Annotated in this window: 37 protein-coding genes and 2 pseudogenes (1 of these 39 cut by a window edge); 22 read left to right on the top strand and 17 right to left on the bottom strand. The window is 61.2% G+C overall.

The window, feature by feature from the left end:
- The 11 genes from trbJ to ACK41V_RS06990 form a co-directional block, all read right to left on the bottom strand.
- Positions 1-695, bottom strand: partial view of a P-type conjugative transfer protein TrbJ gene (gene trbJ / locus ACK41V_RS06940; RefSeq protein ID WP_409779722.1) — the 5' portion only. It extends 34 nt beyond the left edge of the window; the window shows 695 of its 729 coding nt (coding positions 1-695); it begins with the start codon at positions 693-695; its stop codon lies off the left edge, out of view.
- Positions 692-3130: a conjugal transfer protein TrbE gene (gene trbE / locus ACK41V_RS06945; RefSeq protein ID WP_409779725.1), complete on the bottom strand. Its 2439-nt coding sequence runs from the start codon at positions 3128-3130 to the stop codon at positions 692-694. The genes trbJ and trbE overlap by 4 nt, the downstream gene beginning before the upstream one ends.
- 7 nt (positions 3131-3137) lie before the next feature.
- Positions 3138-3410 carry a VirB3 family type IV secretion system protein gene (locus ACK41V_RS06950; RefSeq protein WP_409779728.1) on the bottom strand — a complete coding sequence of 91 codons (273 nt, stop codon included), beginning with the start codon at positions 3408-3410 and terminating at the stop codon, positions 3138-3140.
- Positions 3407-3739, bottom strand: a complete 333-nt coding sequence (locus ACK41V_RS06955) for a TrbC/VirB2 family protein (protein WP_409779731.1) — start codon at positions 3737-3739, stop codon at positions 3407-3409. The genes ACK41V_RS06950 and ACK41V_RS06955 overlap by 4 nt, the downstream gene beginning before the upstream one ends.
- Entirely contained in the window at positions 3736-4701 is a 966-nt protein-coding gene (gene trbB / locus ACK41V_RS06960) for a P-type conjugative transfer ATPase TrbB (RefSeq protein ID WP_409779824.1), read from the bottom strand. The genes ACK41V_RS06955 and trbB overlap by 4 nt, the downstream gene beginning before the upstream one ends.
- A gap of 40 nt (positions 4702-4741) precedes the next feature.
- Positions 4742-5230 (bottom strand): CopG family transcriptional regulator, encoded by a 489-nt coding sequence (locus ACK41V_RS06965; protein ID WP_409779734.1) that lies wholly within the window; start codon positions 5228-5230, stop codon positions 4742-4744.
- Positions 5227-7230 carry a conjugal transfer protein TraG gene (locus ACK41V_RS06970; protein WP_409779737.1) on the bottom strand — a complete coding sequence of 668 codons (2004 nt, stop codon included), beginning with the start codon at positions 7228-7230 and terminating at the stop codon, positions 5227-5229. Before ACK41V_RS06970 ends, ACK41V_RS06965 begins: the two co-directional genes overlap by 4 nt.
- A 274-nt stretch (positions 7231-7504) precedes the next feature.
- Positions 7505-8392, bottom strand: a complete 888-nt coding sequence (locus tag ACK41V_RS06975; protein WP_409779826.1) for a LysR family transcriptional regulator — start codon at positions 8390-8392, stop codon at positions 7505-7507.
- 147 nt (positions 8393-8539) lie between these two features.
- Entirely contained in the window at positions 8540-9766 is a 1227-nt protein-coding gene (gene tcuB / locus ACK41V_RS06980) for a tricarballylate utilization 4Fe-4S protein TcuB (protein ID WP_409779740.1), read from the bottom strand.
- Entirely contained in the window at positions 9750-11177 is a 1428-nt protein-coding gene (gene tcuA / locus ACK41V_RS06985; protein WP_409779743.1) for an FAD-dependent tricarballylate dehydrogenase TcuA, read from the bottom strand. The genes tcuB and tcuA overlap by 17 nt, the downstream gene beginning before the upstream one ends.
- Positions 11178-11234: 57 nt before the next feature.
- Positions 11235-12200: a LysR substrate-binding domain-containing protein gene (locus ACK41V_RS06990; RefSeq protein WP_409779746.1), complete on the bottom strand. Its 966-nt coding sequence runs from the start codon at positions 12198-12200 to the stop codon at positions 11235-11237.
- A 434-nt stretch (positions 12201-12634) separates the two neighbouring features.
- Here ACK41V_RS06990 and ACK41V_RS06995 point away from each other — a divergent pair, with 434 nt between their 5' ends.
- From ACK41V_RS06995 to ACK41V_RS07005, 3 genes are all read left to right on the top strand, one after another.
- Positions 12635-12970: a hypothetical protein gene (locus ACK41V_RS06995; RefSeq protein WP_409779829.1), complete on the top strand. Its 336-nt coding sequence runs from the start codon at positions 12635-12637 to the stop codon at positions 12968-12970.
- Positions 12967-14382, top strand: coding sequence for an FAD-binding oxidoreductase (locus tag ACK41V_RS07000; protein ID WP_409779749.1), 1416 nt, complete (start codon positions 12967-12969; stop codon positions 14380-14382). The genes ACK41V_RS06995 and ACK41V_RS07000 overlap by 4 nt, the downstream gene beginning before the upstream one ends.
- 207 nt (positions 14383-14589) lie before the next feature.
- Complete coding sequence (locus tag ACK41V_RS07005) at positions 14590-15123, top strand: GNAT family N-acetyltransferase (protein WP_409779752.1); 534 nt, start codon at positions 14590-14592, stop codon at positions 15121-15123.
- Positions 15124-15149: 26 nt separating this feature from the next.
- Here ACK41V_RS07005 and ACK41V_RS07010 read toward each other — a convergent pair whose 3' ends face one another.
- The 3 genes and pseudogenes from ACK41V_RS07010 to ACK41V_RS07020 all read right to left on the bottom strand — a co-directional run.
- A complete protein-coding gene (locus ACK41V_RS07010; protein ID WP_409779832.1) occupies positions 15150-15353 on the bottom strand; it encodes a hypothetical protein in 204 nt (67 codons plus the stop codon).
- A 36-nt stretch (positions 15354-15389) separates the two neighbouring features.
- Positions 15390-15688 (bottom strand): annotated as a pseudogene (locus ACK41V_RS07015) (IS481 family transposase); the annotation flags it as partial.
- 76 nt (positions 15689-15764) lie between these two features.
- Positions 15765-16216 (bottom strand): annotated as a pseudogene (locus ACK41V_RS07020) (transposase); the annotation flags it as partial.
- Between the two features lie 416 nt (positions 16217-16632).
- Between ACK41V_RS07020 and ACK41V_RS07025 the strand changes: the two are divergent.
- The 13 genes from ACK41V_RS07025 to ACK41V_RS07085 all read left to right on the top strand — a co-directional run bounded on the left by ACK41V_RS07025 (position 16633) and on the right by ACK41V_RS07085 (position 33044).
- Positions 16633-17817: an ABC transporter substrate-binding protein gene (locus ACK41V_RS07025; protein WP_409779755.1), complete on the top strand. Its 1185-nt coding sequence runs from the start codon at positions 16633-16635 to the stop codon at positions 17815-17817.
- Between the two features lie 13 nt (positions 17818-17830).
- Positions 17831-18697: a branched-chain amino acid ABC transporter permease gene (locus ACK41V_RS07030; protein WP_409779758.1), complete on the top strand. Its 867-nt coding sequence runs from the start codon at positions 17831-17833 to the stop codon at positions 18695-18697.
- A gap of 3 nt (positions 18698-18700) precedes the next feature.
- Positions 18701-19690 (top strand): branched-chain amino acid ABC transporter permease, encoded by a 990-nt coding sequence (locus ACK41V_RS07035; RefSeq protein ID WP_409779761.1) that lies wholly within the window; start codon positions 18701-18703, stop codon positions 19688-19690.
- Entirely contained in the window at positions 19687-20466 is a 780-nt protein-coding gene (locus ACK41V_RS07040; RefSeq protein WP_409779764.1) for an ABC transporter ATP-binding protein, read from the top strand. Before ACK41V_RS07035 ends, ACK41V_RS07040 begins: the two co-directional genes overlap by 4 nt.
- Positions 20453-21157 carry an ABC transporter ATP-binding protein gene (locus ACK41V_RS07045; protein WP_409779767.1) on the top strand — a complete coding sequence of 235 codons (705 nt, stop codon included), beginning with the start codon at positions 20453-20455 and terminating at the stop codon, positions 21155-21157. The genes ACK41V_RS07040 and ACK41V_RS07045 overlap by 14 nt, the downstream gene beginning before the upstream one ends.
- An 8-nt stretch (positions 21158-21165) precedes the next feature.
- A complete protein-coding gene (locus tag ACK41V_RS07050; RefSeq protein ID WP_409779770.1) occupies positions 21166-22806 on the top strand; it encodes a thiamine pyrophosphate-binding protein in 1641 nt (546 codons plus the stop codon).
- Between the two features lie 141 nt (positions 22807-22947).
- A complete protein-coding gene (locus ACK41V_RS07055) occupies positions 22948-25023 on the top strand; it encodes a hydantoinase/oxoprolinase family protein (protein ID WP_409779773.1) in 2076 nt (691 codons plus the stop codon).
- A 2-nt stretch (positions 25024-25025) separates the two neighbouring features.
- A complete protein-coding gene (locus ACK41V_RS07060) occupies positions 25026-26684 on the top strand; it encodes a hydantoinase B/oxoprolinase family protein (protein WP_409779776.1) in 1659 nt (552 codons plus the stop codon).
- Positions 26685-26949: 265 nt separating this feature from the next.
- Positions 26950-28269: an aspartate aminotransferase family protein gene (locus ACK41V_RS07065; RefSeq protein WP_409779779.1), complete on the top strand. Its 1320-nt coding sequence runs from the start codon at positions 26950-26952 to the stop codon at positions 28267-28269.
- Entirely contained in the window at positions 28262-29692 is a 1431-nt protein-coding gene (locus ACK41V_RS07070) for an aldehyde dehydrogenase family protein (protein WP_409779782.1), read from the top strand. Before ACK41V_RS07065 ends, ACK41V_RS07070 begins: the two co-directional genes overlap by 8 nt.
- A 7-nt stretch (positions 29693-29699) precedes the next feature.
- The gene (locus tag ACK41V_RS07075; protein WP_409779784.1) at positions 29700-30854 is read left to right on the top strand and encodes an acyl-CoA dehydrogenase family protein; all 1155 of its coding nucleotides are present in this window, start codon (positions 29700-29702) and stop codon (positions 30852-30854) included.
- Positions 30855-30864: 10 nt separating this feature from the next.
- Entirely contained in the window at positions 30865-31956 is a 1092-nt protein-coding gene (locus ACK41V_RS07080) for an acyl-CoA dehydrogenase family protein (RefSeq protein ID WP_409779787.1), read from the top strand.
- A 107-nt stretch (positions 31957-32063) separates the two neighbouring features.
- Positions 32064-33044, top strand: a complete 981-nt coding sequence (locus tag ACK41V_RS07085) for a LysR family transcriptional regulator (protein WP_409779790.1) — start codon at positions 32064-32066, stop codon at positions 33042-33044.
- Between the two features lie 546 nt (positions 33045-33590).
- Here ACK41V_RS07085 and ACK41V_RS07090 read toward each other — a convergent pair.
- A complete protein-coding gene (locus ACK41V_RS07090; protein WP_409779793.1) occupies positions 33591-34193 on the bottom strand; it encodes an ester cyclase in 603 nt (200 codons plus the stop codon).
- A gap of 374 nt (positions 34194-34567) precedes the next feature.
- Positions 34568-35464: a LysR family transcriptional regulator gene (locus ACK41V_RS07095; protein WP_409779796.1), complete on the bottom strand. Its 897-nt coding sequence runs from the start codon at positions 35462-35464 to the stop codon at positions 34568-34570.
- Positions 35465-35631: 167 nt separating this feature from the next.
- On the opposite strand from ACK41V_RS07095, the gene ACK41V_RS07100 reads away from it, so the two are divergent.
- The 5 genes from ACK41V_RS07100 to ACK41V_RS07120 all read left to right on the top strand — a co-directional run bounded on the left by ACK41V_RS07100 (position 35632) and on the right by ACK41V_RS07120 (position 41844).
- Positions 35632-36585 (top strand): NAD-dependent epimerase/dehydratase family protein, encoded by a 954-nt coding sequence (locus ACK41V_RS07100; protein WP_409779799.1) that lies wholly within the window; start codon positions 35632-35634, stop codon positions 36583-36585.
- Between the two features lie 467 nt (positions 36586-37052).
- The gene (locus ACK41V_RS07105; RefSeq protein ID WP_409779802.1) at positions 37053-37361 is read left to right on the top strand and encodes a helix-turn-helix transcriptional regulator; all 309 of its coding nucleotides are present in this window, start codon (positions 37053-37055) and stop codon (positions 37359-37361) included.
- Positions 37358-37591, top strand: coding sequence for a hypothetical protein (locus ACK41V_RS07110; protein ID WP_409779804.1), 234 nt, complete (start codon positions 37358-37360; stop codon positions 37589-37591). Before ACK41V_RS07105 ends, ACK41V_RS07110 begins: the two co-directional genes overlap by 4 nt.
- 228 nt (positions 37592-37819) lie before the next feature.
- Positions 37820-39121 carry an ATP citrate lyase citrate-binding domain-containing protein gene (locus tag ACK41V_RS07115; protein WP_409779807.1) on the top strand — a complete coding sequence of 434 codons (1302 nt, stop codon included), beginning with the start codon at positions 37820-37822 and terminating at the stop codon, positions 39119-39121.
- Positions 39121-41844: a CoA-binding protein gene (locus tag ACK41V_RS07120; protein ID WP_409779810.1), complete on the top strand. Its 2724-nt coding sequence runs from the start codon at positions 39121-39123 to the stop codon at positions 41842-41844. Before ACK41V_RS07115 ends, ACK41V_RS07120 begins: the two co-directional genes overlap by 1 nt.
- A 173-nt stretch (positions 41845-42017) precedes the next feature.
- Here the strand turns inward: ACK41V_RS07120 and ACK41V_RS07125 are convergent, their stop codons facing one another.
- Positions 42018-42647, bottom strand: coding sequence for a transporter substrate-binding domain-containing protein (locus ACK41V_RS07125; protein WP_409779813.1), 630 nt, complete (start codon positions 42645-42647; stop codon positions 42018-42020).
- A 213-nt stretch (positions 42648-42860) separates the two neighbouring features.
- Here ACK41V_RS07125 and ACK41V_RS07130 point away from each other — a divergent pair.
- A partial coding sequence (locus tag ACK41V_RS07130; RefSeq protein ID WP_409779815.1) for a GntR family transcriptional regulator occupies positions 42861-43202 on the top strand: 342 nt, incomplete at its 3' end.

Below are 43202 nucleotides of genomic sequence, written 5' to 3' on the forward strand. Positions count from 1 at the left end.
TACGCCGTGCCGTCGCCCTGGAAGCGCCGACGCACTTCGCGTGCGCGCTCCTGCACCGCGACCTGCCGCGCCTGCTCCAGCGCCGTCGCACGGTCCTGCGTGATCTGGAGTTGCTGCGCTTGCATGGCTTGGCGCGACTGCAAGGCCAATAGCTGGTTCGTCGCCTGCATCGCCTGCAAGGCGCCAGTGGCCGATTGGCTGCGGTTCACCAAGTCGCTCAAGGTCCTCTCGTCGGATGTGAAGTTCTGCACCGCTTGCGACTGCACCTTTGCCGCGGTGCGCAGAGCTTCGAGGGAGTTGGCCCAGCGCTTGCGCGCGTCGGTCGCCATCTGCGTGCCGGAGATCGCCGCCGAGTACGACTGGGGATACAGCCTCCGAAAATCCATGTCCATCTGCGCAACGTTGAAGGCTAGACCCTGGCCCTGTTGGATTAATTGGTTCGTTGCAGAGAGGGCGGCGCGCAGCTCACCCAGCGCGCTGAAGTTCAAGCTCGTCAAGTTGCGGGCCTGGTTCGCCAGCATTTGCGCCTCGTTCTGCAACTGACGGATCTGGTTGTTGATCTGTTCCAGCGTGCGCGCGGCGGTCAATACGTTCTGGGAAAAGTTCGAGGGATCGAAAACGATCTTTTGCGCGTGCAGGGAAGGGGCGAGAGCTATAAGCGAAGCCGCTGCTGCGGCAAGAAGGTGCTTCTTCATGGCGAGTTCTCCTGAGGTGACGAAGGAATGGAGGGAAACGATGGGATGAGGTCTGCGGCCCAACCGACCCCGTTATGACGCAGCCAAGCCGCTGCGAAGTCGGGGGCGGCGGCGGCAGTGGATACGGCGTCGATGGCCCGCTGGTCTTCGGGCGTGGACGCACCGGCAAACGCGAGCGCCACCGGCCCCAGTCCAAGGTCGAAGACGCGGTTGCCCAGCCGCGACTGGTAGTAGTAATCCCGCTTGGGCTGTGCGGTCGCGACAATCTCGATCTGCCGGGTGTTAAGCCCGAAGCCCTCATAGATCACGCGAATCTGCGGCTCGGTCGCCTGCGGGTTCGGTAGAAAAATGCGGCTCGCGCAACTCTCCACGATGGCCGGCGCGATGGTCGAATCCTTGATGTCCGCGAGCGACTGCGTGGCGAAGATCACCGAGACGTTCTTCTTGCGTAGCGTCTTGAGCCACTGTCTGATGCGCGAGGCGAACACGGGGTCATCGAGGAACAGCCATGCCTCATCCAGGATCAGCAGCGTCGGTGCTCCATCGAAGCGCTCGTCGAAGCGGGCAAACAGATAGCCGAGCACCGCCAGCACGGCGGCCTTGCTGTGCATCAGCTCTTCCATCTCGAAGCCCTGAACAGTTGCAGTACCGAGCCGGTCCGTATCGGCATCGAGCAGCTTGCCGTGCGCGCCGCCCAGAACGTAGGGCTGCAGGGCTTGGCGCAGGGCGTTGGACTGCAGTAACACCGACAGGCCGGTCATGGTCCGCTGTTCAACGGGCGCGCTGGTCAGGCTGTTGAGTGCGGACCAGACGGCGTCTTTCTCTGGCGGGCCGACGGCGATGCCTTCCTGAATCAAACGCCCCTCGATCCACTCGGCCGCCCAGGTGCGGTAGCCGTGCTGGTGGATGCGGGCCAGCGGCTGGAAAGCAATGGCTCCATCAGCGCCTAGGTCGTAGTGCTCGCCGCCGAGCCCCATGATCGTGGCCCGCATCGACCGGCCCATGTCGAAGGCAAAGATGCGAGATCCCGGGTAGCGGCGGAATTGCATCGCCAGCGTCGCGAGCAGCACCGACTTGCCCATGCCGGTCGGTCCCACGATCAGCGTGTGGCCCACGTCGCCGATGTGCGTGACCAGCCGGAACGGTGTGGCTCCGTCGGTGCGGGTGACGATCAACGGCGGGCCATCAAGGTGCGCATTGCGCTCCGGACCAGCCCACACGGCCGATACCGGCATCATGTGCGCAAGATTCAGCGTCGAGACAATTGGCTGTCGCACGTTCGCATAGGCGTGGCCCGGCACGGACGACAGCCAGGCATCGACCGCGTTCAAGGTTTCGGGGATGGTGACGAAGCCGCGGCCCTGGATGGCCCGCTCGACGGAACGCAGCTTTTCGTCGGCCGCCGTAGCGTCGGCGTCGAGCACCGCCACGGTCGCCGTGACGTAGCCGAAAGCCACCTGATCGCTGCCGAGCTCCTGCAGCGCAGCGTCCGCATCGGTGGCCTTGTTCGATGCGTCGGAGTCCACCAACGGGCTCTCCTGCTGGAAGATGGTCTCGCGCAGCAACGCGACGATGTTCTTGCGCTTGGCGAACCATTGGCGGCGCAATCGCTTCAACTCCGTCTCGGACTCAGACTTGTCGAGGCAGAGGAAGCGTGTGCTCCAGCGGTAGGCAAAGCCCAGGCGGTTCAGGTCATCCAACAGCCCCGGCCAAGTCGAGGTCGGGAAGCCGCGGACCGACAGCACCCGCAGGTGCTGATTGCCCAGCATCGGCGCCAGACCGCCCACCAGCGGTTGATTGGCCAATAGCGCATCCAGGTGCATGGCGACCTCGGGCACGGCCACCGTATGCCGGCGCGTGGATACGCAGCCGTGCAGGTAGGTCAGGGTCTGCGCGTCGTCGAGCCACGAGATCTCCGGCATCACGCCTTCAAGCAGGCCGAAGAAGCGTTCGGTCTCCGACACGAAGGCTTCAAGCCGCTCACGCCAATCAACCCCTTCCGTGCGGTTGTTCTCGTAGAGAAGGCGGGCTGCGCGCGCCGTCGATTCCTCGGGCGGCAGGTACAGCAGCGTCAGGTGGTAGCTGCTCTCGAAGTGGCTGGTGTCTTCCTCGAAAGCAGAGCGGCGTTCTTCCTCGACCAGCCAGGACAGGGGTTCGGGGAAGGACGACTCGGGGTAGTTGGCCGCTTCGCGCCGTTCGGCGTCGACGAATAGCGCCCAGCCGGAGCCCAGCCGCCGCAGCGCATTGTTGAGGCGCGCCGACGTGGCGATCAGTTCGCCCTGCGTCGCGCTGTCCAGATCCGGCCCCCGGAACCGCGCGGTGCGCTGGAACGAGCCATCCTTGTTGAGCACGACACCAGGCGCGACCAGTCCGGCCCACGGGAGCCAGTCGGCCAGCAACGCGGGGCGCTTGCGGTATTCGGTGAGATTCAACATCGCGACCTCATACGTCCAGCAACTGCCGGTGCTTGATGTTTCGCGAGAAGACCTGCATGAACTGCGGGTCGAGACGTGCGCCCCAAACGGCGAGCGAATGTCCGATGACCCATAGCCCGAGGCCGGGTAGCCAGAGCTGTAGGCCCAAGCCGACCGCGGCGGCCAGTGTGCCGTTGGCAATCGCAAAGGTGCGCGGCGCACCGCCCAGTAGGATCGGCTCGGTCAAGGACCGGTGCAGCGGCACCTCGAAGCCGACCAGACTTCCGGTGGCGGTGTTCATGCCAGCACCGCCCCGCCCGTGAAGCTGAAGAAGGTCAGGAAGAAGCTGGATGCCGCGAAGGCAATCGACAGGCCGAACACGATCTGAATCAGCTTGCGGAAGCCGCCGCTGGTGTCGCCGAAGGCGAGCGCGAGGCCCGTTGCGATGATGACGATCACCGCGATGATCCGCGCCACCGGCCCCTGGATGGATTCGAGCACCGATTGCAGAGGCGCTTCCCAGGGCATGTTCGAGCCGGCCGCGTGCGCCGGCAGCGCCACGGCCAGAAGCAGCGCCGCTAGGGCGGCGAAATGCAAAAGCGGTTTTACGGCAATACGTGAAGTCGTCATGAAGGCTCTCCGTTGGTGGAAGGGTTGGTTGGGGGAAGGGGTGGAAAGGAAGACACCAGCTCGGTGCTGAGCTGGTAGTCATGGCTGTCGTGGCCGATGACGCGTGCAATCTCGCGCACGCTGCGCACTCGGCCGCGACCGGCGAGGAAGACGATGACGTTGACGGCCTCGGCGATCAGAGCGCGCGGGAGGGTCACCGACACCTCCTGCACCAGTTGTTCCAGCCGCGTGAGGGCGCCGTGCGCCGAGCCGGCATGCACGGTTGCGATGCCTCCGGGATGCCCGGTACCCCAGGCCTTGAGCAGGTCCAGTGCTTCGGAGCCGCGCACCTCGCCGACGACAATGCGGTCCGGCCGCAGCCGCAGCGTGGCGCGCACCAGGTCGGCCATGGTGCTGACGCCCGGTTCGGTACGCATGCCCACATGGTCATCGCTGCGGCACTGCAGCTCCACCGTGTCTTCAAGGATCAGCACACGGTCACGCGTCTCGGCGATTTCGTCGAGCAAGGCATTGGCGAGCGTCGTCTTGCCGGTGCTGGTGCCTCCCGCAACGACGATGTTCAGGCGCTCGCGTACCGCGCGTCGCAGGAACGCCGCCTGCTCTTCGGTCATCACGCCGTCGGCCACGTAGTGGGCGAGCGTCATGATGCGCAGCGCTCGCTTACGGATCGCAAAGGACGGCGCACGCACGACAGGCGGCAACACGCCCAGGAAACGTTCCCCGGTCTCGGGCAACTCGGCCGACAGGATCGGCGCGCCCGCATGCACCTCGGTGCGAACGTGCGCGGCCACCAGCCGGATGATCCGTTCGGCCACGGCCGGCGGCAGCGCCGTGCCGGTGGCTTCGCGGCCCGTGCCCAGTCGGTCCACCCAGAGCGAACCGTCCGGGTTTAGCAACACTTCGACGATCTCGGGATCCTCCAAAGCTGCCGCGATCTCCGGCCCCATGGCCGTGCGCAACATGCGGACGCGCCGCTCCAGCGAGGTGTCCACGGCGTTCGGCTCAGGTAGCTTCACGATGAACCTCCTGGGGGTCGGTGCCTGACCCCGCCTGGGCACCGGCTTGCATCGGTTCAGCAGCTTCGGCGGGTCCGATGTCTTCATGGACTTCGCGCACCAGGCTGCGTCCGCGCTGGATGTGGCGCGCGAGCTGTTCGATGAACTGCGCATAGCGGGCGCGACCCTGTGCGCGCGCCGCCTCCTGCTGACCCTCCGGCACAGGGATCGAAACCGTGAGGAAATAGCGGACGTAGAGGGCTGTCGTCTCGATCAGCACGTTCTGGTCACGTTCCAGCCGGTCGAATTGCCGCGAGAGCCGGTCCAATCGCTTGGCGATGGCCGCCTCGCGCTGGTCCTCTCCGTCAGGCGAAAGGAAAGACGCCAAAGCGGCGGCGACCACGGCCGATTTAGACACACCCTTGTGCGCCGCAACCTGGTCCAGGCGTTTCGCATGGTCCGGCTCGATGAAGATGTTTAAGCGGGCGCGGGTCATAGCGCGATCCCGTCGTCAGGGTCCAGTGCGGCCAGGCGCGCAGTGCGCATCAGTTGCCGGTCCACATCCTGCGGCCGGAGCGGTGCGTCGTCTTCGTCATCGAGCACCAGCAGGCCGTCGGCGTCTGGAAGCGATGGTGCATCGGCAGCGAGATCCAGCTCGGGCTTGAGCTGATGGCCACCCTCGTCGGCCAGGCCGCTGACATCTTCGGCTGATGAAGGCATCCGCGCTGCTAGCGGTGACAGGCCACTCCAGTCGTCAGGCCGTGTCGCAGGTCGGTCCGTAAAGACGCTCTCGGTCAGTATCGGCGCAGGCAGGACGCGCAGGGTGAAGTTCCGGTCCTGGTAGTACCGCAGCTTCTTTGCTTTGATCGGCGGATGGCCGGAGACCATGACCACCGCGTCGTCCGGCGGCAACTGCATCACCTCGCCGGGCGTGAGCAACGGCCTTGCCGTTTCCTGGCGCGAGACCATCAGATGCCCGAGCCACGGCGCGAGCCGATGGCCCGCGTAATTGCGCTGCGCGCGTAACTCGGTGGCTGTGCCGAGCGCCTCCGAGATGCGCTTGGCCGTGCGCTCGTCGTTCGTCGCGAACGCGATGCGCACGTGGCAGTTGTCCAGAATCGAATGGTTTTGGCCATAGGCCTTGTCGATCTGATTGAGCGACTGCGCGATCAGGAAAGCACGCAGGCCGTAGCCGGCCATGAAGGCGAGGGCGCTCTCGAAGAAGTCCAGCCGGCCCAGCGCCGGGAACTCGTCGAGCATCAGCAGAAGTTTGTGCTTGCGCGCGATGCCGTCCGAGCCGTCTAGCGACTCGGTCAGGCGCCGTCCGACCTGGTTGAGGATCAATCGGACCAGCGGCTTGGTGCGGCTGATGTCCGAGGGCGGAACGACCAGGTAAAGCGAGACGGGGTGCGCCGCTGAGATCAGGTCGGCGATACGCCAGTCGCATCGCGAGGTGACTTCGGCCACCGTGGGGTCGCGGTACAGACCCAGGAAGCTCATGGCGGTGGACAGCACGCCTGATCGTTCGTTGTCGCTCTTGTTGAGAACTTCGCGTGCTGCGGAGGCGACGACGGGATGGACCTCTTCACCCAAATGCCCGGTGGTCATCATCCGGTGCAGCGTCACCTCGAACGGGCACGCCGGATCAGACAGGAAGTTCGCCACACCGCGCAGTGTCTTGTCTTCGACAGCGTAGAGCACATGGAGGATTGCGCCGACGAGCAAGGCGTGGCTGGTCTTCTCCCAGTGATTGCGCCGCTCCAGCGCACCTTCGGGATCGACCAGGATGTCGGCGATGTTCTGCACATCGCGCACTTCATGCATGCCGCGCCGCACCTCGAGCAGTGGGTTGTATGCGGCCGACTTCGCGTCGGTCGGGTTGAACAGCAGGCAGTGCGAGAAGCGCGAGCGCCATCCTGCAGTGAGATTCCAGTTCTCGCCTTTGATGTCGTGGATCACGGCCGAGCCCGGCCACGACAGCAGCGTTGGCACGACCAAGCCCACGCCCTTGCCGGAGCGCGTCGGGGCAAAGGCCATGACGTGCTCCGGACCTTCGTGGCGCAGGTAGTCGGCGTCCTTATGCGCGGTCTTTCCCAGGAAGACGCCGGCAGGCCGGGTCAGGCCAGCTTCGGCAATCTCTTCACGCTCGGCCCATCGAGCGGAGCCGTAGGTCGTGACCTGCTTGGCCAACCGTGAGCGCCAGACGGCCATGCCGATGGCCGCGCCCGTGGCGAGCATCCCGCTCGACGCGGCAATGATCCCGCCGCGCTCGAACACATGAGGTGCGTAGGCATCGAAGAAGTACCACCACTCGAAAAGCTTCCACGGCTCGTAGACCGGCAGGCCCGAAACGTTGACCCACGGCGGCCCGAGCCGGGCCTGGTGGCCCAGCGCATGCGCCGTCCACTGCGTGCCCGCCCAGACGCCGCCAAGGGTGACACCCAGCACCACAACAATCTGTCCGAACAAAATGCCTGTCGCACCCCGAGTCGGCATGAGCAACCCCTCCTTCGCGTCTTGGTTCCAGCGCGCATGTGCCGCATTGGCACCGCTTGCCTGAGTCTGGACTCGAGTCGCCAATCCGCACACCCATGGGCGCGCAATGGGGCGGGTTGTGGCGTAAGCTGGCGGAAGGAGCTGGCCTCGAACGACAAAGTTGCGCTTTCAATGCGGTTAACTCGTCAGCGCATGGCAGCATCGAGGCAAAGGCGCAAGCTGTCCAGCGCCGATGACGCCCTACGGCGCGTCACACAAGCGATGGCTGTAACGACTAATGCAAAGTTTTAGTGTGCGCAACGAAACGTTGCAGCGCCTCTGGCAAGCCGAAGCGCTGGTGCTTGTGCAGCACGAATGTGGTAATGCGCTCGTCCTCGTCCAGCGGCACAGCCACCACGTCGTTGCGGTGTAGCGTGGCGGCGTGACCAGCGTCCCCCAGGCCCACGCCCATTCCGGCGGCGATGCGAATCATGTAGCCGGTCAGCGTGCTAGCTTCTCCCGCGAGGGTGAGTGTCACTGTATGACGCTGCACGATGGCCCGCAACTGCTGTCGAAGACCCGGCTGTCGATCAGCATGCCATGACAGCAAGGGGAAGGCGAGCACGTCAGCAATAGAAAGCACGGACTGCGATGCCAGTTCGTGCCCGGCGGGCACCAGTGCCATGGCTGGATAGCTCCATGCAGGCTGCTGCACAATCGCGTCGTTATTCGGCAGACCGAACGAGAAGCCTCCATCGAGCTCTTCGCGCTGCAATGCGTCTGCCAGTTCCGAAGCGCGCATTTCAGTCAGTTCCAATGGGATCTCCGGGGCCGTCTCCCGCCAGCGGATAAAGCATTCAGAGAGTTTGGGCTGTGCGATGCCATCGGCGATGCCGATACGCAACGGAGCACGGAAGCGTGCATCCGTTTCTCGGACGGCCCGGTGCGCACGCTCAACACGGATGAAGACCTTTCGTGCCTCCTTGAGCAATCGCAGGCCGGCTGGTGTCAGGTGCAGCTTGCGAGAAGCGCGAACAAATAACTGTGCACCGAGTTGATCTTCCAGGTCGCGAATGGTTCGAGAGACGGGAGTTTGATCGATGTGCACCCGTTCGGCGGCGCGACGAAAGCTTAATTCCTCGGCAACAGCGATGAAGTAGCGTAGATGCCGCAGCTCAATCATCACAGCCCCGCCGCATATTTCCGGTCTGGATGCTGGCCAGCACCGCTAAGACAGAGGCTGAGATCAATGGGAAGGCGAAAAATACGCAGCGGTTGTTCCGCGACATGGCATCTCCTTACCCACCGACACGTTCTGGTCATTCGAGAATCATTCAGCCCCAGTCCGAATCTGACTAGCCAAGCGTTTTTCGATCGTGAATTTCAGCAACGCCGCACTTCGAAAGATGCCATGCGCGAACTTGCCATATGGCAAAGTGATGAACAGCGCCATCACCACCCCTAAATGGATGGCCAGCAAGAGACCCATCAATGAGGTATCGCGCAATGCCAGCAATGCGAGACCGGTGGCGCTCGTTAGAAAAAGGAGCGCGATGAACCCGCGATCCATCGGCTTCTGAGCCTGGTCTCCATGCGCCGGATCACGGCGGAGATTAAGCCACAGCAGGCCGATGGGCCCTATCAGTAGGCCTATGCCACCGGCCGTGCCCAGTAGCACCGGTAGGCTGTTCAGCGCGTAGGGCGCGTGCAAGTCAAAAAAGTAGTGGTAGAGCGTCGCCACGCTGGTCGACGCAAAGCACAGCATGAAGCCGTAGAAGGTGAAGTGGTGGAAGCGCCTACGCCATAGTGTGAAGCGGTCGTCCTCGTTGTTGCACCCCTCGCCATGGCCGCCGCCTAAGTACTTCAGTCGCAGCACATCGTGCAATGCCTCTGCGCTGGCCGCGGCGCGCACGCCTTGCACTTCGGGGCGTGGATAGCTGCCGGTAGGAGAAACGTCGCGCCAAAAACGCTGCGATCCCATGCCTAGTGCCAACACAATAAACAGAGAAACCGCGCCGAAAACCGCCGCTAGAAAGTTGTGCGGAAAGATCGCATAGAAGTTGCCCGCCAGCGGCTCGTGGAGCAGCGAGCCCGACATCCACATTGCAAGCACCAGAAACAATGCTAGCCCGCCGGCCAGCGCAAGCGCCACCGTGAGCCCAGCCTTGCGGTAAAGCGCGCCCATGACCGAGGGCCAGGCGTAGTCGTGATAAGTTTGCAAGCGAACCTCAGCCATGGCGCGCGGCACGTTCACCGCGAATTCATGCGGTGGCGCGTATTGGCAGGCATGCAGGCAAGCACCGCAGTTGTGGCACAGGTTGGCCAGGTAGTGCGTGTCAGCCTTGCCGAACTCGAGCCTGCGCGTCATGGCAGGGAAGACGGCGCAAAAGCCTTCGCAATAGCGGCAGGCATTGCAGATCTGCAGGATACGCGCGACTTCGCCTTCCGCGGCGCTTAGCGGCAGGACTGGGTGGATCGGGATGACGCGCGATGGGGAGACGCCGGTGCCGTCTGCGTCGGCACGCGCTTGCGCTACAAGGTCAGTAAGCTGCTGCAAGGACGGCCTCCGAAGAAACGTGAGGAGTGTTCAGTGCGGCGCTCGCGGCGCGAGCACCGGCGATGCGGCCGAAAGCGGTGCCGATGCTCATGCCCACGCCGGCGGTATAGCCTTTTCCCAGCACGTTGCCGGCCATCATTTCGCCTGCTACAAAAAGATTAGGGCTCGGCAGGCCGTTGAAGCGCACCGCCGCAGTCTCATCGACTTTCAGCCCGAGGTATGTGAAGGTAATTCCCGGACGTACCGGGTATGCAGTGAAGGGTGCGGTGCTGAGTGGCCGCGCCCAGTGCGTCTTCGCGGGCGTCACGCCTTCGGTATGGCAGTCGTCCAGTGTGGTGTGGTCGAAGCGCCCAACGCGGCAGGCAGCGTTGTAGGCTTCCACGGTTCGTATGAAAGTTGCTTCGTCGAGGCCGATTTTCCTGGCCAGCTCCCCCAGCGTGTTCGCTTGCGTACCGCTAAATACTGGCGGCATAAAGCGACCGGCTGCTTTTTGATCAATGATCGACCAGGCTATCTGCCCTGGCTGCTGCGCCACCAGTCGCCCCCAGATTGCATACCGCTTAGGCCAGAAATCCTCGCCTTCGTCATAGAAGCGCTCCGCCTCACGGTTGACCACCACGCCCAGCGAGACGCAATCGATGCGCGTGCAGATGCCGCCGTCGTAGAGCGGTGCGCGCGCATCGATGGCCACCATGTGGCCCTGAGACGGGTCACCAATGCGGTCAGCACCGGCATCGAGCATGGATTTCAGCAACACACCCTGATTGAAGCGCGTGCCACGGATGAGAAAATTGTCGGCCGGCCACTCGCCGCGCTCGTTCTGGCCCCAAGCCTCGCGCAGCCACGCACGGTTCGATTCGAAGCCACCGGCTGCCATCACGCAGCTCCTGGCCTCAATGCGTTCTCCTTTCTCGGTCCGTGCGGCTACGAAGCGTTCGCCGTCAAGCTCGACAGACACCACCGGCGTGTCATAGCGAATTTTCACGCCCAACTTCTCCGCACTGCGGAAATAGGCGTTGATCAGAGCCTTGCCGCCGCCCATAAAGAAGGCGTTAGTGCGTGCGACATGCAGCGCGCCCGACAGCGGGGGCTGGAAGTGAACACCATGACGACGCATCCAGTCGCGGCAGTTCGACGATGCACGAATCGTCAGGCGCGCTAGATGTTCGTCGGTCAACCCCCCGGTGACCTTGAGTAGGTCTTGCCAGTACTCTTCTTCAGGATATGCGTCGATCAGCACGTCCTGCGGTCCATCGTGCATGCACCGCAAGTTGCGGGTGTGCTGCGAGTTACCGCCGCGCCAAGCACGCGGTGATGCCTCCAGCAACATCACGGTCGCACCTGCTTCGCGAGCGCAGATCGCCGCACACAAGGCCGCATTTCCACCACCAATAACCAGAACATCAAACATAACGCGACTCTAAAGACCATCATTGGTGTTGACCAGAGCATCTGGCTGATAGGGCCATCAGAGATCGAGATCGCTTACTTCTACGGCAGGAATAAGCTGGGCGCCACGCCACCCGCCAGATTCGACTAGCTTGTGAACGCAGTCGGTCAGCACGATCCGCGTGGCGTGAGCGGCTGGTGAAAGCTCGTCATCCGATAACGCGCACAAGATATTGTCACGATGCACTTGCGCATTGGAGATCTCGGCAAACGTAAAGCGGCTCGTCAAATTTTGATAGCGCCCCATTGCCGACCACGGCTGAATCGTGGCACCGAGGCCTGCTTCAACCGCATCCATCAAAAGCGCTAGACCATCGATTTCTGCAACGACTAGGGGTGTGACTCGCGCGCGACCAAAGGCCGCCTGCAGGACGCTGCGCAAGCCGTGCAATCCACTAGGCAGCAACAACGGGACCTGCGAGAGTGAAGACAATCGCACAGTTTCCAGCATCGGGTCGATAAAAGGCCGCTGGATCGGCTGCACGAAGAAAAGTCTTTCTTGCAGCAGCGGATATATCTGTAAGCGTCTGGCGGCGGCGGCGGCGGTGTCGAACAGAACGGCAAGGTCCAGCTGTCGTGCGTTAAGCATTTCGGTCAGATGGCCGGACAGGCTCTCTACAACCTGCAATTGCACATCCGCATAGCGTTGGCGCATTGCCGTCAAAAGCGCAAGACCCAGAACAGAGGAGGTTGTGGGGGCGAGACCGACCCTGACACTGCCAGAAATCCGTGATTGTTGCGCCACCCGCTTCGCCTGCTCAGCATGCCTCAGCACCAATTGCGCCTCACGGTAAAACGCAACACCTGCTTCCGTTGGACGCACTCCCCTCGGGCTTCTGTGCAACAACCGTGTGGCAAGTTCTCCTTCAAGTCGACTGATCTGTTGAGACAGGGCAGACTGCACTAGATTCAGCTCTTGCGCTGCACGGCTCATGCTGCCGCGCTCAACGATGCGCACAAAGTAGCGCATTTGTCTCAGCTCCATGGATCACCATAATCAGTGCTGTGTGGATCTGCATGATGTCATGGACTACCGCTTGTAGCCCCATCGTGCGCGCATTACGTGCAATGCATCGCGGTTGAAGAACCAGCGCGATGACCCCAGCGCCTAAAATTTTTTAGCGCCAAATTGCGCGAAGCGGAGCATCGTCAGGAAATTTCTCATCTTTTTCATGTCACGCCTACGACGGACTGTCTGTGGACGCAGCGGATCGGATTAGATCTTCAACGAGCGCGAGTGCCAGTGCAGCGCTTTGGGAACGTTGGGCCAAAGGCGGAAGAGTTATTCGCTTCACCCAGAGTTCAGGTTTTGGCTATACAGGACCGCGTTGGCACGGTGGTAAACCCACGCAGCTCTGACGCCACTGCGCAGTTGGCACAGATCATCGTGACGTGCAATCAGTGACTCAAGCTGCGCTTGTGAGTACGGTGACGGTCGATGGAGCCCGCATGCAAGCGCGCCTGCTTCTGGAACGCGCAAACGGGACCACTGGCCCGCTTGCAGACGACGTTCTGGTCGATAGTGGCGTACTAGTCGTACTCGATGTGATTTGCAACGCTGGCGGAGTCAGCGTCAGCTATTTCGGAGGTGAAGGATTGATCGTCTTTTATTTGGGACCAGGGCCAAATCCTGCGAGCGCATCTCAATGGTGCGCAAAGACCTGGTTTCTATCCAAGAATGTGTACAGGAAAAGGCGCCCGTCGTCTTGCCGTGATGCTCGTAAGGCCGCCCTTAAGATGGACAACGCACTATGAGCAGCTCCGATTCTGCCTGGCCCCGAATTGCGCGACGTCCGGTGCCTGGGTCACTTATTGACGAGCTCAGAATGATCTTTGGAGCGCGCCTCTCGACTGCTCTCTCTGTGCGAGAGCAACACGGTCGGGATGAGTCGCCGTTCGAGGTGGCTGGGCCCGATGCCGTGGTTTTCTGCGAGGAAACTGAAGATGTCGTCGCCGCTTTGGGCTTGGCCGCAAAGCACCTCGTGCCGGTAATTCCATTCGGCGCCGGTACTTCGCTAGAAGGCCATTTGCTCGCGGTACAGGGAGGCATAAGCCTGGACCTGTCGCGCATGAGCCGCATTCTGCGGATCGATGCAGACGACCTGACGGCTACCGTGCAGCCTGGGGTCACGCGCGAGCAGTTGAACGCTGAGATCCGGCACACGGGGCTATTCTTCCCCGTGGATCCTGGTGCTAATGCGTCGCTGGGTGGCATGTGCGCCACCAGGGCCTCGGGAACTAACGCGGTGCGGTACGGAACGATGCGAGAAAACGTGCTGGCGCTGGAAGTGGTCACTGCAGCAGCGGAAGTCATTCGCACCGGCACGCGCGCTCGCAAGAGTAGTGCAGGCTACGACCTAACGCGATTATTCATTGGCAGCGAAGGTACACTTGGAGTGATTACAGAGGTCACCGTCCGTTTGTATCCGGTACCAGAAGCGTCATCAGTGGCTGTATGCAATTTCCGTAGCGTCTCCCAGGCTGTGGCTGTAACCATTGCCACCGTCCAGATCGGCATTCCGATCGCGCGGGTGGAATTGCTGGACGCCCATGCAGTACGCGCCGTCAACAAGTACGCCCACCTACAGCTGCTGGAAACACCGATGCTCTTCATTGAGTTCCAAGGCAGCGAACAAGAAGTTGCAGCGCAGGCTAGGACCGTACAGCAGATCGCATCGGACAACGGCGGAGAGGATTTTCAATGGGCCGTTACCCAAGAAGAACGCACGAGACTTTGGACGGCGCGACATCACGCGTATTTTGCGGGCATGGCGGCCTACCCGGGTTGTCGCACTGTCACAACCGACGCTTGCGTCCCAATCTCCCGTTTGTCCGAAGCTATCGCTGACTCGGTGAGTGATGCCGACAGCTCAGGTTTGCCCTATTACATCGTCGGCCATGTAGGTGACGGCAACTACCACGTATCCTATCTCGTTGATCCAGGCATCCCCAAGCAGCGCGCCCTAGCAGAAGCGATGAGTCGGCGTGTTGTTGAATGCGCGATGCTCCTCGAGGGAACGTGCACGGGCGAACACGGCATCGGTCTGCACAAGCAAGATTTTCTTGCTATGGAGGCGGGTCCTGGGGGGCTCCAGATGATGCGGACGATTAAGCGTGCTCTAGACCCCGACAACATACTTAATCCGGGCAAGATATTTAGCCTCTGAAGGCGTCAGAATCAAGCATCACCTTGCTGGAATTTTCTCCCCAGAAGTGAGCAGGCGCGCGGTGAGAATGGTGCGGAACATCGCGGGGAATACTCATAACTGTATGCCGCCATCGCGCCCAAGCCCTATGAGGACTTCGGGCAACAATTGGTGGGAGAAACCTGGTGGCTCACGCTTTGACCAGCCCCACCTGCCCGGACCGATGCCGTGACCACCAGACCTTCTTCTGCACCCAGCCTGCGCCAGCTATTCCCGCACGACGATCTGGAGCGACTGACCGTGCTCGTCCAGTCGGCGTACGCCTCGCACGCCGCCAAGGGCCTGCGCTACTGGGCCACCCACCAGACGGTGGAGAACACGGCCAAGCGCCTGGCCTCGGGCCTGGCACTGGTCATGGAAATCGATGGGGACTATGCGGCCACGGCGACCTTGCGTGCGCCGCAGCCGGAATCGAAGGTAGCGTTGTACCGCGACAGCACGGTGTGGTCCATCACGCAGTTCTGCGTGGCGCCCCGCTTCAAGGGCCAGGGCCTGGGGAAGTTGCTGCACGGGGAGCTGGTGCGGAGGGCGCGCAATGCGGGGGCCGCCTCCCTGGCACTGGACACGGCCCAACCGGCCTATGCATTGATTGCGATGTACGAATCCTGGGGCTACCGCGTGGTCGGCGAATGCGACTGGAGGCCGCTCACCAACTACACCAGCGTGCTCATGTCGCGCCCGGTCGGCACTGCAGCTACTTGAGTCGCTACCCCATGCTCGAATAGTTCTTACCACTCACCCACTTCACGCACGCGCCGAGCCAAGTCGAACTCTTCTTCCTCGAAATTGGTCGCCATATCGGCACGCAGCGCGCTGAGGGCAGCGGCGGGGCTCTGCGCAGCCATGCGTGGTGTAGAAGATGCAGCAAAGCGGCCGAACACATGGCTGGCCGGCGTGCTGGGAAGGGAGGCGGTCAATGGCAGTGCGAACATGGCGAGTCCTTGGGTGCGTTTCCGAACAGCTGGGATTGCCTGCGGCAGTTGGTGACTGTGCAGAGCCACATAACGCAGCAAGGTCTGCTCCCATGTCTTCACGTCTGTTGAATCGGTGAGTCTTCAGACCGTCCGTTATGCGGCTGTTGAGCCGCTCCACCATGCCGTTGGTTCTGGGGGTCCTGGGTTTTTGTCAGCCGGTGCTCAAAGCGTAACTCCTGACACAGTTGGTCTAACTCATGGTTGCCACTGGATTCGCGTTTCTTGTTGGCAAACAGGCGGTCCGTAAATTCCTTACAGTTGTCGGTCACCAGTTTGTCAATCCCGATTGGACAACGCCCACGAGTGCCGCGCTCTCGCTCCGATTGAACTTGCCGAGTTCGGGAAGCTCTGCGATCAAGGGCGCGTTGGCCGCTGTCGCCCCGACAGCATCACCGTCAGGAGCTGGCGCATGCGCGTGTCCTGCGCCGCCAGCGCATGCTGCTACGCATCGGCCGGCGGGCGGATGAGGCTGGCGAGATCGTCACGGAGCACCAGCACATCGGCGAGGATGTGCGCAGCGATACGGTCGGGCCTGGTCAGTCGTCCCATGCACTTCGCGAAGTCGCGCGCTTGACGCGGATTGAACACCGCCACTGGCATTCCAACAGCTTGCAGCGCGCCCGCCCATGCCGCTTCGTAGCTGCGATGGCCTCCATCACCACTAGTGCCGCGTTCATCGGCTTTAACGCAGCGGCCAACGCCGAGTGAGCCTCGGCCCCGCTGTCCAATCGCTCGGCATCAGGCTTGCCGCCCAGCACCGAGGCATCCATGTGCGCCTTGGCGACGTTGATGCGCACTAATACCACTGAGGTAGCAGAAATGGTCTTCCGATCCCCTGCTTGTAGACGCGCTCTTGGACGAGCCGGCACGCGAGACCGTTCGGGCTTCAGGAATACCAGCACAGCGACAGTGCGCGACGTATTCAGTCACGGGCTTCAAAGCCTTGAAGTGCATACCACGCTGTACGTACCGGTCTGGCCGCTTCATCGACGTTCAAACTCTACGCTCTGTCTGGTCTGGACTGAAAACTACAAGGGAAGTAATGCGAATAAAGCACAAATTCGGTGCGATATCGCCCGCGAAACATGCAGCGCTGCCCCGGTTTGGGGCGCTCCGAAGCAATCGGAAATTCAGTTCTCCAAACACGAATTAACGCTATTCATCCAAGAAGCGCCATATGTCTACGACATGACACGATGGGTTGCGATTCACCCCACTTTACTAAAAAGGTACTGAAATGACGAAGACGTTTGGACCTATGTTTCGATTTGGTTTTGGAATTTTTGCCGCAGTGCTCTGTAGTGCCGTCATCGCACAAGAGCAATTGAAGATCGGCGCTATCGGCCCGCTTTCCGGAGGCGGAACTGCATGGGGAATTGCGATTCAGCGCGGAAGCCAACTCGCCATCGACGAAGCCATGAAGGCAGGCGGCGTGAAAGTCGGCGGCAAAACGTACGAGCCAAAACTGGTCATGTATGACGACGCCTATACAGCCGCGGGCGGCCGCGCTGCCGCTGAGCGCTTGGTAAATGCCGACGGCATCAAGTTCATCTTGGGCCCTTTCGGCTCGGGTTCGGTGCTCGGCGCGTTGGCCGTGACTAACAAGGCTCCTGCGCTCCTGCTGTCCAACGGATTCGCGCCGACGATCCTAAAAAATGCTGATAAGGCTCCCTACAACTTCCGCATCACGCTGAGTAACGTTGAGTTCGCGCCCGAGATGGTGAAGTGGATGCGGGCCCAGAAGCCCGAACTGAAGAAGGCCGGCATCATTCATCCGAACGATGCTACTGGTCAGACTGTGGTGCCGACCCTTATGGCTGCCTACAAGGCCCAGGGGTTCGAAGTGTGGACCGAAGGCTACGAGCGGGGCAGCAAAGAATTCGCGCCGTTGATCGCTCGCATGATCGCCCAAGGTGTGGACCTGATGGACCTGAACAGCAATGCCCCGGGGGAAGCCGGCCTCCTTGTGAAGCAAGCGCGTGAAGCCGGGTACGACAAAGTGATTTGGCAGGTCGGCGGGCCGTCGGTTGAGGAGATCGTGAATGTGGCGGGGCGATACGCCGACGGTTTCATCTCCTACAACATCATCGATTTCGAGGAAGCAAACGCTGCGCCTTTGGTGAAGGCGTATCGCGAGAAGTACGGTTCGGGTGTGATGGACGGTTACGTGCCAATTTTCTACAACGCGACCAAGGTTCTGCTGGAAGCCATCCGCCGGGCCGGTTCGACAACTGACGTACAAAAGGTGCGCGATTCCCTCGAGAAGCTCGACGGGTACGACGCCGGGATCTACGGACCGGTGGTGTGGGGCGGCATGGCCGAATACGGTGTCAACCATCAACTGCTTACGAAGTTCTGGATCACTGAAGTCAAAAACGGAAAATTGGTAACGCGCGCAGCAATCTCTCCTGCGAAGCGCTGACTCCCGGTCATCTATGTTCACTCTTCCAATCTTCTATCAGGTTCTCGTCAACGGGCTGACGCTGAGTTCTATCTACGTGCTGATCGCGCTTGGCTTTACGCTGCTGTTCGGGATCATGAAAGTAGTTAACTTCGCGCATGGTGCGTTCGCGATGCTGGGCGGTTACGCGCTGCTCTACGCCTTCGACAAATTCAAGCTCCCGTTCGTGGTGGCGATCGTGCTCGCTCCGCTGGCGGTCGCTTTAGCTGCGCTCGTACTTGAGAGGCTGGTTTTCCGGCACTTCTATCAGCGGATGCTGCAGAGCATGATTGGGCTGCTCGGGCTTGATCTGGCGATCGTTTACACCGCCGTCTTGATTTGGGATTCGCACGAACGCTCCATTGCTCCGGCGCTCGAAGGCGTCATCAAATATGAAATGCTGATGGTCCCTGCCAACCGACTCATGATCGTGGTGGTTGCGGCGGTCACCCTTGCTGTGTTCTGGTGGTTCATGGCGAAAACGAAGCATGGGCTTTCAATGCGCGCGGCATCGCAGGATCTCGAGATCGCACAAACCCAGGGTGTGAACGTGCGAACGATCTATGTACTGGCGTTCTTCATCGCGATTTTCATGAGTGCCCTGGCCGGCGCGCTCTGGGCACAAACCTATGTGCTGTCTCCGTTCATGGGTTCGCGGCCGGTGATGGTTTCTTTCATCGTCGTCATCTTGGGCGGCATGGGAAGTATCCCGGGTGCGGCGCTAGGGGGGCTCTTACTCGGCTTCGGTGAGAGCATCCTGTCGACTTTCTGGGGTGCAGCGGTTTCGCAGTTCGTCTCGTTCGGCGTCGTTATCACGTTGCTGGTCTTCCGCCCTTGGGGCCTGCTTGGCAAGCCGGAGTAAGTGATGAATAAGGTGTGGTTTCCAAGCTCCTCGACGGCGCGCATAGCGACAGTGCTCGTACTTGCATGCGCGGTCATCTGGCCGCTGCTTTTCACCAGCCGATTTGGCCTCTCGCTGGGGGTTCTTGTCGGCCTCAACATGATCGGAGCGGTAAGCCTGCATCTGATCATCCGCACGGGACATATCTCCCTAGGCCATGCGGCGTTCATGGGCGTCGGCGGGTATGCCTGCGTGCTCTTTGCAATGAAGACCGGCCTGCCGGCGTGGATCGGCCTCGCCGTGGGGATGGTGGCCCCCGCGATTTTGGCGATGATCGTCGGCCCAATTGTGTTGCGGCTGACCGGCAAGTACTTCGTACTTGTTACGTTCCTACTGGGCGAGATCGTGCGGCTCGTTTTCGTGGAGTGGATCAGCGTGACCGGGGGGGCAAACGGCATCCTAGAGGTGCCGGCGCTTCATCCAAAACTGGACTCGGCGTTCGCCATGTACTACGTGATTCTGGCATTCGCCGTCGTCTGCGTTGGGTTCAGCGCCGCGTTGTTGCGTTCGGAGTACGGCCGCATCATTGATTCGGTGCGAGAAGCGCCAAATATCTCGGAGGCTGCTGGCATTCCGGTACTCGCAGTGAAAGTGCGCGTATTCGTGATCGCATGCGCGATGGCCGGCCTGCAAGGCGGTCTGTTGGCGTTGTACTTGAAGTACATCGACCCAAACACCTACGCGATACAGGTGTCGCTCAACTTGGTTGTGATGAACATCATTGGCGGTATGTACAACATTGTCGGCCCGTTGATTGGCGCAGTGTTTCTGGTTGCCCTGCCCGAATTGCTGCGAGGCTTTGTCGAGATTCAGCAGATCATCTTCGGCGTGGTACTCATCGTGGTGATGGCTTCATTCCCCGGCGGCATGGTGGAGATCTATGACCGCGTGGGACGGGCATGGGCGCGGCGCCGCTTGCGCGCCGCCGAGTCGGGGAAGGAGAAGTTGGCATGAGTACCCTGCTTGAGGTGAACAACCTATCTCGGCACTTTGGCGGCCTGAAAGCGCTCGACGGCTTGTCGCTCAACGTCAGTGCTGGCGAAATCGTCGGGCTGATCGGCCCGAACGGCGCGGGAAAGACAACCGCGGTCAATGTGATGTCAGGAACGATGGCACCCAGCGGTGGAAAGGTGCTTTTCGCCGGAGAGGACGTGACGTCTTACCGAGCGCACGAGCGCAGCCGGCGCGGGTTGGTGCGCACGTTTCAGCACACCTCGTTGTATTTCGGACGAACCGTGCGGGAGAACGCGCAGCGCGCCACCTACCTACAACGCTATCCCGGAATCGTGCGCAGCCTGTTCCCGTCGCGCGACACTCTCATGCAGATCGAGCAGGCTGACCTTAGAGCGGACCAACTTCTCAGCATGTTTGACCTTGGGCACGTGGCTGACTTCAAGTGCGAGGATCTGTCTTACGGATTCCAGAAGATTTTGGGCATCGTGCTGGCGCTCGCGGCGCGGCCCAAAGTCGTGTTGCTCGACGAACCAGTGGCCGGGCTCAGCGCAGCGGAAACGGACCGTGTGCGCGACGTCATCCGAAAGGTACGAGACGGCGGGACGGGCGTCATGGTGATTGAACACAACATGCGCTTCATCGCGGGTTTGTGCGATCACGTCGTCGTGATGGCTGCAGGCCAATTCCTTGCGCATGGCACCCCCAAGGAAGTGTTGAGCGACTCCAAGGTGATCGAAGCGTATCTAGGTAGGAGTCAAGACGATGTTGAAAATTGAGAACCTAGAAGTCAGGTATGGCCAGATCAAAGGGACCGACCGACTATCGTTCTCCGTGAACGAAGGGCGCACCCTCGCATTGGTCGGCAGCAACGGCGCGGGCAAGAGCAGCACGCTCAAGGCCATTGTCGGACTAATTCGGGATTGGAGTGGCGGCATCACCTGGTGCGGTGTTGATCTGCGCAAGGTCAAACCGGAGGATATTGTTCGGCAGGGCATTGGCTATTCGCCCGAAGGCCGCCGGGTGTTCTCAGCCCTGACCGTCCGCGAGAACCTCGAAATGGGGGCGCTCTCGCAGCCGAGAGGCGACTTGTCGAAACGGCTGGAGCAGGTCTACAGCTACTTTCCCCGTCTTAAGGAGCGCAGCTCCCAGGCGGCGGGCAGCCTCTCTGGGGGCGAGCAGCAGATGTTGGCGATCGGCCGCGCGTTAATGAGCCGCCCTCGCGTCATCCTGCTGGACGAACCCTCCTTGGGTGTCGCCCCTGTCATTGTGGAACGGATCGGTGAAGTCTTGAGGACCGTCCAGCAGGCTGAGGGACTAACCGTCGTTCTTGCGGAACAGAACGCAAATTGGGCGATGCGACTGGCGCACGACGCAGTGATCCTTGAACTTGGTCAAAAAATCATGGAAGGGTCCGCCCGCGAGCTGATGAAGGACGAACGCGTCCGCCGTGCTTACCTAGGAATTTAATACGAACTATGAGTCAAGAAAACAAAATCAAGGTCCACGTGGCCATCTCGCGCGCTTTGCTCGATGCGGGGGTCGATCAGCTGTTCGGCCTGGTAGGGGATGCCAACATGTATGTTGTTGACAGCTATCTGCGCGACGGTCGCGGTCGCTATGTCGCCGCCGTACACGAGGCGGGAGCAGTGCTCATGGCACTGGGGTACGCTCAATTGTTAGGTCGGGTCGGGGTAGCCACTGTCACGCAAGGCCCGGGACTTACCAACTGTTTGACAGCTTTGGTAGAGGGCGTCAAGTGCGCACTGCCGGTGTTGCTCATCGCCGGCGACACTGCGGTCGAAGACCGCAACCACTTCCAAAGCGTCAACCAGCGTGAGTTTGTGCACGCCACGGGTGCCGGGTTCGAGCAGTTGAGGAGCCCTCAGACCGTTGTACAGGACGTCGCCCGAGCACTTTACCGCGCCGTCGTCGAAAAGCGACCCGTGGTACTCAACATGCCTGCCGACTATCAGTGGATGGAGACCGTTTACGAGAAGCCGTCACTGCGGATCCCGGAGACGCGCAGTGCCATCGCATCTAGCGACGACATGGACATCGCCATCGGCATGATTGCCTCTGCGAAACGCCCAGTCGTAATCGCCGGTCGCGGCGCCATCGATCCGGAAGCCAGCCGATCGGTGAAGGAATTCGCTCAGCGAATCGAGGCGCCCGTTGCCACCACGCTGCGCGGCAAGGGGTTGTTCGCCGGTGATTCGTTCGACCTTGGAATCTGCGGAACCCTCAGCTCCGAGGTCGCCGTTGAGGTCATAGGCGCGAGCGACTGCCTGATCGCATTCGGTGCCAGCCTCAACAAGTACACAGCGGGCCTCGGGGGACTCACGCAGAACAAGCGCATCATCCAGATTAACCCATCAGCCACCGAACTGGGCAAGTTGATCGACATTGATATCGGGCTGGCAGGTGATCCCGGACTAACTGCACAAGCCATGACGAAATGGCTCGATGAAGCGGAGATTCCAGGATCGGGATACCGTTCCGATCACTTGCGCGAGAAGCTTGCAGGCTTCTCCCGGCCGACTCGCATGCCTCGCAAGCCGAGAGAAGGCACGATCGACATGATCGAGGCGATGCAGGGATTGAACACGTCTTTTCCGAAGGATCGCGTGTGCGTGATGGACGGGGGTCGGTTTAATCACGGTGCGTGGTCTGAGATCGATGTGTTGCACCCCAGGGATTTCGTTCATACGATCGCTTACGGCGCGATCGGACTTGGCCTAGGCGAGGCCGTGGGCGCCGCTGTCGCTGCCAACGGACGACCGACATTGTGCATTGTCGGGGATGGCGGTCTGATGTTGAGCGGCCTCGGAGAACTGAGCGTGGCGGTTCGAGAGAAACTCGACTTGGTGGTCGTGGTCTGCAACGACGGAAGCTACGGTGCAGAGCACGTTCATTTCCGCAACCGCGACATGGATCCTGCCGTGTCGCTATTCGTCTGGCCCGATTTCGTGCCGATGGCGCAGGCGTTGGGCGCGGGCGGCGCGACGGTTCGCAACGGTGCTGACCTGGTGGCGGCGTTCGCCGCGATGTCGTCGGCTGATCGGGTGGGGCCTTTTCTGATCGACATCAAGTTGGATCCGGATTGCATGCCATCTTGAAGAAGCCTCCAAGCGACCTTGACTAATCGCCTGCAGCTGCACAGCGTCGCCAATGACGATGGGCAACTCTCCAAGAGATAACACTCGAGCGATATCGAGTGGCATTCTCAATACTTCGGGGAACAGCCCCTAGGAGCCAGAATGACAAGAATCGGATTCGACATCGGTGGAACCTTTACAGACTTCGCGCTCGAGAGGCCGGGTCGACCACTAATCTTCCACAAGGTTTCGAGCACGCCCGGCAATCCCGCTGAGGCTGTGAGTCGCGGGATCAAAGAGCTGATCGCATTGGCCAGTGCCGTACCAGCGGAAGTCGAAGGCGTGCTTCACGCCACCACTGTCGCGACCAACGCCATCCTCGAGAGAAAAGGTGCACGGACCGCCCTGATAACGACGGCCGGCTTTCGGGACATCGTCTTGTTGGGACGGCAAAAGCGTTATGACGTCTTCGACCTCCATCTCAAGAAGTCTCAGCCATTGGTGCAGCGCCGCGATATTTTCGAGATCGCTGAGCGGCTGCTGCACGACGGCACGGTTGTCACCCCACTAGTCGATGCCGGTATCGACCAAATCATCGAGAAACTCAAGGACGGCGGCTATGCTAGCGTGGCCGTGTGTTTTCTCCATTCGTTCGTCAATCCAGAGCACGAACAAAGGGTGTGCGCGCGAATTCGCCAGCAAGTGCCCGGTATTGCTGTGACCGCCTCGAGTGACGTTTCGCCACGCTATCGTGAGTACGAACGAACGAGCACGACGGTCGCGAACGCTTACGTGCAGCCGCCCGTGCGGCGCTACGTTGATCAATTGCAGGCCGTGCTGAAGCAAGCCGGTCTTGACTGCGGGCTCTCGATCATGCAATCGAACGGCGGGTTGGTCTCTCCCGAAATGGCGCGCAACTATCCGGTCCGAATTGTCGAGTCCGGGCCCGCTGCAGGCGTGCTGATGTGTGCCGAGGTTGGCAAGGAATTGGGCCTCGATCAGATTCTCACATTCGATATGGGTGGCACGACTGCCAAGCTCGGGGCGATCGACCATGGTCGCCCGTCGATCAGTCCTACCTTCGAAGTCGACATGGTTCGCTTCCTTAAGGGCAGCGGCCTGCCATTGAACATATCGTCGATCGAATTGCTGGAGATCGGAGCAGGGGGCGGCAGCATTGCCAGTCTCGAGATGGGCCTTATAAAAATCGGCCCACACAGCGCGGGCTCAGATCCCGGACCTATGTGCTATGGGCGCGGCGGCGAGCTGCCGACCGTGACGGACGCGAACGTGGTGCTTGGCTATCTGGATCCGGCGAATTTCAACGGCGGCGCCATCCAACTGGACGCAGCGGCGTCGGAGCGTGGCATACGCGAGACCATCGCCGACCCGCTGGGCATCTCCGCAGGCCGAGCGGCGTGGGGTGTGTACGCCATGGTGAGCAGCAACATGGAGCGTGCGTTGCGCATCGTCTCCATCGAGCGCGGCCGCGACCCCAGAGACTACGCGATGATCGCGTTCGGTGGTGCGGGTCCCGTCCATGCCGCGCGACTAGCGCGACAGGTCGGAGTCCGGCGCGTCGTCATCCCGCACGGCGCTGGTGTTGGCTCCGCCGTGGGTCTGCTAAGAGCGCGTCCGAAGGTCGATGCCTCGGTCACGCGGATCATTGAAGTCGGCCCCGCCCATGCGGAATCGATCACGGCAGTGTTCGCCGAGTTGCGCAACAAGGTAGTGGCGGAACTCGAGCAGATGGGTGCGCGCGCCGATGAGCTGATCTGGACCAGCGCCGTCCACATGCGCTATCGCGGGCAAGGCCACGATCTGCGGGTCGAACTGGAGCAGGATTCAACACAGGACGGCTTTCTGGCATATCTGGTCGATCGATTCCAGGAAGCCTACAAGCGCAACTTCGGCTATTCCGAAGTCACGGCCGCCACCGAGGCCACCGAGTGGTATCTGGCCGCCGAATGGGAGGACGGCAATCACGAAGGAGCCGGCGTGCCCGCCCTCATGGGCGAGCAGAAAACCAGGGTCCGGAAAACGCGGATGGCCTATTTCCCGGAAGCCGATGACTACAGCGAAGTGCAGGTCGTCGACCGTGGTTCTTTGAGTGCAGGAGAGCGGGTCGTTGGCCCCGCGATCATCGAGGAGCGCGAGGCTACTACGGTCATCTTGAAGGGCGATGTGGCAAGCATTGGCCATGGTGGCCACCTGATCATCGACATTGCAGGGGAGTGAGTATGAGCCGTCAAATCGACCCGATTTCCGTTTCCGTGGTCTGGAACTCCCTGTTGTCGGTGACCGACGAGATGGGCAGTACCATCCGTCGTACTGCCTACTCGGAAGCCGTGCGCGAAGGGGATGATTTCTCGACCGGACTGTTCGACCGCCGCGGTCGGCTGATTGCGCAGGGCAACTATTCGCCCGGTCACCTCGGTGCCATGCCATACCTCATGGAGCACGTCTTGCGGCGCTTCGCGGCGGAGACCTTTGAGCCCGGAGATTCCATTGTGGTGAACGACCCATATATGGGTTCGGGTCATCTTCCCGACATCTTCTTCGTCACTCCTGCCTTCTTCGGCAATACCCTGGTTGGGTTCACTGTGAACGTGGCGCACCACGTGGACGTGGGGGGTGCAGGACCTGGCTCTCAAGTGGTCCACGGTGTGACCGACGCTTACCAAGAAGGCATCCGGATACTGCCTGTCAAGCTGGTGCGCCGCGGCGAATTCGAGCCGGACCTCTTGCAAATGATTCTGGGCAATGTGCGCATACCGATCAAGGTCGAAGGAGACTTGCGTGCCCAACGCAACGCTAATTTCGTGGGTGTCGAACGCTTCGTGCGGCTCTACGAGTCGATGGGGGAGCACGTCGTCGAAGAGTGCATCGACGAAATCCTTCTGCGTTCCTGCGCGCGCATGAAAGAGTTGATGGGTGTGATTCCGGACGGCGACTACGCGTTCGAAGATAGGATTGACGATTACGGTCCTGACACCGGACCGGTGACATTTGCTGTTGATCTGACGGTGCGTGATGGCGCGATCACGGTGGACTATTCCCGCAGCAGCGACCAGGTTGCGGCCGGCATTAACTCGTACATCAACTACACGCGGGCCTATGCTGGCTTTGCGGTACGGTCCATTGCGGGAGCGCTGTTGCCGCAAAACGCTGGCACCATCGATGCGATCAAAGTCGTGGCGCGAGAGGGATGCTTTTTCAACCCCAAGCATCCGGCGCCAAGTGGCGGCCGCGCAGCAATCCAAGTGCGGATGTTTGAGGTGGTCGCGGGTGCTCTAGCCAAGGCACTTCCTCTGCGAACTATGGCGGCGTTCTCGCATTGGTCCAACCCTAACATCGGGGGCATCGATGACAGTGGTCGCCCGTTTGTCATGTACGACTTGGTGCTGGGCGGCTATGGTGCGCGGGCAGATACCGACGGGACCGAGGCGTTGTCGCCGGTGTTCAACTGCTCCAACATTCCGGTTGAAGTGCATGAGATGAACAATCCCGTACTGATTCGTAAGGTGGAGTTCGTTGCGGACTCGGGCGGAGCCGGAAAATTTCGCGGCGGCAGCGCAGTGCGTAAAGAAATCGAACTGCTTTGCGCGGAGGCGACCGTTTCGCTGCTTGGTGACCGTCACATCTTTCAACCCTTCGGTTTGGAGGGCGGCAAACCCGGAAAACTCGCGACGACGCGCGTCGTCAGCGGTGAGCAGGAACGCACAGTCTCATCCAAGGAAGTGATCACGATCAAGCGCGGCGATGTACTGTGTCTGCAACTTAACGGTGCTGGTGGCTACGGCAATCCCGCCGATCGGACGCGCGCTGCTGTCGAGAGCGACATCAAAGACGGCTTCGTGAGCTTAGAGGCAGCCCGCGGCGACTATGGATTCATGTGATGCAGCACGATCAACCCCATCTTCATCACGCCGCACACGCGTTTTTGCGGTCAGCGGCGACTTCGGACCGCCAGTATCAAGCGATCGATGAGCAGCTTTCAACAAGCCTGTCTCGCACATACCTTCCGGCTTCCGCGCATGAGGGTCTCGACCCCTGCGGCCAAGACGCGGAATTTGATCTCACCCACATTGCAGTGCTTGGCTACAACTGAAACCGGCCACTAGCAACGCTTCACAACACTCAAAACCGAAAGATGGTCTGACCATGACTCAAGCAGTTCTTTCCAAGCCGCACGCCGACCCAATGGGCGAACATCTGGTGCCCGGCTCCAATATTTCTAACCCTGTGATGATCGAGGGGTGTGCTTGCGAAGTAACGGATTCCGAAGGCCGCACGTACCTTGATCTGGAGGCCGGGCCCGGTGTCGTCTCAGTGGGTCATTGTCACCCGCGTGTGGTTTCTGCCATCCGGGAACAGGCCGGCAAGCTGCTGCAGGGGCCTGGCCGTTACTACAGTACTCTGACCTCTGGCCTCGCGGGGCGAATCGCGGCGCTTTCGGACAACCGGCTAAGCCGCGTGTTTTTCGCGAACAGCGGCGCCGAGGCCAATGAGGGTGCGATTAAGCTGTCGTTCAAGCACGCGACCAAGACCCATCGCCAAGGCTACGGCGTGATCGCCCTAGAGCATGGTTTCCACGGCCGGCTGTCGCTCCCTCTGAGCCTGACGGGCAACGCTGCGCGCAAGAAGGGTTTCGGACCTTATTCGGCCTTCCCGGGTATCGTTCACGCTCCCGCCCCTTACTTCTATCGAAGTGGCGCGAAGAACGAACTGGACTTCGGCGCTGCCTGCGCCCGCAGTCTCGAAGACGCGATCAAAACTCGCGCCGCCGGTGAAATCGTAACGATGATCGCCGAACCGATCATTTGCGTGGGCGGGGTGTTCATCCCTCCCGCGAACTATTGGCCGGAAGTGCAAGAGTTCTGCCGAAAGCATCGCATCACGCTGATTTTTGACGAAGTGTTCAGTGGCTGGGGCCGGACTGGCCGCATGTTCGCGCACGAACATTGGGATCTCGAGCCCGATGCAGTGACTTTCGCCAAGGCGATCGGAGGAGGCGTGCCGTTGGGCGGCTTCATGGCGACCGAGACCTTGGGCACCGCGTTTGACGAAGGTGATCACTTCACTACGTTCGGATCTAACAACCAGATCGGTATGGCCGCTGGACACGCTGTGCTGGACATCTTGGCCGAAGAGCGGTTAGCCGATCAAGCTGCCGAGATGGGTAAGCGCTTCGTCGCCGGTTTGAAGCAACTTGCAATCACCCACAAGGCGATTGGTGATGTGCGAGGACTCGGACTCATGATTGGGGTCGAATTCGTGAAGGACCGTGAGACGAAGGAGCCGCATCCGGCCCTGACGGCGTACGTGCAAAAAACGCTTCGCGCGCGTGGTGTTTTGGTTTCGACCACTGGGGTCCACGGGTGCGTGTTGCGGCTCACCCCACCGCTGGTCATCACGGCCGACCAGATCGATCATGCGATTGCCGAGATCGATGCGGTACTGCATGGAGCTGCGAATGTCTGACAAACACTACCTCAGTCAGCTCGTCGTCGGCGGCGAGCGCGTGGATGGCGGCGAGTTCGAGACACTGCGCGAGAAGTTTGCAGGTAAGGCCTTCGGCAAGATGGCAGTCGCGTCGCCCGAGCAGATAGATCTTGCGGTCTACGGTGCGCAGAAGGCGTTCGAGAGAAATCGTCTGGAGCCGGTCGAGCGGTTCGAGGTCCTCACGCGCGCTGCGAGCCTGGTCTCGGAGTGGAGCGAAGAGTTTTACGAACTGATCATCAACGAGACCGGTTTCACGCGTGTTGACGCCGAGAACGAGGTCCGGCGCTGTGTGCAGACGCTCCAGTTGTCAGCTGAAGAGGCTAAACGCTTGTCAGGCCAAATGGTCCCGATGGATGCGACGCGGGGCCTCCTCACGCGATTGGGCTTTACTGTGTTGGTGCCGCGCGGCGTTGTGTGCGCGATCACCCCATACAACTCTCCCCTTAACACCGTGGCGCACAAGATTGGTCCCGCGCTGGCAGGCGGCAACTCAGTGGTACTCAAGCCCTCCGAGTTCACCCCACTGACCGCTTCGTTGCTTTGCCAGGCGTTTTATGATGCAGGATTGCCGGCTGGCCTGTTGTCGCTGCTGCATGGGCCTGGCAAGACGACCGGACGCGCTCTGTTGGCAGATCCCCGTATTGCTTACTACACCTTCACGGGCAGCACGCGAGTAGGCAAGGAGATTCAACAGGCCGCTGGTCTGCGTGGAACGCAGCTCGAACTCGGATCCATCGCCAGCACGATTATCTGTCATGACGCCGACCTTGAAGTCGCCGTGTCCAAACTCATGAGTGCTTGCTTTCGCAAAGCAGGACAAGTCTGTACGTCGGTGCAGCGCGTGCTGGTCGACCGGTCCATCTACGCCCAATTCGTAGAGAAACTTGTCGCCAGCGCTGCCAAGATCCCCTTCGGTGATCCGTTGAATTCGCACACCGTGGTCGGACCGATGATCACGCTCGATCACGCGCAACGTGCAGAGCGGTGGATCACCGAGGCGGTCGAGGCGGGCGCTCGCGTGCTGCTCGGTGGAACGCGGGAGGGCTCAGTTGTCGCGCCAACCATATTGGAGAACGTGAGCGCCGACATGAAGGTGGTCTGCGAGGAAATTTTCGCGCCAGTGGTGTCCATCATGCCGTTCGTTTCGCTCGACGAAGCTGTACGTCAGGCCAATGGGACGCCGTTTGGTCTCGCCGTGGGCCTTTTCACTCGTGATATTTCCACCGCGCTTCGCACAGCGAAGCTACTTGATTTCGGTGGCATTCATATTAATGAGACATCGAGTTCGCGCGTCGATGTGATGCCGTTCGGGGGAGTCAAGGACAGCGGCTTCGGTCGGGAAGGTCCACGTTACGCTGTACGCGAAATGATGGAAGAGCGGCTGGTGACGATTTCCTACTGACCGGTCCATGAACCTTCGCCTGAACACTGCTGAACAGGCCTTCTGTTCGATGGTTCGAGCCAAGTTGCACCTTGCCGTCGGCTCTGAGGTTATGGAGCGGGTCCGCTGCGGCTTGTCGCTTGAGCCGCAAGAGATCCGAGCGTCGCACTTGGCATTGCATGCGCTTGGCTGGGCCGTACCGCACTGGCCACTCGAGTGGGGAGGAGCCCCGCTTACCGAGGTGCAACGGCTAATCTTGCAAGAAGAAATAGAGCGCGCTTGCTTGCCGCCACCGGTCGATGCGAATGTGTCGATAGTCGGACCCATTTTGGCTGCTTTTGGTTCTCAGACTCAAAAAGAGCGGTTCCTCAAGCGCATGGCGCGGTTGGACGACTGGTGGTGCGCGGGGCTGCCGAAATCTCCCAACAGCCCTGCCATGAGACCGGTTGGCTTTTCGGCTACCCGTGGCGCAGACGGGTATCGGGTTAGCGGACGCGCGGCGCAGGTGCATTTTGCCCTGTATGCGGACTGGATGTTGGTCCTGGTGCAGACTGACCATGAGCACAGCCCAGAGGCGGGCACGAGCCTCGTACTAGTTGATTTCAAATCTGCAGGGGTGACCGTGCTTCCCAGCTCTGCAGGCGCAGGGCGCTCCGGCTATGCTGACGTCACTATGGATAATGTCAAAGTGCCGTTCGAGAATTTGGTAGGCGCAGAGCACCATGGCTGGCGCTATTCCGCATTTGTGTTGCGGCACGACCGGACGCACTTGGCGGGCACAGGCGCGATAAAAGAATTGCTGGCCCGCGCCAGGAGCCAACTGAAGGTACGGTGCATTCCTTCCGACACAGAACTCTGGTTGTGGCGTCTTCGAATCGCTGAGCTTGAAGCAGAGCTGACTGCGCTGGAAATCCTGCAATTTCGTGTCACAGCGCCCCACTGCCTGGAATTTGCCGTCGATGCTGCGATGTCAATGCTGAGGCTCAAAGGTGCACAGCTTCGCCGCGACGTTTTGCATTTGCTGTTAGAGCTTACTGGCAGCAATAAAGCTGATGCCACGGAAGGTCGTTCCGTAAACTGGCGCAATGCAGTCGTTGGACAGTACATCACGTTGGAGGGACAGTTGGCCTCGGGCAGCCCCGACCATCTAAACGTGATCGCCGATTCAGTGCTAGGTCAGTAAGCGATCAAGCATGGACATTGACCTGACGCAGTCTCAGCAACAGCTACGTGAAGTCGTCGCACGTCGCTTCGGCCGGCACGGAGATTTGCTGTCCACGGCGCCGAATGCACGGTGGAGCGAGTACGCCAAAGCCGGTTTGCTTGCACTCAACGTCGAATCATCTGCCTCTGAATTGCACGCTGGAGCTGTCGAAACCATGATTTTCATGGAGCATGCAGGAAGAGCCGGAGTCGACGACGCGTTTGTGCCAACGGTGGTGCATACGGTGCAGGTACTGAACTCTTACAGGCAACAGCCTCTGGCTGGCGACCTGATAGAGGATATTGTTAAGGGTGCGACGCGGTTGTCGGTGGTGACCGGCTATAACGACCCGGGTCCCGGAAGTTTCGTTGTGCGGCCGGCGGGTTCTGAATGGGTGATCCACGGTTCGTGCGACCAAATTATGAGCGCTGCCGAGTCGGATCGGTTTTTGGTGCCTGCCCGTATTGTCGATGGCAGCGGAATGGTTCTGGCGCTGATCGATCGGACCTCTGCGGGCCTTCGGGTGCAGCGAAAACTATCATGGAACGGGCAATGGCTGGGTGAAGTTTTGCTGAATAACGTCACCGTTAAGGCTGCGAATTGCTTCGCTGCGCGAGCCGACCTGACGACCTTACTGCGGCGCGCTTGGGATCACGTGACGGCCGCGCGTTGTGCTCAAACGGTTGGTGTTATGGCGTCACTGGTCGACTTCGTTATCAACTCTGCACGCAATGACCAGCGTTATCAGCGCTTGGCATCAACTTCACAAGCTATGCGGGTCGAAGTCGCTGAGATGAAGATGGCCCTTGAGTTGGCGCGAAGTTCGTCTATGGCGGCTGCCTGCGCCTGTCGGCATCGCCTAGAAGCAGACAGAGAGATAGCTGTTTCACGTGCAAAAGTCCAAATCAACCGTACCGGCACAACCATGGTGCGGTTGGCCTCGCAGTTGCTTGGGAATAGCGTACAGAACAATGATCGGGCCAGTGCGATCTTTAGCACACTGATTGTCGCGGAGCAGTTGCACGGGGATGACTCATTCCATCTCGGTCGGCTAGTAGCGCACGCTGAGGCAACCTTATGACCGATGGGGCAGTGCTCCCTCTGTAGAATCCATTGGAGCAAGGCATGCCTGCGGCTAGCAGCACTGCGGAACGCTTCTCGCTAATTGGTATACAACTCATTCCTCGTATGGCAAACAGTAACGATCCTGCAGCGAGATCCCTTGCATCGCCGCGAAGTCGGGAAATTCAGCTCGCCATTCGCAGGCCCGCCAACCTTGTATCGAGGCTGGATTTTGTCACCCTGAAGCTTTTCTTGGCGATCGTTGAAGAGCAGAGTTTCTCCAAGGCGGCCGAGCGCGAATGCATCGCGGCCTCGGCAGTCAGCAAGCGCATCGCTGATCTCGAGATTGCGTTGCACGTCCAGTTGCTGCACCGTCAACGTAAAGGTATGCAGCCCACCGAAGCCGGGGAAGCGCTGCTTCACTACGCCCGCTCAATCCTGCGCGACGTAGCACGTTTGGAGGGAGAGCTTGCTGATTACGCAATGGGCGCCAGAGGCGTGGTGAGAGTCGTTGCCAGCGAGTCTTCGCTGATGGCCTTCGTCCCACGCGCGCTGGAGACATTCAACGCGAAGCATCCAAACATTCGTGTAGACATTCGCGCGCTAGTTAGCTCGGAATCGATCCTGGCCCTCCTCGAAGGCGATGCCGATCTGGGGATTTGTTGGGGGCCGTCTGCCGCGCAAGGATTGGACATCGTTCCATGTTTTATCGACCGCTTGATGGTGGTCGTACCATTCACCCACCCCTTGTCGGAATTCAAGAACCTTCGGTTTTCGGATATTGTCGACTACGAATTCATCCAGCAGGAAGCCAAAAGCACCGTGCAGGCGTTGCTTGAGCGGTCGGCGGTTGAGCTGGGGCGACAGTTGCGGACGCGTATCCGCACTTCCAGCTATGACTCTGCTTGCAGCATGGCCCAAGCTGGGTTCGGTATAGCGATCGTTCCCGACACATATTCTTTAAAGTTTGCGACCACCCGGACCATGGCGGTGATCCCGCTCAACGAGCCATGGGCCGCACGCCAGTTTAATCTTTGCACGCGAGAATCCCGAGACATCTCTGGACAGACACGGATCCTCTTAAACCACTTTATAGAGTCGATCTGAAGTTGGTTTGGGTCGCAGGTGCAGCCGGGCGCAGACTTGTGTTTCATGGCGTGGGCGGACCACCGGCATCAATATCGATTCGTTGGTGATACCTCGGCTGGATGGCTGGTCGGCTGAGCAGGTGGCTCCCGGCTAGCTCGCACGACGACGGTGCTACGCCGTTCCGCTTTCGAGACATCGCGATCCAGTGCTCCAATAGCGCCGATCTCTCACTCGAGTATCAGTGTCTTGCCTGTCGTCCAGGGTTAAGGCACGGTCACCCGGTCGCCTTCGTATAGCCCACAGACAAAGTTCAACCCGCCCTGCGTGGCTGCGTTTCTCCGTATGGCAATTTCAACGTCCTATTGGATTCACCGGGTCGGGAGTACATGGAACTCACCAACCGCCCTCAAGAGCTGGCACCGGGCGTATGAGCAGGGCTCGGAACTACCGCGCAGCTGTTTGCATAGACCGGTACTAGAAAAGATGGGGAAATCGCGAACCGAGTCGAAACGCGCTTCAATGGGGCAAATGGCGTGTCGACATGACTCGGAGAGCCAGGCTGCATTACTTGGCCGCAGCAGCTGGCGGCTGGCCCACCTTCAACTGCATCAGCAGATCGCCTGTATCGGCGTTGAGCCAGTAGTCCTTCACCTTGCCGCCTTCGATGCGCAGGATGTCGGTGCCGGTAAAGCGCAGTGGCGTGCCGATGGGTGCGGAGGCACCAGGGATGCCGCCGCGGTAGCGGCCCTCGGCCACCCAGCGCAGCACGGCAAAGTCGCCGTCGATGATGGGGCCCACCTGCAGCGTGAAGCGCAGTTCGCCAAAAAGCGCATGGCTTTGCGCCACCCAGCCGGCCAGCCCTGCTGGGCCGCGGATGGCCGTGTCAGGCCGCCCGTCCAGCAAGGTGGCATGCAGGGCGAAGTCGGGGGCAACGATAGCCTTGGCCAGGTCGAGGTCGCCATTCCAGAAAGCAACCCATTGGGTGGCCAGTGCCTGGTGGGAGCCAGAGGGCGAAGCCACAGAGCGCATGGGCACTATCGGCTTGGCGGTAGCGGAGCCAGCTTCGGGCGTTGCGCCAAAAGCAGTGGTCAGGCTGGCCGCCACCAGTGCAGCGGCAGCGATTGCATAGAAGCCGCGGTGGGCATTGCGTTGGGTCACAGTCGTCATGGGAAGCTCCTGAAATCAGGGTGCGGGGCGTTGGAAATAGACGCTGCGCGCAAGGCTACGGCCTGGTTGCTGGCGTTCTTCGCAGCTGGCGGGCCAAGCCCCCTGCGGGCTTTTACGCTGCCCAGCCGTGCTGCGATGGGAGAAGTCTGCGCCCGCACTACCTAAAAAGTAATTGCCTAAATATCGCTAGCTTCCATGCATTTATGCATACCCCTGAACAGACCGGTGACTGACTTCGGCAGGCATGGACGGGCGCGCCTGGGCACTCTGGCGGCGGTCGATCTCAGGCGCGCAGCCTGCAGCAGCCGCCCATTGGGAATGGCGCCCCAGCGCCCGCAGGGATGCCAGGACGCCAGGAAAAAAAGGTGCTGGCGCTACGGCTGCCTGATGTAGGCGCCCAGCCCCGCAGCGAGCGCCGCGAAGGTCACCGCGCAGCGTGGGCTTTCGCGCAGGTCTTCGTGCATGGCGATCCAGGTGTCCAGCGTGGGCGCGAACTTCGACTTGAGCACGCGCACCAGGGACTTGTCCTTCGCAGCCAGTGCCACATGGCATACGCCGATGCCGTAGCCGGCGCGTATCGCAGCCAGCTGAGCCAGGTCGCTGTCCGCGCGGAACGCCAGCCCTGCCCGCGCGAATGCCGGAAACTGCACCTGCAGCTTGCGCAGAAATGGGGTTTCGCGGTCGAAGCCGACCACCGCGTGGCGGGCCAGGTCGTCCAACGTCTTGGGGGTGCCGTGTGCTGCCAGGTAGCGCTTGTGCGCATGCAGCCCGATCTCGACGCCGCCCACGCGCCGGGCCACCAGGGCCTCTTGTGTGGGCTTGACCATGCGCACCGCGATGTCCGCCTCGCGGTGCAGCAGGTCGTCCACCGCGTTCGACAGCACCAGCTCGATGGTCAGGTGCGGGTGCTCGTTGCGCAGGGCGGTCAGGATGGGCGGCAGCACTTCCACGCCGATGACCTCGCTGGCAGTCAGCCGCACGGTGCCGCGAACGCCTGCGCCATGGCTGCTGGCCACGCGGCGCAGCGCCGCCGCCGTGGCGGCCACCCCGTTGGCGTAGGGCGCGAGCTCCAACGCGGCATCGGTGGGCGCAAAGCCGTCGAAAGACCGGGTGAAGAGCTTGAGCGCCAGCGCGGCCTCCAGACTGTCGATGTGGCGCCCCACGGTGGGCTGGGTCAGCCCCATCTTGCGAGCAGCGGCAGACAGGGAGCCCGTCTCCAGCACGTTCAGAAAGGTGCGGTACCACTCCCAGTTCGGCTCGTTGTCGGTCATGGCATGCATTTATTTATAGCGGCAATGCAATTCTAGGCAATTTTCATTGAGCTGCATCACTTGCAAACTGCAGCCTTGCAGCGCTGGCACCACCCAGGCGGCTGCAGCCCGGCGACACGTGTGCGCTGCCCGGCAAGTCCCTTTCCATCCCTCCCAGGAGTTTCGCCATGCCAAAAACAGCCCTCTTCGGTGCCGCAGGCGCCATCGGCCAAAGCATCGCCGCTGCGCTCAGCGCCACGGGCCGGCCCTACCGCGTCGTCGGGCGCACCGAGTCCAGCCTGCGCAAGGCCTTCGGTGCCGACCCGCTGGCCGAAGTCGTGACATGGAACCCCGACTCCCCGGCTTCCGTGCAGGCAGCTGCTGCCGGCATCGAGACCTTGGTCTACATGGTGGGCGTGAACTACTGGCAGTTCGAGCTGCACCCCGAGCTGATGCGCAAGACGCTGGCCGGGGCCATTGCCGCTGGCGTGAAGAACATCGTGCTCATCGGCACCGTGTACCCCTACGGCATGCCAACGGCCAACCCGGTGCGTGAAGACCACCCGCGCATGCCACACACCTTCAAGGGCCGCATGCGCAAGGCGCAGGAAGACCTGGTGATGCAGGCCCATGGCGAGGGCCGGATCCACGCGACCGTGCTGCGCCTGCCGGACTTCTATGGCCCCGGTGTGCAGGCCAGCCTGCTCGACGGTGCGGTGCAGGCGGCCGTGCACGGCGGCACCGCGGACATGGTGGGCCCCATCGACCGCCCGCATGAATTCGTCTTCGTGCCCGACGTGGGCCCGGTGGTCGCCAGGCTGATCGACACCCCGGCTGCGTTCGGCAAGATCTGGAACCTGGCCGGCGCAGGCGTGACCTCGCAGCGCGCACTGGTGGCCGAGATGGAGCGCCAGACCGGCACCCGCCTCAGGCTGCGGGTTGCGAGCAAGACGATGCTGCGCCTGATCGGCTTGTTCAAGCCCTTCATGCGCGAGATGGTCGAGATGCACTACCTGTTGACCGACCCGTTGCTCATGGACGACTCTGCGCTGCAGCAACTGATCGGCCCGGTGCGCAAGACTGCCTATGCAAAGGGAATCCGCCAGACCTTGGCTGCCGCGAAGGCTCGTGAAAGCCAATAGTCGAGTCGGAATGGCCATAACTGCTGCCTCAACGCCTAGCTTGGTAGGGCTCAAAACCGGCGGAGTAAACGGTGCTGGATTACCGTATCGGCTGATCGCCGATTGTTTGAACAAGTCGTTTTCGACGGTCGCTCACCAACTGCGCTGCATTACGCAAAAACTCAAAGTGCGAACGTTCGCCGAACATGCGGCAGTTCTCGCGAGGGCCGAGTACGAACCAGGCTATCCGGGCATTGGCCGTCAAGACGTTGCTTTGCACAAAGAAGTCCACGAATAGTCATGACGCGTGCCAGTGCCATGTGGACTGCGCTGCAGCTTGTGCAACAGATAAGTGGCGACCTTTGCCCCAAGCTAAGCCTGTGCACGCTACAACACATTTATCGATAGATGTTGGCTCCAGCACGATGAGGGTACCAACGTTTGTAGCACCCGCGCGTGATCGAACACCGGTTGCCGCCGCAGCGTGGATGGAGTCGATCAGAAAAGGCGAAGCGTCAGCCGTCAGGGCCCGTCACCGCGGGCACGTCGAAGGCCTGCAAAACCTCGAACAGCGCCCCCAATCGGACGGTCCAAGCGCTGTGTCCTTCCGGCGCACGATCCGGCGGACGGAACTGCACAAGATGGTGCCGCTCTCCGGCACCACGATCTACGACATGGAGCGTCGAGGCGAGTTTCCGCGCCGTTTCAACCTTACCGCTTGTTGTGTGGTGCGGGATCTTGCGGATGTCGAGGATTGGGTGACCTTCATCGACATGGGTAGCAACGTCGGCGTGTGAATATTGCCTGCCACCCAGGCGTCGATCATGTCAGCCCACTCTTGCAGCAAGTGCAGACGCTGCTCGACGTCCTCAGCTTTGTTGTTGACGCTGCGCGACGAACGGCCGTCTTCGTACGCCAGGCACTTCTCGATCCATTCACTGTTGAAGTCAGTTGGTTTAGCATGGTCGAGCCGTCGAAGCTGTTGGATAAATTGAGAATTCGCGCAAACGCGATCGTGCAATCTTGACTCAGTCTTCTCCGCAGAAAACCTCTTGCCCGCTTTGGCACGCGCTGTAGTCTGCTTGGCATTTCATGCGGCGGATATGCCGCTTTGAAAATGGCTTGACAGTCGCGTCTAGCGGCGGACGCTTCGTGATCAAAGAAGCCGTAGGGGCATCGCTGCATCTAGCATCTGACTAGCAGTGGCGGAGTTTCAAGCCGCAACGTGCATGTATGAACTCTACGAGAAAGTCTGATGCAGATTACCGGAATGTTGCATGGAGCGCATCTACTAGACCTAGTAAGCTTTCCTTTTACGGAGGTACTTGGGCCTGCAGCCAGCGAGGAAGACATCAAGCAAATGCTGGACACGTACGGCCTGCTGTTCGTCAAGCCAATCTTCAAAGGCGGGGTTGGTAAGAAAGGTAAAGCTGGGTTGATAGGCCGTGCGACTGATATCAAAAGCGCATTGGCTGAAAAGGAGCGCCTTTTCTTCGCCGAACACATTGTTGGCCACGTCAACACCAAGGCCAACGGTGTGACTTTCGAGGCAGGCGTACCGGCCAAGCACGAGGTGTACTTTTCTATAAGCGACTCCACGCGCTTCCGTGCTCCGACCATGACGCTCACGCACATGGGTGGCATGGACATCGAGGAGCTCGATAAGACGCAGGTCGCGATGGTGCCTTTCGATCCACTAACCGGCCTCAAGGCCTTTGTGGTTGCGAACGCGCTGACGGAGATCGGCGCGCCCAAGGAGATTATTTCGCCTCTGATGCAGCAGTTGCCTAAGCTCTGGGAGCTTTTCCACAATTTCGGCATGACCACGCTCGAACTCAACCCGATCCGCATGCGCGAGGACAAGAAGGGCCGTCTGACGCCAGTGGCCTGCGACTTCAAGTGCGGCTTCGATCGCGACGACCCGCGTTGGCTGCGCCTGAAGCTGCCGCCTCATCTTTTCGCCGCCGACTGTTCGAACTTCGAGCAGGAGATCAACTCGTTGCGCACACACCAGGGCCAGAGCGACGTGTATGTGATCAACGATAAGGGAACGGTACTCGCGCCAACCTTCGGCGGCGGTGCCAACTCGCTGGTAACGGAGATGCTGGGCGACGCGGCCATCATCAGTTCGGACTTCGGCGGTAACCCACCATACGAAAAGATGAAGGAGGTGGCGCGCATCTGCTTCAAGCACTGGCTGCGTCAGGCCAACGTGCTGTTCATCATCGGCGGCAAAAGCAACAACACAGACATCTTCGAGACGATGCGCGCCATGGCCGATGCGCTGCGCGAGCACTTCAGCGCGCGCGGGCCAACGCCTCTGTACGTAGTGGTCGGGCGCGGCGGACCGAACCTCGTGCGCGGGATGGGCGCATTACGCGATACCTGCGATGCGCTGGGCTTACCCTACCGCCTGTTCGGTTTCGACTCCGACATAAGCGAGGTAATCCAGTTCGCTAAGAAGATCGACCGGTGGATGCACGATGGCGGGCGCGATCAAATCACGCAGCGCCTGGGCATTGAAGCGCCTGTAGTCGCATTGCGTGAGGAGAAATAATGCCGAGCATGTTCCAGCGTCAGAGCGTGGGCGACTTCAAGTATTACGTCGGCATCAGCTCGCTTACGCAGATCGCCTCACGTGCTGATCGCGTCTGCGTACTCAACATTCTTGGTGGCGAGTCGAGCGACGTCACACCTGTAAGCCACGCATACTCGGGCGGCAATGTAGTGTGCGGCACGGCGCCCGGCAAGGGCGGCGCCTTTCTGGAGACTGCCATCGGCAACATACCGGTCTACAACAACGTGCGCGACGCTCTGGCGGCCGGCCACCGCTTCAACTGCGGCGTGGTCTATCTGCCGCCCTCGGCCGCACGCGACGGCGTGGCGGAGCTGATCCGCGTGAACCCCGAGCTGCGCAAGATCTTCATTGTCACAGAGAAGATCTCTGTGCACGACGCACGCGAGATCCGCGCTATGGGTCAGCAGCACGGCATCGACATTTTCGGTGCCAACGGCCTAGGCGTGGCCGACTCGTGGAACCAGGTTCGCATCGGCGGCGCTCTGGGCGGCGACAAGCCCAGCGACTCGCTGCGGCCAGGCTCGATCGCGATCTTCTCTAACTCCGGCGGCTTCTCCACCACCATCGCGCAGTACCTGCGCATGGCCGGCTGGGGAACGACTACCGTAATCAGCAGTGGCAAAGACGTCTACATCCACTACGCCGCACCGGAGTTTGCCTTCGCATTAGCCAACGACGCTCGCAGCAAGGCGGCCGTACTCTATTGTGAACCGGGCGGGTACTATGAGCACGACGCCAGCTTTACCAAGCCGGTAGTGGCTTGCGTGGTCGGCCGCTGGAAGAGCAAGCTTACGCGCCCCGTCGGCCATGCCGGCGCCATGGCCGGCGGTCATGACGATGCGCAGGCGAAGGAGCGATGGTTCATGGAGAAGTTCGAGGTCGCAGAACTGTTCACACCCGAGAACCCGGTGGTTTCGGCCAAGGGCGCGGTGGTGACCAACATCGCCCATATTCCGGCAGCGCTAACGGCGGTAATGCGCGCCAACGCCACGCTGCCAGACTTCTCGGCTGAGGGCAATTTAGCTCTCAAGCCCTGGTTCGGCTCGGACGATGGGCTGGACATGCCGGATGCGCTGCGCCTGCCCGTGGTCGAAGCCCTGGCGCCTTACAACGAGCAGGTCGAGCTGCTCAATACGCAGATCGGCGGCGTGGTGCCGCGCCAGACCATGAAGGACGCATCCGGGGCTTCACAGATGGACGCGAAGACGCAGGTCAGCAGCCTGCACGGCACCAGCATGCTTCGTGCGGCCACCTTCTCGCTGGAATCCAACGTGGCGCTGGCGCTGCTTCACGACGCTGGTGGCGAGAACGACGGCAAATTGATCGCACCGGCCGTGGCCGCCTACGTCAACCTGCATGCCCGGCCCGAGCTGGCCGCCGCGCAGGCCAGCCGCGAAGCGGGCAACGCGCCCAACGCGGTGCTGGCCGCTGCTGCCGCCATCGTCGGCCCCAGGCGCCAGCGGGAGGCGCGCGACGCGCTTAAGCTCATCATCGAGCGCTTTCACGCGGCCGGGCTAGGCATGGAGTTTGGCGCCTCGATGAGCGAGGACTTCGACATCGCGCTGGTGAGCGCAGGCAGCCACGCCGGGCTGACCACTGCCAGCCTTGACGCGCGTGCGCAGTCATTGCTCCACGGGGTTGCCGCACGCGGTGGGAAGTCGGTGTTCCTGCGCTGGCTGCAAGCCCAGCCGGGCCACCCGACCGAGGCGGCCGTACTGGCCGCCATTGCGGCTACGTTGGCCTGGGGGCCGCTGTCGCGCAAACGGATCTCGCGCTCCACGGCTGAGAGCTTACCGTGGTGGCTGCAGTTGTTCGGCACACTGATCGGTGCGTCGGCCGACGCGGCCTTGCATGCGCCAGAGGGCTTTTGCGGTATTTCGCAGGCGCGGCTTCTGGGCGAGCTTAGCCTAGGCGAGACGGCGTTCGTCGCCTTGCTAGGCCGCACGCCGGGTAAGGATGACCTGTTCGCCTTCCAGACGCTGGTCGGCCTACTGCTGACCAACGGCCCCGGATCGATCTCGGCGCAGGGCGCCAAGGGCGCAGTGTCTGCCGATGGGCCAGAGCAGCCCGAACGTGTGCAGCTGAACAAGGCGCTGATCGGTTTTCTCACACACACCGGATATGCGCACGGTGGCAACGGCTATGAAGGCATCGCCTACCTCGTCGAGCAGTTCAAGGACAGCGGTCTGCAAGACCCGAGCGCCAAGGACCACGGCATTAACTTGCAGGCCATAGCCGCCAAGGCTGTGGCGCAGTACGCGAAGTACAAGATGCAGAAGAAGACGCAGGGCAGCCTGGACATCGCTAAGCTGCCAGGCGTGAACCACCCGGTCTTCAAGGACAAGCCGGTCAACCACGACCCACGCGAGGTGTTTATCGCCAAGCTGTTCGACGAGCGCGGCGAGCGCAACGTGTTTCACGATTTCTATCGCGTGCTGGTGCAGGAGTTACACGCGGCCGGCGTGTCGCGCAACGTGTACTGCGTAAACATCGACGCGGTGATTGCCGCGCTGCTGCTCAAGATGCTGTGGAGGCCGCTGCAGGCCGGCGAGATCGGCGCCTCTGAGCTCGAGACGGCGGCGTTCACGATTTTTCTGTACCCGCGCATGCTCGGCTGCGCGGCTGAGGTCGATGACCACCTGAACCGGGGGCGCAACATGGACACCCGCACGTCATATTCACAATGTATGTATGTCGCTTAATCTTCGTGTGTTATCGAGAATCGCTTTTTGATTTGGCCTGCCGCAGCAGGGACACAGCCCGCGTCGGGCGACTAGCTGATAGTTCAGCCGATGACGCGGCAGTGTCGAGGTTTGCAATTGGTTCGAGAACCACCGCGATGCGGTGTGGACGCCCGCAGCCCGCTGAAAAATTGTCAGAATGCTATCTCCTCGACCCCGATGTCGCTGGGTCTGCGCAGTGCTTCCTTCATGAAGATGCTCATCGGCAGCGTACCCTGGTCCGAGCTGAACCAGCGCTTGTACAGCGTCAGCATTTCGCCGCCCTGGATCATGCGGCGCGTGACGCGGTCCACCAGCTCCTTGAACTTGGGGTCTTCGCGGCGCAGGCCGATGCTGTAGGGCTGCACCGAGAGGCGCTTGTCCAGAAACTGGTAGTCGTCCATGGACTTGCCCAGGCGCGTCAGCGGTATCCAGATGCCCGCGTCGTCGGCAAAGGCCGCGTCGGCCTCGCCCTTGGCCAGCGCGTTCACGGCGTCCAGCGTGCTGTCCACCGCCACGTAGTTGAACTTGCGGTTGAAAGTGCGTTCGTTGGCCTTGAGCAGGTTCTCGTTGGTGGTCTTGCCCTGCACGGCGATCTTCTTGTTCTGCAGGTCGTCCAGCGTCTTGATGCCCGAGTTCTTGCGCACCAGGAAGGCCGACGATGCCACGAAGATGTGGTGGCTGAACGCAATCTCCTTTTGCCGCGCCGCCGTGTTGGCCGTGCCGCCGCACTCCAGGTCCACCACGTTGTCCTTCACGTCGGTGATGCGGTTCTTGCCGTCCACCAGCAGGTACTTGAGCTTCAGGTTCGGCGCTTCAGTTCCCTCTTTATCTCGTCATAGATCTACGGGCAGATGTCCACCGAGTACCCCTGTACATTGCCGCCAGCCCCGTGCCACCCCTGCTGCGGCACGGCGTGCGGATCATGGGCATGATCCATAGGCCGGCATTTTTGCTGCCGCCCTTGAACGCTTGCCCGCCCATGACATCACGCCCACATGGCTCCCCCGTACCCCCTGCCCGCTACCCTGCACCTGGCGCTGGACCGCAGCGCGCGCGAGCCGGTCACCGAGCAGATCCGCAAGGCACTGCATGCGGCCATTGCCCAGGGGCGGCTGGCGCCAGGCGCACGCCTGCCGTCCTGGCGCGACCTGGCGTCGCAGTTGGGCGTGGCGCGCGGCACCGTGCGTGCCGCGTACGAAGCCCTGATCGACGCACACCTGATCGTGGCCCTGGGCGCGGCGGGCACCTTCGTCGGGCGGCACGTGCCACCCGCACAGCCGGCACTGGCAGCGACCCCCACCGCCCCCGTGCTGCGCGACCCGGTGGCCCACTACCCC

This window comes from Acidovorax sp. (assembly GCF_046291265.1).
Lineage (GTDB): Bacteria > Pseudomonadota > Gammaproteobacteria > Burkholderiales > Burkholderiaceae_C > Acidovorax.

Bases quoted from the DNA above. Each gene is read 5' to 3' on its own strand.
- trbE (WP_409779725.1), bottom strand. From the start codon at position 3,130: ATGTTGAATCTCACCGAATACCGCAAGCGCCCCGCGTTGCTGGCCGAC.
- ACK41V_RS06950 (WP_409779728.1), bottom strand. From the start codon at position 3,410: ATGAACACCGCCACCGGAAGTCTGGTCGGCTTCGAGGTGCCGCTGCAC.
- ACK41V_RS06955 (WP_409779731.1), bottom strand. From the start codon at position 3,739: ATGACGACTTCACGTATTGCCGTAAAACCGCTTTTGCATTTCGCCGCC.
- trbB (WP_409779824.1), bottom strand. From the start codon at position 4,701: ATGTTGCGCACGGCCATGGGGCCGGAGATCGCGGCAGCTTTGGAGGAT.
- ACK41V_RS06965 (WP_409779734.1), bottom strand. From the start codon at position 5,230: ATGACCCGCGCCCGCTTAAACATCTTCATCGAGCCGGACCATGCGAAA.
- ACK41V_RS06970 (WP_409779737.1), bottom strand. From the start codon at position 7,230: ATGCCGACTCGGGGTGCGACAGGCATTTTGTTCGGACAGATTGTTGTG.
- ACK41V_RS06975 (WP_409779826.1), bottom strand. From the start codon at position 8,392: ATGATTGAGCTGCGGCATCTACGCTACTTCATCGCTGTTGCCGAGGAA.
- tcuA (WP_409779743.1), bottom strand. From the start codon at position 11,177: ATGTTTGATGTTCTGGTTATTGGTGGTGGAAATGCGGCCTTGTGTGCG.
- ACK41V_RS06990 (WP_409779746.1), bottom strand. From the start codon at position 12,200: ATGGAGCTGAGACAAATGCGCTACTTTGTGCGCATCGTTGAGCGCGGC.
- ACK41V_RS07000 (WP_409779749.1), top strand. From the start codon at position 12,967: ATGAGCAGCTCCGATTCTGCCTGGCCCCGAATTGCGCGACGTCCGGTG.
- ACK41V_RS07010 (WP_409779832.1), bottom strand. From the start codon at position 15,353: ATGTTCGCACTGCCATTGACCGCCTCCCTTCCCAGCACGCCGGCCAGC.
- ACK41V_RS07025 (WP_409779755.1), top strand. From the start codon at position 16,633: ATGACGAAGACGTTTGGACCTATGTTTCGATTTGGTTTTGGAATTTTT.
- ACK41V_RS07030 (WP_409779758.1), top strand. From the start codon at position 17,831: ATGTTCACTCTTCCAATCTTCTATCAGGTTCTCGTCAACGGGCTGACG.
- ACK41V_RS07035 (WP_409779761.1), top strand. From the start codon at position 18,701: ATGAATAAGGTGTGGTTTCCAAGCTCCTCGACGGCGCGCATAGCGACA.
- ACK41V_RS07040 (WP_409779764.1), top strand. From the start codon at position 19,687: ATGAGTACCCTGCTTGAGGTGAACAACCTATCTCGGCACTTTGGCGGC.
- ACK41V_RS07045 (WP_409779767.1), top strand. From the start codon at position 20,453: ATGTTGAAAATTGAGAACCTAGAAGTCAGGTATGGCCAGATCAAAGGG.
- ACK41V_RS07050 (WP_409779770.1), top strand. From the start codon at position 21,166: ATGAGTCAAGAAAACAAAATCAAGGTCCACGTGGCCATCTCGCGCGCT.
- ACK41V_RS07055 (WP_409779773.1), top strand. From the start codon at position 22,948: ATGACAAGAATCGGATTCGACATCGGTGGAACCTTTACAGACTTCGCG.
- ACK41V_RS07060 (WP_409779776.1), top strand. From the start codon at position 25,026: ATGAGCCGTCAAATCGACCCGATTTCCGTTTCCGTGGTCTGGAACTCC.
- ACK41V_RS07065 (WP_409779779.1), top strand. From the start codon at position 26,950: ATGACTCAAGCAGTTCTTTCCAAGCCGCACGCCGACCCAATGGGCGAA.
- ACK41V_RS07070 (WP_409779782.1), top strand. From the start codon at position 28,262: ATGTCTGACAAACACTACCTCAGTCAGCTCGTCGTCGGCGGCGAGCGC.
- ACK41V_RS07075 (WP_409779784.1), top strand. From the start codon at position 29,700: ATGAACCTTCGCCTGAACACTGCTGAACAGGCCTTCTGTTCGATGGTT.
- ACK41V_RS07080 (WP_409779787.1), top strand. From the start codon at position 30,865: ATGGACATTGACCTGACGCAGTCTCAGCAACAGCTACGTGAAGTCGTC.
- ACK41V_RS07085 (WP_409779790.1), top strand. From the start codon at position 32,064: ATGGCAAACAGTAACGATCCTGCAGCGAGATCCCTTGCATCGCCGCGA.
- ACK41V_RS07090 (WP_409779793.1), bottom strand. From the start codon at position 34,193: ATGACGACTGTGACCCAACGCAATGCCCACCGCGGCTTCTATGCAATC.
- ACK41V_RS07095 (WP_409779796.1), bottom strand. From the start codon at position 35,464: ATGACCGACAACGAGCCGAACTGGGAGTGGTACCGCACCTTTCTGAAC.
- ACK41V_RS07100 (WP_409779799.1), top strand. From the start codon at position 35,632: ATGCCAAAAACAGCCCTCTTCGGTGCCGCAGGCGCCATCGGCCAAAGC.
- ACK41V_RS07105 (WP_409779802.1), top strand. From the start codon at position 37,053: ATGGAGTCGATCAGAAAAGGCGAAGCGTCAGCCGTCAGGGCCCGTCAC.
- ACK41V_RS07115 (WP_409779807.1), top strand. From the start codon at position 37,820: ATGCAGATTACCGGAATGTTGCATGGAGCGCATCTACTAGACCTAGTA.
- ACK41V_RS07120 (WP_409779810.1), top strand. From the start codon at position 39,121: ATGCCGAGCATGTTCCAGCGTCAGAGCGTGGGCGACTTCAAGTATTAC.